Origin of the sequence: Sulfitobacter sp. 15WGC, from assembly GCF_005068605.1 — a bacterium.
Lineage (GTDB): Bacteria > Pseudomonadota > Alphaproteobacteria > Rhodobacterales > Rhodobacteraceae > Sulfitobacter > Sulfitobacter faviae.
Genome location: NZ_SZNL01000005.1, coordinates 94,041 through 150,344 on the forward strand (window position 1 = coordinate 94,041; position 56,304 = coordinate 150,344).

Sequence of the window (56,304 nt, forward strand, 5' to 3'; positions counted from 1 at the left end):
CCGCAGCACGTCTTTCGCGAGCTCGGACAGACATTGCAGCAGCATCAGAAAGATGCCGACGATCATCACGACCTTGATCGGCCAGAGATACGGGCGCCATGCGGAACTGGATTGCTCCATATGGCCAACCTCTTCACTACCGGTGATCAAGCCACCGAAAAAGCTGAACGGCTCTGTCCCCCAGTAGCCCAGCGAATAGGCGGTAGAGCTTACCGCCCCATAGAGCAGCACGCAGAGATAGAAGATCAGGAAGAAAACGGTGAATAGGTCAAACCATGCTTTGCGGCGCAGCGACCAATCGCCATAGAGCAGATCCATCCGCACGTTCGACCCCAGTTGGATCGAATAGGGACCGCCCAAGATGTAATAGCCCACCATGACAAACTGCGCCATTTCCAGCGTCCAAAGCGAGGGGACGAAGAAGGCTTTGCTGACGGTGGACCACAACAGCACCCCCATCAGGACAAATATGCCATACATCATGATCCGCCCGATCCGCCGGTTCATCGCGTCGATGCCCCGGATATAGCCCCGGATGAACCTCATGGTTTGACCTCCTCCATCTCGGGCCGAGCCATGGCGGCACGGAGCCAATTGCTGATCATCTCGGCCATCTGCCGCTGTTCGGCTTCGGTCGTGATGAGGTCGTTACGGATCTCTAGCATGACATGGGGATGACCATGGGCCAGCCCATGCTCTTTCAGCGTATGGGTCACCCCGTCCTGCGGGCCGTAGGGCTCATTTCGTTCGACATTCAGATCCGTGAACTCGGACGCCACCGCGAGCATCGCATCGGCAAGGCGCGTGTCGCTGTCATGCAGAATGCCGATCTCAACGCTGCGCGGTTTGCCATGGTAGATCGGCGTGAAACTATGCACCGTGACGATCGCAGGCGCATTGACCCGTTTGATCGTTGCCGCCAAAGTCTTGCGGAATGGCTCGTAATAGCGCGCCACCCGCTCGGCCCGGCCAGCCTCATCAAGCGTGGCATTGCCGGGGATCGCGAAAATCTCGCTCTGCGCTGGCATCGCGCCCGGGGCTTCGGGCGGGCGGTTACAATCGTAGACCAGACGCGAGACGCGCCCCGCCACCAGCACCGCATCCAGATCCTGCGCCATGGCCCGGGCCACGCCCAAGGCACCGGGATCCCAAGCCACATGGCTTTCGCGGGCCGCAGCATCCAGCCCCAGACCGTCGTAGCAGGCCGGTATCTCACGCGCCGCATGTTCGCAGACCAACACCAGCGGGGCCTGTGCCCCGGCGTTGATCACCTCGACGGCTTCATTCGAAAGATCTGACTGTTCTGACACCCTGTCCCCCTCAGTTAGATCAAACCTCATTCGGGCGGGGGGCTTCTGTCAACAGAATAATGTCAAATTTATTACAACGCCGTTCAGTTTGTGTTATTACTCGTCAAAAGAGGGGCATCCATGGCTGAACCGACGCTGACCATTTCCGACCGTATCCAGCAAGAACTGGACCGGCTAACCCGTGCGGAACGGCAACTCGCCCATTCGATTCTGGAAAACTACCCCGCCTCCGGCCTAGGCCCGCTGACGGCGCTGGCGAAGGATGCCAATGTCTCCACCCCCACCGTGGCGCGGATGGTGCAAAAGCTGGGGTTCAAGGGTTACCCCGAGTTTCAGAACGAGCTGCGCGAAGAGCTCAAGGCCAAGGCCAAGAACCCCATCGCCAAACATGACAACTGGACCGAAGGCGCGCCCTCGGGCCATGTGTTGAACCGGTTCACCGACGCGGTGATTGACAACATCCGCCACACGTTGGGCCAGATCGAGCCTGCCACCTTCGACCGCGCCTGCGCGATGATCGCCGACACCGCGCACCCGCTCTATATCGTGGGGGGGCGCATCACCCATGTGATGGCCGAATATCTGTTCCTCCACGCTCAGATCATCCGCCCACGGGTGACACATATTCAATCCACATCAAACGCTTGGCCGCATTACCTGCTGGACGTGGGCGAAGGCGATGTCTTCGTCATTTTCGACGTGCGGCGCTATGAGAACAACACGCTGAAACTGGCAGAAATGGCCCATGCGCGGGGGGCCAAGATCATCCTCTTCACCGATCAATGGCGCTCTCCGGTGCATAGCCTGGCCGATATCTGTTTCTCCAGCCGGATCGTCGCGCCTTCGGCTTGGGACAGCGCGGCGGCCACGCTGCTGCTGGTAGAAAGCGTGATCTCGGCCATGCAAGACATCAACTGGGCCGATACGAAGGACCGGGCCGAACGGCTGGAAGACATGTTCGACCAGACCCGTTTGTTCCGCAAATTCACCTAAGCCCCCAGCAAGAAACGCCTTGTCATAAAGGGTATTGGCTTGCCCAAACCCCGCCAGTCGTCTATGGCCAGCACGCCGGGTGTGGTGTCCAGCGCGGTGCCGTGACACGCGCCAAGGCCGGAGGGGGACCGACCATGCGTGATGAAATCTTTTCGCCCAGCGAGCTTGAGCGCCATTATGACCTCGCGCCATCGCCAGCGCTGGCGGCTGAAATGGCCGATATCTACGCCAAGATGGACCGTGTCGTCTCGCCCCCCGATTGGGCCATTCACGCGCCCTATGTCGCCGCGATCAACAAGCTCAAGAAAGAGCGCAACGCGGTCATCCTCGCGCATAATTACATGACGCCCGACATCTACCATGGCATCGCGGATTTCGTCGGCGACAGCCTCCAACTGGCCATCAAGGCGACCGAGGTCGAGGCCGATGTCATCGTGCAATGCGGCGTGCATTTCATGGCCGAGACCTCGAAGATCTTGAACCCCGCGAAAACCGTGCTGATCCCCGACATGGAAGCGGGTTGTTCACTGGCCGAAAGCATCACCGCCGAGGGCGTCGCACAGATGCGCGCGCAGTATCCCGGCGCGCCGGTTGTCACTTACGTCAACACCACGGCCGAGGTGAAGGCGGCGTCGGACATCTGCTGCACCTCGTCGAACGCGGCGCAGATCGTGGCGGCGCTTGAGGCCGAGACGATCATCATGACGCCCGACAAATACCTCGCCCAGAACATCGCCAAACAGGTGCCGCAAAAGCGCATCGTCTGGTGGGACGGCGCCTGCATCGTGCACGAACGCTATACCGCGAAAGACATCGCCGACTACCGCGAGTGGAACCCAGACACCCGCATCATCGCGCATCCCGAATGCCCGCCCGACGTGGTGGCAGAGGCGGATTTCTCCGGCTCGACCAGTGGCATCCTTGACTATGTGCACCGCGAGAAACCGGCCAAAGCGATGCTGGTCACCGAATGCTCCATGGCGTCGAACATCGCCGATGAATTGCCCGAGGTCGATTTCGTCGGCCCTTGCAACATGTGCCCCTACATGAAGAAGATCACGCTGGAGAAGGTGCTCTGGTCGCTGCACACGATGTCCGGCGCCGTCGAAGTGGAGGCCGAGGTTGCCAGCAAGGCGCGGGTGGCCGTGCAACGGATGATCGACCTCTCCCGCGAACTCGGCCTCTGAAGGGCGCGCGCGTGGAGCAGATCACAACCGGCAGGATCATCATCGTTGGGGCCGGTCTGGGCGCGCTCTATGCCGCGCTTTGTCTTGCGCCGCGTCCGGTTTTGCTGATCTCGCCCGATCCTCTGGGGTCAGGGGCCAGTTCCGCTTGGGCGCAGGGCGGCGTGGCCGCCGCGATGGCGCAGGCCGACAGCCCCGAGGCCCATGCGCTCGACACCATCAAAGCCGGGGCGGGTACGGTCGAGCCGCGCGTCGCCGCCACCGTAACGGATGAGGCCCGCGCCCATATCCTCACCCTGACCGATTTCGGCACCGCCTTCGACCGCAGCGCCGATGGCGGCTATGTCATGTCGCGCGAGGCGGCGCATAGCTTTGCCCGCGTCGTGCGCGTGCAGGGCGATCAAGCGGGAGCCGAGATCATGCGCGCCCTGATCGAAAAGGTGCGCGAAACACCCTCGATCCAAGTGCTCGAAGGGGTGCTGGCCCGCGGTTTGGAAAGTGACGGTACCAAGGTCACCGGGGTCGAGATCGAACTGGCACGGCCCGAAGGCTCCGCCCCCGTGATGCTGCGCGGCGCGGGGGTCTTGCTGGCGGGCGGCGGGTCTGGCGGGCTTTATGCGCTGACCACCAACCCGGCCCGCATTCGCGGGCAGGTGATCGGCATGGCCGCCCGGGCGGGCGCTCTTACTGCCGATGCGGAATTCGTGCAGTTTCACCCCACCGCCATCGACTGCGGCGAAGACCCCGCCCCCTTGGCGACCGAAGCACTGCGCGGGGCCGGGGCGCATCTGATCAATCGCGAAGGCGCGCGTTTTATGGAGGCGGTTCACCCCCTCGCCGAGCTTGCCCCGCGCGATGTCGTGGCCCGCGCCATCTTTGCCCAGACCCAGACGGGGCTGCGCCCCATGCTGGACACCCGCGCGGCCTTGGGTGCGGCGGTGCTGACCGACTACCCCGCCGTCGCAGCCGCCTGCGCGCGCAATGGCATCGACCCGGTGACCCAGCCCATCCCCGTCGCCGCCGCGGCGCATTACCATATGGGCGGTGTGGCCACGGATGCGCATGGGCGTTCCAGCCTTGCCGGACTGTGGGTCTGCGGAGAGGCGTCTTCGACCGGGCTGCACGGCGCGAACCGTCTGGCATCCAACGGGCTGCTCGAAGCGCTGGTCTTTGCCCGCCGCGCGGCGCAGGACATGCTTGAGGAATGCGAGACGGGCGAGGATGACGCCGTACAACTGCCGGATTTGCCTGCTGGTGAGACACCGAACGAGACCCTCGTCACCCGCCTGCGCGAAACCATGACCGCAGAGGTCGGCGTGCTGCGGGATGCGGCGGGCTTACAACGCGCCTTGACGGCCATCGCCGAGATTGAAGCGGCGCAACCCGATTGTGCCCAGTTGCAAAACATGACCGCCACCGCGACGCTCATCGCCGCCGCCGCCCTCGCCCGCCGCGAAAGCCGGGGCGCGCATTGCCGCACGGACTATCCCGAAACGCTCCCCGAAGCCGCCCGCAGCTTCATGACATTGGCCGAGGCCACGGCCCACCGCTCCAACCCCGAGGACGCCTGAAGATGACCACCGCCCTGCCCGACCTGATCCTTGAGCCGCTGGTCCGTGCCGCTTTGATGGAAGACCTCGGCACCTATGGCGATGTCACGACCCGCAGCGTGATCCCCGAGGGCACGACCTATACCGCCCGGCTGCGCGCCCGCGCCGAGGGGGTCGTCTCTGGCATGCAAATCGCGCGGCTGGCCTTTCACCTTGTCGACCCCACGCTTGAGGTGCGCACGCTGAAAGAAGACGGCAGCAAAATCGCCAAAGGCGACACGCTGATGGAGATCGAAGGCTCCGCCGCTGCGATCCTCTCGGCGGAACGTGTGGCGCTGAACTTTTCCGGGCGGCTCTCGGGCATTGCCACCCTCACCGCGGCCTGCGTGGCCGAGACGAAGGGGACTGAGACCCGGATCACCTGCACCCGCAAGACCACGCCGGGCCTGCGCATGGTCGAGAAACAGGCGGTGTTGCATGGCGGCGGGTTCAACCACCGCTTCTCCCTCTCCGACGCGATCCTGATCAAGGACAACCACATCGCTGCCGCCGGGGGCATCCGGCCTGTGTTGCAGGCGGTCAAGGCCAATGCCTCGCATATGATCCGGGTCGAGATCGAGGTCGACACGTTGGCGCAGCTTCAAGAGGTCTTGGACGAAGGCGGCGCGGATGTGGTGCTGTTGGATAATATGGATACGCCGACGCTCACGCAGGCGGTCGAAATGGCACAGGGCCGCATCGTGCTGGAGGCCTCGGGCAACATGACCCTGCCGCGCTTGGCCGAGGTCGCGGCAACGGGGGTGCACTATATCTCTATGGGCGCGCTCACACATTCTGCGACAACGCTGGACCTTGGGCTGGATTTCTGAACCAACTGGGGCAAATATCGCGCAGCCAGCGAAGGGAGCCCGCCATGTCCGACCTTACCATCCGAACCGTGAGAGACCATGACCGCGCCGATTGGGAGCGGCTTTATCAAGGCTATGCCGAATTCTATAAAGTCGAGCAGACGCCGGAGATGCGCGCGCGGGTCTGGTCTTGGCTGCATGATCCGCTGACCGAGGTCGAAGGGCTGGTCTGCGAAGATGCTGAAGGGCGGGTGATCGGACTGACCCATTTCCGGCATTTCGCCCGCCCACTCGCTGCGGCGACGGGCTGTTTCCTCGACGATCTTTTCGTGGCCCCCGAAGCCCGCGGCAGCGGGGCTGCCGATGCGCTGATCGGAGAGGTGAAGAAGATCGCCCAGAAGCGCGGCTGGAGCCTCGTCCGCTGGATCACGGCCGAGGATAACTACCGCGGCCGTGGTGTTTATGACAGGCTGGCCACCCGGACCAACTGGGTCACCTACGACATCAAGCTGTAGGGTCCGGCGCTTTCTTGGGCGTCTCGGGATCGGTCGGCTTTTCCGGTTCGGTCACCAGTTCCGCATCTTCGATATCCTCCGTCCGCGTGGTCAACGCCCCCTCTGTCGGGGTCGTTTCCGGCGCGCCGACGATCAGGGGCAGCATCTGAACACCGCTCGGCATGGCCACCTCCGACAGCGGCGGCGTCTTCCATTCCAGCGTGTCAAAGCTCTTGCAGTTTTCGCAGATCGGCACCCATTCGGCATGGATGTGGTGGCAGTTCTCGCAAATCCACTGCGGCCCGCGTGAGACGTTCAGCGCGCGGGTCAGCCAGCCTTTAACCACGGTGTCCGGCGCGCCCTCGCCCCGCTCGATCGCCGCCATCAGGGTGACGGACCGGGCCGAAGGATCGGTCTCAACCAGATTGCCAAGCGCCCGGCGCGCTTCGGGGAAGTCTTCGTTGGCGATGTGGAGTTCGGCCAGCAGCATCTTGGTCTCGGGATGGTCGGGCTGAGATTTGGTCAGCGCGCGGAACCGTTTGATCCGCTGGGGCGGTGTCTCATCCGGCTGAATCTCGGCAAAGGCGGCGGCAAGATCGGGGTGCGGCTGCACGCTCCACGCTTTTTGCAGCACTTTGGAAGCATTGCGCGGCTTGTCCTGCGCGATATAGCTGCGCGCGGCCATCACGGCGGCGGGCACCAGATCAGGCGACAGACGGTTCGCTTCAATCGCGGCCTCGCGGGCTTCGACACTGTTGCCCTCGTCAATGACCTCGCGCGCCTCGGAGAGCGCCAGAACGGCGTCGCGGCGCTTGTGCACATCGCGCGGCAGATGGCCGTTTTTATACTTGGCCTGCAGAGTGCCACGCGCACCGGTCCAATCATGTTTCTCGGCCTGCAACTTCAGGAGCGTGTCGCCGGTTTCCTCATGTTTGGGCTTCAGCGCAAAGGCCTTTTCGGCCAGTTTCAGCGCCGTTTCGGTATCTCCGTCGGCCAGCTTCTGCTTCATGATGCCGCGCACACCGACGAAACGGGTCTTTTCGTCTTCGACCAGCTTGCGATAGGTCCGTTCGGCCTTGCGACGGTCCCCCGCCAGCTCTGCCGCCTGCGCGGTCAGCAGATTGGTCAGTGCCGGGCGTTTGAGATAGCGGTCGGCCTTGGCCGCCTTGGCCATCGCGACCTGTCCCTCGCCGCTGGCCAGCGCCATCAACCCGTCCGACAGTGCTTCATAGCCCTTACGCTCGCGGTTGCGGTCAAAGTAGCGCGACAGCGCCGTCTCATCGCCATTCAGAAAATGCCAGACTGCCGAGAGCAGCGACACGATCTTGAGCAACACCCAAACCGCAAGCATCAGCAGCAAAACGGCGATCACCGATTGCAGCGGCCCAAGGGTATATTCCGTGCCCGCCACGGTCAGCTGAATGCCACCTTCGCTTTCCAACAGGAAGCCTGCACCCCAAGCCAGAGCGGCGACCAGCACGACGAAAAGAACGATTTTAATAAGAGACCAGAGCATTTTTCGTTCCTCAGTTGGCCGTCAGGCGTTGGGAGAGTTCATTGGCGGCGGTTTCAGCCGCCTGACGCGCGCGGGCATCGGCGAGCCATTCCGCCATCGCATCCTGCGCGGGGGCTGGCAGCGTGTCGATCTCAGCCAGCGCATCGGTCAAACGGCCATCGCGCACCGCCGCTTCGGCGCGAGACAGGACAGCATCGGCATCCGTCCCTTCGCGCGGCGCGACCGAGCGGGCACCCAGTTGACGTTTCAGGAAGTTGCCAAAGCCGCCTTCGCCCTCTTCCGGCAAGGCGGCACGGGCGGTGGCCAGCGCCTGCCGCGCGGCATCGGGATAGCGCGCTTGGAGATTGGCGAGGGTGACAACACCGCCGGCGGCGCTTTCACGCAGGGTTTCGGGTATGTCCTCGACCCCGGCCTGCTGCAATTCGGCCAGCGGCGCTTCGAAGGGGCGACCGGCGCTGATCGCGGCATTCATCTGGGTCATCGCAGTCTGGGCACGGGCCGCTTCCGCCGCGGCGGCTGTTGCCTCCTCAGCAGTTTGGGCATTTTCCAGCAGGCTCTCGATTTCGCTGCGCTGTTCGGCGACAGAGGCGCGCAGGGCTTCCATCTCACGCTCAAAAGCCGCGACCGCGACTTGGTTGTCACCGCCGGTGGCGGGTTGCTTTTCAACCGTGGTGAGGCGGCTGTCGATCTCGGCCAATTGGCTTTGCAGCGCCGAGAGGGCCTCGCGGCTGGCGGTCAGTTCTTCGCGCAGCGCGTCGACCTGCGGCAGGCGTTCCGGCAGGGTGGCAGGCTCTTCGACGCGGGCTTCCAGTTCCGCGATACGAGCCTGCTGCGCTTCCATCGCGCTCTGCAATTCTGCCGCGCTTTGTGCCCGGGTGCCCAAGACATCATATTCCGATGCGGCAAAGCCGAGGCCCGCAGCGATGGCACCGCCGAGCAGCATGGGGAAGAACACGCTGCGCTTGCGCTCTTTCGGGGCAGGCTCAGGGACCGGGGTCGATGCAGGTGGGGACGTCGGTTTGGACGTGGCAGCGCTTGGCTTTTCAGCCTTTTCCGGCGCGGGTTTGGATGAGCTACCGCTCGGCTTAGACGCAGCCGCCGAGGCGCGTGAGGGCGCGGGATCAGCGGCCGGTTTGTCCTTGGCAGCCGGTTTGTCCTTGGGTGCAGCGCTGGTGGCGCTTGTCTTGGGATCGTCCTTGGGCGAAGCCGTCTGGGGCTTCGTCTCTTTAGCCGGTGTGGCGCTCTCGGGCTTGTCTTTAGCCGGCGTTGCGCTTTCGGGCTTGGCCGGGGCTTTGTCGTCCGGCTTGGCCGCAGCGGCGGGCGTTGCCGTTGCTTTATCCGTAGTGGGCGTGGTGCTGGATGTTTTCGACGGGTCGGCCTTGGCCGTTTCGGTTTTCGCCGCGTCGGTCTTCACATCCTCGGTTTTCGGCGTGTCGGGTTTTGCCGTCTCCGCCCCCTTACCATCGGTCTGGCTGGGTTTCGCGGCCTCGGCCTTCTCTGCCGTGGTTGCCTCGTCCGCCGCGGGAGGCGTCTGATCGGCTGTGGTCTTGTCCGCTTCGCTTTTGCTGACCGTCTTCTTGGGTTTTGCCACGCCTCACGCCTTTCGATTCTGAACCTGTCATTCACTCGCAATGGCGAGCTTACCCGGCATACCTATGCCCCTCAAGGCAAGGTGGTGCAGCGGAAAAGTTTTTCAACGGCCTCTGCCATGGCTTCGCCGGTGGGTTCTGCGGCGACATCATGCGCATAGAGCGGCAGAGCTTCAAGCGCCTGAGCGGCGGCGCGGCTGATCGACAGGGCCATGACCCGTTCCGTCGAGCTTGCCTCCCGGGCGAAATGCTGTGCGCTGCGCGGGGAAAACAGCGGCACGATGACAGGGTTAGGGCCCTTTAGAAGGGTCTGCGCGGCGGTGGAGAGCGGCAGAAGGGTCTGATCATAGACCGTGGCGGTTTCCACTTTCAGACCTGCGGCGCCTAAAATTCCGGCAATATCTGCCCGCCGGTGCCGCCCGGCAAGGTGCAAGAGCGGGCCGGTCTGGGCGCGCTTCGACAGGGTCGCGATCAGCGCCTCGGCATCCAGCCCGACCATCTGCGCCTGCCAGCCCGCTTTGCCCGCTGTCGCCGTGGTCTGCGGGCCGACGCAATAGGCAGGCCGCCCCTCCCCCAGAGGCGCATGGGCCACGGCATTGGCCGAGGTAAAGATCACCCCGGCATAGGGCGAAAGATCGACAGGGTCATCCGTCGCGGTAATCTCGATCAGCGGAGAGATCACGGCCCCGTCGCGCAGCGCAGGCGAAAGCCGATCCAGAAACTGCGCGGCACCGGGCTGGGGACGTGTCAGAAGCAATCTTGGCTGCGGCATCGCAAGGCTCCGGCATTGTTTGCGCGTGAGAGCGGTGTTACCTGCGGTACAGGTGCCTTGCAACGGAAAGCCCCCATGCCCTCTACCCAGTCTCAGACCCGCTTGATCCTTGGTTTGGAAAGCAGTTGCGACGATACCGCCGCCGCCGTGGTGCGCATGGAGGAGGACGGGCGCGGCAGGGTGCTGGCCTCGGTCGTGGCGGGCCAGACCGAGTTGCACGCCGACTTTGGCGGCGTCGTCCCCGAAATCGCCGCCCGCGCCCATGCCGAGAAATTGGACCACTGTGTCGAGGATGCCTTGGCCGAAGCCGGGATCGGCCTGCCGCAGATTGACGCCATCGCGGTGACCGCCGGGCCGGGGCTGATCGGCGGCGTGGTGTCGGGCGTGATGTGCGCCAAGGGGCTCTCGGCGGCGACGGGCAAACCGCTTTACGGGGTGAACCACCTCGCGGGTCACGCGCTGACCCCGCGGCTGACCGATGATGTGCCCTATCCCTATCTGATGTTGCTGGTCTCGGGCGGACATTGTCAGTTTCTACTGGTGCGCGGGCCGGAAAGTTTCGACCGTCTCGGCGGTACGATCGACGATGCCCCGGGCGAGGCGTTCGACAAGGTCGCGCGGCTGTTGGGCCTGCCCCAGCCGGGCGGGCCGTCGATCGAAAAATGCGCCCAAGAGGGCGATGCGAAACGCTTTGCCCTGCCGCGCCCTCTGCTGGATCGCGAGGGCTGCGACATGTCCTTCTCGGGTTTGAAAACCGCTGTGCTGCGCGCGCGCGACAAATGCGTGGCAGAGCGTGGCGGGCTGACGCGACAGGATCAGGCGGACCTCGCCGCAGGGTTCCAAGCCGCCGTCGTCGATGTGCTGGCCCATAAAACGCGCCGCGCCTTTGCAGAGTACCCCGCGCAAGGCGCGCGGAGCCTGTGCGTGGCGGGGGGCGTGGCGGCAAACAAGTCCATCCGCGCCGCGTTAGAGACTGTTGCGGCAGCGCAAGAGGCCACCTTTGTGGCGCCACCCTTGGCGCTTTGCACTGACAACGCCGCGATGATCGCCTTCGCGGCGGGAGAGCAAGCCACCCTGCGGGATGCCGATGACCTGACCCTTGCCGCGCGGCCCCGCTGGCCGCTGGACACCGCGCGCCCGTCGATGCTGGGCAGCGGCAAGAAGGGGGCCAAGGCATGAGCGTTTCCGTTCTCGGCGCAGGGGCATTCGGCACGGCGCTGGCCATTTCGCTTGCGGGCAAAGGGCCGGTAACACTCTGGGCGCGTGACGCGGGGGATATGGCCGCGCGGCGCGAGAACGCCAAACGCCTGCCCGGCCGCCCTTTCCCCGAGACGCTCAGCGTGACCGAAAGCCTTGCCCAAGCGGCTGAGGCCGAGACCCTTTTGCTGGCCGTGCCGATGCAAAAGCTGCGCAGCGTGTTGGAGGAACATCGCGCAGCGCTTCACGGGAAACATTTGGTCGCCTGCTGCAAAGGGATCGAACTCAGCAGCGGCGTGGGGCCGGTCAGGGTGATCGAAGAGACCATTCCCGAAGCGACCGCCGCGATCCTGACGGGGCCCAGCTTTGCCGCCGATATCGCACGGGGCCTGCCCACCGCGCTGACCTTGGCCTGTGCAGACCCTGCGGCGGGCGAACAGCTGCAAGCGGAACTCACCACGACGAACCTGCGGCTTTACCGCACCACGGATACCACCGGCGCGGAATTGGGCGGGGCGCTGAAAAATGTCGTCGCCATCGCCAGCGGGGCCGCGATAGGGGCCGGATTGGGCGAAAGCGCCCGCGCCGCGCTGATGACCCGCGGCTATGCCGAAATGCAGCGCCTCGCCGCCCATCTGAAGGCCGAGCCGACAACGCTGGCCGGGCTTTCGGGCTTTGGTGATCTCACGCTGACCTGCACCTCCGAGCAATCGCGCAACTACCGTTTGGGGCAATCGCTGGGCCAAGGCACCCCCTTTGACCCATCGACCACGGTCGAAGGGGCCGCGACCGCCCGCGCCGTCGATGCGCTGGCCCGCGAAGCGGCGCTTGATATGCCGATCACCCGCGCGGTTGCCGGATTGCTCGACAACCAGTTAGATGTGGCTGGTGCCATGAAATCTTTGCTGACACGCCCCCTAAAGGAAGAATGATATGTTTGTTGCCCTGATCGCCCATGACAAAGCCGATGGCCTGCCGATCCGTCAGGAAAACCGGCCCGACCATCTGGCCTATCTGAAATCCAGCGATGCCGTGGCACAGGCTGGCCCGCTTTTGGATGCAGAAGGCGGCATGATCGGTTCGCTCATCATTCTGGACGTGCCCGATATGGCCGCGGCCGAGGATTGGGCCGCGAATGACCCCTATGCCAAGGCCGGCTTGTTCCAAAGCGTTACCCTGACCCATTGGAACCGGGTGATCGGCTGATGGCCTATTGGTTGTTCAAATCCGAACCCGCAACTTGGAGCTGGGCCGACCAAAAGGCCAAGGGCGACGCGGGTGAGGAATGGGACGGCGTGCGCAACTATCAGGCGCGCAATTTCATGCGTGAGATGAAGGTCGGCGACCTCGGGTTCTTTTACCATTCGCAAAAGAACCGTGAGATCGTCGGCATCGTAGAAGTCTGCGCCGAGGCTCACCCCGACAGCAGCACCGATGACCCGCGTTGGGAATGTGTGGACATCAAAGCGGTGCGGTCGTTCAACCAGCCGGTCAATTTGGATACGATCAAAGCGGACCCAAGGCTGGAGGACATGGTTCTGGTGAAGAATTCGCGCCTATCCGTGCAGCCCGTGACCGATGCGGAATGGCAGCTTATCTGCGCCTTGGGCAAGACCGCGCCCTAATACCGGCGCGGCCATCGGAAAAACGAAAAAGGGTTCCGGCACCCCGCCAGAACCCTTCTCACCCCATGTGCTCCCATAACCACCACACATGTTCGTAACTCTTACCAGCCGCTCTGGCCGATATAAGAGAGATAGCAGAAACCGGTGATTTACTCAACTTTCGACTGTGTCAAAGCCCGCGCAAAAACGAAACGCGCGCTTAACCAAGCGCGCGTCTGAGGTAAGGTTTTAGTAGGGTTTCCCACCGCCCTTCAGGCGTAGACGGCCTCTTTGCCGAAGTGTTTGACCAGCATGTAATAGACCACCGCGCGGTATTTGTTCCGCTCGGACCGGCCATAGGTCTCGATCACTTTTTGAATGCCGCCCATAAGATGCTCATCATCCGGCAGACCGAGTTTCTTGATCAGGAAGTTGTCCTTCACGGTGTTCAACTCAGCCGTATCGCTGGAAGACACCGTCTGCGCGTCGGCGTTATAGATCGACGGACCGCAGCCGATGGTCACCTTGGTCAAAAGGTCCATATCCGGCTCCATGCCGCATTTGTTCTTCAGGTCTTCGGCGTATTTGGCGATCCATTCGTCACGCTTGCCCATAAAATCTCTCCCAATAGTGTCTTCGGCCCGTCAGGGGTTCCTGAGACCGGAGCCTAAGGCCATATCCCTGTATTGCAAAAGATTTATTTCGGGCGCGGCGGGCTGACCCCGGAGCCGCCAGAAAAAGAGGCGCCCGAATTGGGCGCCTCTCAGTCAGGATATCGGCTGTCGCTTAGGAAGCGTCGTCAAGGCGGACGTCGTCTTCGAGCCCTTCGATGTTGCCTTCATCGACCTCCGGCTGGGCTTCCAGCTCGGCTTTGGTCCAGGAGCTCAGCTTCAGGTCGTTCTCGGCTGCCATGGAAATTTCCTCAAGCGGTACGGCGACGGTGTGTTCGCCAAGGCCAAGGAAGCCGCCCACGCCAACAACGGCGGCATAGCCATCGTCGGTCTTGATGACATAGTCGACGTCACCAATGCTGTCGCCATCGGCTTCGACCACGGTCAGGCCGACCAAATCACCTACGACCATGCCGGAGAATGCGTTGCTCATGCCGGTGTCGGTGCGTGTCACATCTGTTTCCATGTCCGCTTCGGTGTTGGAAGCGACATTCTCATCCAGATCGGTCTCGGCTTCGCCTTCGATCTCGGCAGTGGTTTCATTGTCGAAATCGGCATCTTCATCGGCTGCGAGATCGGTGTCAGTCTCGGTGGTGACGGTGCCGCTGGTGTCGGTGCTGAGGGTCGAATTCGACTCTGAATCGGCGTTCCCGGCCAGATCCGCTTCGGCATCGGTTGTCGGCGTCACGCCATCGGTCTCGGCGGTCAGTTCCGCTTCGTTGTCGACTTCGGTATCACCTTCAAATTCTGCGCCCTGTGTCGGTGCGGTCAGGATTTCGTCGGTGGTGTTGGGGTCGTTGGTCCCCTCGTAGTCGTCGGAATTTTCGCGCGACATCTCAGCGGTGCGCTCGGCCTGCTGCTCAACAGTGGCGGTCAGATCGTTGGCCGTGTTGGTGACGCTCTCGCCCGAGATGGTGGCCTCGGCTTCCGCGGCGGCACCGGCTTCGGTGTCGGCGGTCTGAGCGAATGCGGTACCCGCAGTCAGAGCGAGGGCGGCGACGGTGGACTTCAGGAATGTACGTTTCATCTTCGATACTCCTTTTGAATGGTCTGGGGATGAAACACCGCCCGATTGACTATGTTCCGCCCGCCCTCCGCCGCTGGTGGATATGTGCTTGAATCCGCCGATTGAGCTGATTTTCCTATATATCGCAGTCTCTTGATAGAGAAACGCCGCCCCGGTGATCTTCGGGGCGGCGTTGAAAATTGCTGAAAGAGGGAACTCTTCGCGGCTTAGTAGCGGTAATGCTCGGGCTTGAACGGCCCCTCGGGCGTCACGCCGATATAGGCCGCTTGCTCCGGGTTCAGCTTGGACAGTTTCACGCCGATCCGGTCGAGGTGCAGACGGGCGACTTTCTCATCCAGATGCTTGGGCAGGATGTAGACATCGTTCTCGTATTTGTCGGTGTTTTCCCACAGTTCGATCTGCGCCAGCACTTGGTTGGTGAAGGACGCGGACATGACGAAGGATGGGTGCCCGGTGGCATTGCCGAGGTTCAGCAGACGGCCTTCGGAAAGCAGGATCAGACGATTGCCATTCGGCATCTCGATCATGTCCACCTGCTCTTTGATGTTGGTCCACTTGTGGTTTTTCAACGCGGCGACTTGGATTTCATTGTCGAAGTGGCCGATGTTGCCGACGATGGCCATGTCCTTCATCTCGCGCATATGCTCGATGCGGATCACGTCCTTGTTGCCGGTGGTGGTGATAAAGATATCTGCGGTGCCGACCACGTCTTCCAGCAGCACGACCTCGAAACCGTCCATCGCGGCTTGCAGCGCGCAGATCGGGTCGACTTCGGTGACCTTCACGCGGGCACCCGCACCGCGCAGAGACGCGGCGGAGCCTTTGCCCACGTCGCCATAGCCCATGACAACGGCGACCTTGCCCGCCATCATCGTGTCGGTGGCGCGGCGGATACCGTCGACGAGGCTCTCTTTACAGCCGTATTTGTTGTCGAACTTCGACTTGGTGACAGAGTCGTTCACATTGATCGCGGGGAAGGGCAACTGGCCCTGTTTCACGAGGTCATAAAGACGATGCACGCCGGTCGTGGTCTCCTCAGACACGCCCTTGATCTGGTCGCGCATCTTGGTGAACCAACCGGGGCTTTCGGCCATACGCTTTTTGATCTGCGCGAAAATTGCCTCTTCCTCTTCGGACTTCGGCACGGCGGTCAGCTCGTCTTCGCCATTTTCCACGCGCGCGCCAAGAAGGATGTAGAGCGTCGCATCGCCGCCATCGTCGAGGATCAGGTTCGGCCCTTCGGGGAACATGAAGGATTTATCGAGGTAATCCCAATGCTCAACCAACGACTGGCCTTTGATGGCGAAGACCGGCACGCCCGCTTCGGCGATGGCCGCGGCCGCGTGGTCTTGGGTCGAGAAGATGTTGCAAGATGCCCAACGCACATCTGCGCCAAGAGCGACCAGCGTTTCGATCAGAACGGCGGTCTGGATGGTCATGTGCAAAGAGCCGACGATCCGTGCGCCTTTCAGCGGCTTGCTGTCACCGTATTCATCGCGCAGCGCCATCAGGCCCGGCATTTCGGTCTCGGCGATGTCCAGCTCTTTCCGCCCGTAGGCCGCCAGATTGATATCCTTAACAATATAGTCGTGGGCCATGCGGCGCTCCTGTTTAAAGTGTTGCAGGGCGGTTAGCACCTTCGCCGCGAATTCTCAACGTGAATGGGGAAAGGCCGCGCCGGATCAGTCCAGAAGAGCGGCCAGTTGCTTATCGCCCGAAAGACCCGCCATCCAATCGTCGCCCTGGGCCAGCACGCAGGCATTGCCATCGGCCAAAGTCTTGACCAAGGTCCATGTCCCCGACTGATCCGATGCCCAAAGCTGGCTGTTGTCCTCACGCTGACCCGGCACCGGCTCTTCACCGTACCAATCGATCAGGGCAGACTTCATTTCCTTGGCGGGCATGCAGACTTCTTCTGCCTGTGCAGCACCGGCGAGGGTGGCCAAGGTAACTGCAACTATCGTACCGGAAAAAACGGGTTTCATGATCATCTCCTTCGTGGGATGAACAGGTTTGACAGGGATTTGTTCCCAAGGCTCACGAGGTAAGGACCCCCGCGAATGGCGCAGAAACCACGCGCATGGCAAAGGATGCTGTCAGGTCGGCGGCTTGACCTGCTCGACCCCACGCCGGTCGATGTCGAGATCGAAGACATCGCCCATGGTCTGGCCTTTGTCGCGCGCTGGAACGGGCAGACACGGGGCGACTATGCCTATTCGGTGGCCGAACATTCGCTATTGGTGGAAACGATTTTCGCCCGCATCGCCCCCCGCTCGCCTGCGAAATGGCGCCTCGCCGCGTTGCTGCATGATGCGCCGGAATATGTGATCGGTGACATGATCTCACCCGTGAAGGCCGCCGTAGGGCCGGATTATCGCGCTTTGGATGAGCGGTTGACCACTGCCGTGCATGTCCGCTTTGGCCTTCCCGCCAGCTTGCCCGTGCGGGTCAAGCAGCAGATCAAGAAAGCCGACCGCGTTAGCGCTTGGATGGAGGCCAGCCAGATCGCAGGCTTTTCCGAGGCCGAGGCGACCCGTTTCTTTGGCCGCCCCGATGCGGCGCTGATGGAGGGGCTGAGCATCCTGCTGCGCCCGCCGGTTGAGGTACGGGCCGAGTTCACCGAACGCCACGCGGCGCTGCTGCGCGAAATGGCGTGATCCACATCCGCCGTGCCGGGGCGCTCGATACCCGCGCCTTGGCCGATTTGCTGAACGCCATTATCGCCAAGGGCGGGACCACCGCCATGGTCAGCCCCGTCACCCCGCACGAGTTGCAAGGTTGGATGGCCGCGCCCGACAGCGCGTGGCATCTGGCGGAGGACGAGCAGGGCGTGCTGGAAGGCTTTCAATACATCGAACCCCACCCCGACCTGCCCGAAGGCGGTGTGGATGTCGCGACTTTCGTGCGGTTGGGAGAGACGGGGTTTGGCATCGGCTCGGCCCTGTTCGAACAGACAAAGCGGGCCGCGCGTGACTTGGGCTATGCCCATATCCACGCCATCGTCCGCGCAGACAATCAGGGCGGGCTGGCCTATTATCAAAGCCGCGGCTTCGAGGATTTCAGACGGCTGCCAAACTGCACATTGGCCGATGGCACCCGCGTTGATAAAATCTGGAAACGGTTCGAGCTTTAGCGCGGCGAGCGTTTGGCCAAGATGCGCTGCAAGGTCCGCCGGTGCATGTTCAGCCGCCGCGCAGTTTCCGAGACATTGCGGTCACAGAGTTCATAGACCCGCTGGATATGCTCCCACCGCACGCGATCCGCGCTCATCGGGTTTTCCGGCGGTTCGGGCAGGTCCCCTCCGGTGGCCAAAAGCGCATTCACAATGTCATTGGCGTCAGCGGGTTTAGACAGGTAATCCGTCGCCCCGGATTTCACCGCCGCCACCGCCGTGGCAATCGCTCCATAGCCCGTCAGCACGACGACCCGCGCATCGGCGCGTTTGTCGCGCAGCACTTCGACCACGTCGAGCCCATTGCCATCCTGAAGCCGCAGATCGACCACGGCAAAGGCCGGGGGGCGCGCGGTGGCGATGGCTTTGCCCGCAGCGACAGAGCCTGCGGTTTCCACCTCAAAGCCGCGTTTCTCCATCGCCTTGGCCAAACGGCGCAGAAACGGCTCATCGTCATCGACCAAAAGCAAGCTGCGGTCCGCGCCTAAGTCAGAAATATCCTGCATCAACATCCCCTCTCAAAGGCTAATATGGGGCGGCCAAGGCGGCGGGTCAATTTCAGCGTTGATCCAGAAAACAACCGATGCTGTCGGCCATCTCTTCGGGGCGTACTTCGCGGCGGAAAAAGTCGACAACGCCTTCTTCGGGCATGACCAGATAGCTGAAGGTCGAGTGATCGACGAGGTATTCGCCATTCTCATCTTCGGGGTGCACCTTGTAATAGGTGCGATACGCTTGGCTGGCGGCTTTGACCTGCTCGGGCGAGCCGGTCAGCCCGACCATGCGCGGATGCATCACCTCGGCAAAATCACCGACCACTTCGGGCGTGTCGCGCGCAGGGTCAACGGTGATGAAGACCGGCGTGATGCTCTGGCCGCGCTCATCCAGAATTTCGGTCGCCGCCGCGTTGCGGTCCACGTCCAGCGGGCAGACATCGGGGCAGGAGGTATAGCCGAAATAGAGCAAGGCCGGCTCTTTGATGACATCGGCATCGGTCACGGTCTCGCCCGCGCTGTTGACCAGTTCGAACGGCCCGCCGATATCGCCGCCCGCCACTTGGCTCGACCGGCAAGAGGCATAGGGATCGTCCTCCCCCCGCAGCACCATGAAAGCCGTCCCGGCCAAAAATACCGCCGCAACCCCAGCCGCGCCAAATGCAATCATTCGTTTCATGTCAGTCCTCCGCCGTGCTGGCCGGTCTTGATCGTGTTTCGCCGCAGACCTACGCTAGATGGCAGGTGATGCAAGACGCAATAAAGTGATGGGGCTAAGATGACGCAGGCAAATATCCGGCCCCTCGATGGGCGCACCCGCGCCAGTTGGATCCGCCTGCGCACGATGATCCTGCTGCGCTGGTTCGCCATCGCCGGACAGTTGACCGCCGTCACCGTGGCGCAATGGGCGCTTGGGCTGCAACTGGCCTTTGGCCTATGCTACCTGACGATCGGGGCCTCGGTGGTTGGCAATCTCGTGGCGGCCTTCGTCTTTCCGCAGAACAAACGCCTGTCGGAGCGCGAGAACCTCGCCATGGTGCTCTTCGACCTGCTGCAACTGACCGCGCTTTTGGCGCTGACCGGCGGGTTGCACAATCCCTTTGCGCTGCTGCTGCTGGCCCCGGTGACGATCTCGGCCACCGCGCTCAGCCTGCGCTCGACACTGGTTCTGGGCGGCACGGCGATTATCGCGGCCTCGGTGCTGGCGCTGTGGCATCTGCCGTTGGTGACGCAATCGGGCGATGTGCTGCGCCAGCCCGGCATCTTCGTCTTTGGGCATTGGGCGGCGCTGCTCATCGCCATCGTCTTTACCAGTGCCTATTCGCGGCGCGTCACGACCGAAGTCCACTCCATGGCCGACGCGCTCTCAGCCACGCAGATGGTGCTGGCGCGAGAGCAGAAACTCTCGGACCTCAGCGGCGTCGTCGCCGCCGCCGCGCATGAATTGGGGACGCCGCTTGCCACGATCAAACTGGCCAGCACCGAACTGCTGGGCGATCTGGAAGACCGCCCCGATCTGGCCGAAGACGCCGCGCTGATCCGCGATCAGGCCGACCGCTGCCGGGATATCCTGCGCGATATGGGCCGCATCGGGAAAGACGATCTGCACATGCAGCGCGCGCAGCTGACCGCCGTGGTGAAAGAGGCCGCCGAGCCGCATCTGGAGCGCGGCAAGACGGTTATGTTTTCCGACAATCCGATGGCCCGAGACCCGGCCCGCGCCCCGACAATCCCGCGCAAGCCCGAGATCATCCACGGGCTGCGCAATCTGGTGCAGAACGCCGTGGATTTTGCCGAAACCACGGTTTGGATCGAAACCGAATGGTCCGCAGAGGATATCTCGGTACGGATCATCGACAACGGGCCGGGCTTCCCGCCGCAGCATCTGGGCCGGATCGGCGATCCGTTTTTGCGCCGCCGAGGGGGTGCATCGAGCGAGACGGCGCGGCCCGAATACGAGGGCATGGGGCTGGGGCTGTTCATTGCCAAGACCTTCCTCGAACGCTCGGGCGCGCGGTTGCGCTTTGCCAATGGGTCCGACAGCGGTTGGCTGCGCGGGCTGCCCCCCGCTGGCAGCGGCGCTGTGGTCGAAGTCGTCTGGCCACGCCGCCTGTTGGACCTTGGCCCCGATGACAGCGTGATGGGCGAGAACCAGCGTCTGACGGCCTGACGGCGGGATTGGCGCGTTTGTTAACCCACCGTTAACTATTGGGGCTCAAAATAGGGCGTCGCATTTGCCGAAAGGGGTCTCAGTCATGGCATTGCCGGATGTCATCATCATGCTTGCCGCCGCCTCCGTCACCGCGCTGGCCGCTCTTTGGTGGCTCGGCGCGGCTGCGGGGCGACCTGCGACGGCACCCCCCGGCATCGACGACATGAGCCTGCTGTTCGAAGAGGGGCAGTTGGTTCATGGCTCCGACAACGCGCTGACCCGCTTTGCCCTCGCCCCCGGCTACCACCAGTGGGAGGATATTCGCGATGCGCTGCTGTCGCGATTTCCCGAATTCCCCCGCACGCCCCGGCATGGGGCCACCGGCAAGCTGACCCTCAGGGCAGAGGATGGCGACAGCCCGTCGGAGCTGCGCATCACATGGCGCGACGCGCTCTGTTGGCTGCACCTGCCCCAAACCCGCGCGGCCGAAGAGATCACGGAAGAGACGTTTCAGAAACTCGCCGCCCTGCGCCGGGCCAGCGAAACCAGCCCGAACCCCGCGTGGCAGACCGACGCAGGCGGGCGGATCATCTGGCACAACCGGGCCTACGGGGCCTTGAAACGCAAAGCTCAACCCGACCCGGACTGCGGCGGCGCCGCCCTGTTCAGCACCCCCTCGCCCGACCACCCTAACCGCGTCTGCCTGCGCCGTAGCGATGGAGAAAAGCCCGATTGGTACGCGCTCACCACCACGACCGAAGACAATGTGCAGGTCTATCACGCCACCTGCATCAATGCCGTGGTCGCCGCCGAAGAGGCGCAGCGCAACTTTGTCCAAACCCTCGCCAAAACCTTTGCGCATCTTTCTATCGGGCTCGCGATTTTTGACCGCAACGGGCAATTGGCCCTGTTCAACCCCGCGCTGGTGGACCTGACCGATCTGCCTGCCCCCTTTCTCAGCGCCCGGCCTACGATGGTCTCTTTCTTTGACCAATTGCGCGAAAGCCGCCGCATGCCGGAGCCGAAGAATTACAAGAATTGGCGTCACGAGATTGCCGAGGTTATCGCCGCCGCAACCGATGGCCGCTATCAAGAGACTTGGTCGCTGGAGAACGGCCAGACCTACAGCATCCGGGGCCGGCCCCACCCCGATGGCGCCACCGCTTTCCTGATCGAAGACATCACCGCCGAGGTGACCCTAACCCGCAATTTTCGGGCCGAACTTGAACAAAGCCAAAGCCTGCTCGACACGCTCGAAGATGGTTTCGCCGTCTTCTCTGCCTCCGGCGTGCTGACCTTTTGCAACGCCGCCTATCGCGCCCGATGGAAACAAGACCCGGACAAAAGCTTTGCCGAGATCACCATTAACGATGCGATCCGGGTCTGGCAGGAAATGTCGGCGGCCAATCCGCTCTGGCCCGATGTTGTGGAATTCGTCATGGGCAGGGGCGACCGCGCGGGCTGGAACATGCCTATCTACCCGCATCAGGGCGCGCCGCTTTCTTGCGAGGTCTCGGCCATCGCATCGGGTGCCACGCTCATACGCTTTCGTCCGATCCCCGTCGGCGCGGACCGTTCGGAGCCTACCAATGTCCCTTCGGCGGGCGACCGGCGGCAACCCTCCAACTAGGTCACTCCCAGCCGCTTTAATCTTGCGGCTGCGCGTCGGGACGCTAAGCATGGGGCATGTCCGACGATACCCTTTCCCTCCTGCTCAGCGGCCCCGATGACACCGCTGGGCGCGCCCGGCAACTGGCCCGCCGCCTGTCTCCCGGCGATGTCATCCTGCTCAGCGGCGATGTCGGCGTGGGCAAGACCCATTTCGCCCGCGCACTGATCACCGAATTGCTCGACCACCCCGAGGATATCCCCTCACCCACCTTCACCTTGGTGCAGACCTATGACACGGCAAGCAGCGCGATCTGGCACGCCGATCTCTACCGGCTGACCTCCACCCATGAGATTGAGGAGCTCGGGCTGATCGACGCCTTTCACGATGCGATCTGTCTGGTGGAATGGCCGGATCGGCTGGGCCCCCTCGCGCCCGCCGACGCGTTAGAGATCAGCCTGAGCCCCTGCACCGAAGAAGACAGCCGCAGGCTGACCGCAGAATGGTCCGGCGGCGATTGGGCCGAGAAGCTAGCCGCGTGGCGCAAATGACCGAACGCGCCGCATTGATCAAAGGTTTTTTGCGAACCGCGGGCTGGGCCAAAGCCTCCCGCAAGCTGCTGGCAGGCGATGCCTCCAACCGGCGCTATGACCGGTTGCGCAAAGCGAATGGCGCGCGGGCCATCTTGATGGACGCCCCACCGGAACGCGGCGAAGACGTGCGACCCTTCCGTCATGTCGCGGCGCATCTGGCAGGCTGTGGCCTCAGCGCGCCCGAAATTTACCATGCGGACAATGACAACGGTCTGCTGCTGATCGAAGACCTTGGCGATGACCTCTTTGCGCGGCTCATGGCGGCGGATCCGGCTCGGGAACTCCCCCTCTACCGCGCGGCAGCTGACGTTTTGGTCAAACTGCACGCCGCCCCCCTGCCGGAACTGTCGATTTGCGATGCCGATTGGCTGACCGATATGGCCTCCCCCGCCTTCGACTTTTACGCGCCCATAGGCGGGCAGAGCGCAAGCGCTGCTTTCGCGCGGGTTTTCCGCCCCCTCGCCGCAGCGCTGGATGACAGCCCGAAGGTCGTGATCTTGCGCGATTATCACGCCGAGAACCTGCTTTGGCTGCCAGAGCGCGAAGGGGCGGCGCGGGTCGGTTTGCTGGATTTTCAAGACGCGCTGCTCGGCCACCCGGCCTATGATCTCGTCTCGATCCTGCAAGACGCCCGCCGCGATGTGCCCCGGGCGGTAGAGGCGCAGATCATCGACGATTATCTTGCCCAAACCGGACAGGCGGAACCCCCCTTCCGCCGCGCCTATGCACTGCTTGGCGCCCAGCGCAATCTGCGCATCTTGGGCATCTTTGCGCGCCTCTGTCTGCGCGACGGCAAACCGCATTACGTCGATCTGATCCCCCGCGTCTGGCAGCATCTGCAACATAACCTGCGCCATCCCGCGCTTGCCGATGTGGCGGAGGCAATCGCAGACGTGCTGCCCCCGCCGACCCCCGAATTTCTGGAGCAACTGAAAAGCCAATGCGCGACAATCCCGACGCCATCATGATGTTCGCGGCCGGGTTCGGCACGCGTATGAAACATCTCACCCAAAACCAACCCAAGCCCATGGTGCCGGTCGCGGGCCGCCCCTTGATTGACCATGCGCTCGATCTTGCCCGCGGGATATCCCCTGCGCGGATCGTGGCGAACCTGCACTACTTGCCCGACCAGTTAGAGGCACATCTGAAAGCGCAGAATGTGCAAACGGTGATCGAAACGCCCCAGATCCTCGACACCGGCGGCGGGCTGCGCAACGCGCTGCCGATGTTGGGGACTGGTCCGGTTTTCACCATGAACAGTGACGCGATCTGGGCCGGGGTGAACCCGCTCGAAATGCTCCACAACGCATGGGATCCGGCACGGATGGACGCGCTTTTGATGACCGTGCCGTTGGAAAACACCCTTGGCCATGGCGGCACGGGCGACTTTACCCGCGCCGCGGATGGCCGCCTGCAACGGGGGCCGGGCGAGGTCTATGGCGGGGTGCAGATCATCAAGACCGATCTGCTGGCCGATATCGACGCCGAGGCATTCTCGCTCAACCTGTTGTGGGACATGATGCTGGCACGCGGGACGCTGTTTGGCCTGCCCTATAGCGGGCGCTGGTGCGATGTGGGGCACCCGGGCGGCATCCCCCTTGCCGAAAGCCTTTTGGCAGGTGCCGATGTTTGAGCCGCAGGACAGCCCCCGCGTCTTTGGCCTTGCCCCCGGTGTCGATTTCCCGCGCGGATTGGTGCGCGGGCTGTGCGACCGGTTGGAGAATGGCCCGCCCGAGGCAATGGCCCGTGTCGAGTTGCTGGTGAACACCAACCGCATGGCGCGTCGGCTGCGCCATGATTTCGACGCGGGTCCGGCAGGATTTCTACCGCGCATCCGGCTGATCACTGACCTTGATGCACTGGCCCCCGGCATCGCGCTGCCCGCCCCGACACCGCCGCTGCAACGGCGGCTGGAACTCATTCAACTCGTGTCCCGCCTGCTGGATGCCGCACCCGATCTCGCGCCGCGCGCCTCGCTCTATGCCCTTTCGGACAGTCTTGCGGGGCTGATCGACGAAATGCAGGGCGAAGGCGTCTCGCCCGAGACGGTGGCCGGGCTAGACGTTGGCAACCTCTCGGCCCATTGGGAGCGGGCGCAGCGGTTCCTCGCCATTGCGCATGACTATCTGGGCCAAACCACCACCCGCCCGGATGCCGAGGCACGGCGACGGCAGCTGGTCGCCCGGATCATCGCCCGCTGGCAGGACGCGCCGCCGCAGCACCCGGTGATCCTTGCCGGGTCCACCGGGTCGCGCGGGACCACCGCGCTGTTGATGGAGGCCGTGGCCCGCCTGCCGCAGGGCGCGATCATCCTGCCGGGGTTCGATTTCGAGATGCCAACCGCCGTTTGGAACGAGTTGGATCAGGCGCTTCTGGCCGAGGATCACCCGCAATACCGCTTCCGCAAGCTGATGAATATGCTCGGCGTGGCGCGTGGCGCGGTCGCGCCGTGGTGCGAGATGCCCCCGGTATCGACCGCCCGCAACAAGCTGGTGTCGCTCTCGCTCAGGCCTGCGCCCGTCACCCATGCTTGGCTGAACGAAGGGCCGAAGCTGGAAGACCTGCAAGGTGCCACCGCTGGCATTACCCTGATCGAAGCGCCCACCCCACGGGTCGAGGCTTTGGCCATCGCGCTGCGCCTGCGCCAAGCTGCCGAGGATGGTGTGAAGGCCGCCTTGATCACCCCCGACCGGATGCTCACCCGGCAGGTCACCGCAGCGCTCGACCGGTGGGGCATTCTGCCCGATGACAGCGCCGGGATGCCGCTGCAACTCTCCCCGCCGGGGCGGTTCTTGCGCCATGTGGCAGCGCTTTTTGTCCGGAAACTGGATGCCGAAGCGCTGCTGACCCTGCTGAAACACCCGCTGACCCACAGCGGCGCGGGGCGGAATTTCCACCAGCTCTATACCCAGCGCTTGGAGGCTGAGATCCGCCGCCACGGGCTGCCCTACCCCGACGCCGAAGGCTTGGCCGAGATTGCAGAGCGCGCCGCGAAACGGATGGAAGACCCCAGCGGTTTCCGCGATTGGGTCGCTTGGCTGGGCGAGGTTTTCCCCGGCCATGACACCCCCGGAGAGCGGCCCCTGCCCGAATGCGTCGCCGCGCATTTGGCGCTGGCTGAAAGGATCGCCGCCGGGCAACCCGCCGATCCCGACCACCTGCTTTGGCAGCAGGGCGCGGGCATCGCGGCCGAGGCGGTGATGGCGAACCTCACGGAACATGCAGCCCACGGCGGGGCGATGAACGCCGCCGATTATGCCGATCTCTTGGGCGCACTCTTGGCCCAAGAAGAGGTGCGCGAGGCCGATACCCCGCATCCCGACATCATGATCTGGGGCACGATGGAGGCGCGGGTGCAGGGGGCCGAGCTGGTCATCCTTGGCGGTTTGAACGAAGGTACATGGCCCGAAGCGCCGCCGCCCGATCCATGGCTCAACCGTCAGATGCGCGAGAAGGCCGGGCTGCTGCTGCCCGAACGGCGCATCGGCCTGTCGGCGCATGACTATCAACAGGCCATCGCCAGCCCCGAGGTTTGGATCACCCGCGCGATCCGCTCGGACGAGGCCGAGATGGTGCCGTCACGCTGGCTGAACCGCTTGGGCAATCTGCTGGGCGGCTTGGGCGACACCGGCGGGCCGGAGGCATGGAAGGCCATGCAGCAGCGCGGCAACCACTGGCTGGATCAGGTGCGCGCCTTGGAAGCGGTGGAGCGCACCGCCCCGGCCACGCGCCCCTCGCCCCGCCCGCCGCGCGCGGCGCGCCCCCGCAAACTGTCGGTGACCGAGATCAAGACGCTGATCCGCGATCCTTACGCGATCTATGCCAAACACAGCCTGAAACTGCGCCCGATCAACCCGCTGGTGCAATCGCCCGACGCGCCGGTGCGCGGCATCGTCCTGCACCGCATCATGGAAGATTTCGTCAAACTGGTGGCCCGCGATCCTGCGCGGCTGACCCGCGACACGCTGATGCAAGTGGCCGCCGAGGTGCTGGAGGAAGAAGCCCCCTGGCCCGCCGCCCGCGCCATGTGGCTCGCCCGTATCGACCGGATCGCCGATTGGTTCATCGCCCGCGAAAGCCAACGCGCTGAGTTCTCTAGCCCCGTCGCTTTTGAACAGGGCGCGCGGGGCAGCTACACCTTTGCCGACCTCGGCTTTACCCTCAGCGGCTTTGCCGACCGGATCGACCAGACCGATGACGGCGATGTGCTGATCTACGACTACAAAACCGGCACCCCGCCCGGCAAAAAGGAGCAGCGGCTGTTCGACAAGCAACTCTTGATCGAAGCGGCGATGGTCGAACGGGGCGGTTTTCCCGAGGTGGGCGTGGCCCATGTGGCCCATGCTGCCTTTATCGGTCTAGGGTCGAAACCCGTCGAAGTCCCCGCCCCGTTGGAGGAGGAAAACCCGCAAGAGGTGCTGGCCGGTCTGCACGCGCTGCTCTCGCGCTACCTCGATGAGGGGCAGGGCTTTACCGCGCGGCGGATGGTACAAAGCGATGCCTTTGCCGGAAACTTTGACCAATTGGCGCGGTTCGGGGAATGGGATGGCACCAGCCCCGCCCGACCGGAGGATCTGGAATGATGCGCGATTTCAACGATGCCACCCGCGCCCAGATCGAAGCGGCGCGGCCCGATGCCTCCACCTGGCTGACCGCGAATGCGGGCTCGGGCAAGACCCGCGTGCTGACCGACCGCGTGGCGCGGCTGCTGCTCGACGACGTGGAGCCGCAGCATATCCTTTGCCTGACCTATACCAAGGCGGCGGCCTCGGAGATGCAGAACCGCCTGTTCAAACGCTTGGGCGAATGGGCGATGCTGAAAGATCAGGCACTGCGCAGCGCCTTGGCCGATCTTGGCGTTCAGGGCGAATTGACGCCCGAGCAACTGCGCAATGCCCGCACCCTTTTTGCCCGCGCGATCGAGACGCCCGGCGGGCTGAAAATTCAGACCATCCACTCTTTCTGCGCGGCCCTTCTGCGCCGCTTCCCGCTGGAGGCGCAGGTCAGCCCGCAATTCACCGAGATCGAAGACCGCGCCGCCGATCTGCTGCGGGCCGAGATCGTCGATGAGATGGCCGAAGGCGAAGACGCCCCGCTGGTCGCCGAGATCGCGCGGCACTACACGGGCGAAGATTTCGCCAGCCTCACCCGCAGCATCGTGGGCCAACGCGATGCCTTCAGCACCCCCCGCACTTGGCCCGAGATCCTAGCGCTTTTCGCCCAGCCTGAAGACCTCACCGAAGACAAGATCGCGGCCTCGGTCTTCCTTGGCAGCGAAGCGGCGATGATGGCCGAGATCATCCCCCATCTGCTGGCCAAAGGCGGCAATGACGGCAAGGCGGGCGCGGCGCTGCAAGAGATCGACCGCTATGATCTGTCCGCCCTGCCCCAGCTAGAAAACATCCTTCTGACCGGCAGCGGCGCCAAGGCGCCCTTTACCGCCAAGATCGGCAGTTTCCCGACCAAGCCGACGCAAAAGGTTATCGCCGAACAGATGCCGCAGCTTGAGCAGTTGATGCAGCGCGTCGAAGATGCCCGCGAAGCGCGGCTGGCGCTGAAGGCGGCGCGCAAATCCTATGTGCTGCACCGTTTCGCGGCCCGCTTTCTTGAACGCTACGCAGATGAGAAACAAAAACGCGGCTGGCTCGACTTTGACGATCTGATCCTCAAAGCCCGCGCCTTGCTGACCGACAAGGCCGTGGCCGCTTGGGTGCTGTTCCGCATCGACGGCGGCATCGACCATATCCTTGTCGACGAGGCGCAGGACACCTCGCCCCGGCAATGGGACGTGATCGAACGGCTGACAGATGAATTTTACTCCGGCGCCGGGGCGCGTAACGAGGTGGATCGCACGCTCTTCGTCGTGGGCGATAAGAAGCAATCGATCTACTCTTTTCAAGGCGCGGACCCCGAAGAGCTGGACCGCAAAGGCACGACATTCGAACAGAAGATCGGTGAGGCCGGCCAGTTTTTCCAGCGCCGCAGTCTTGCCTATTCCTTCCGCTCCTCTTCGGCGATTCTGCAAGCGGTCGATGGGGTTTTCGACCCCGCGATCCAGACCGGCTTTACCAATGACGGCCATATGGCCTTCAAGGATCGCCTGCCCGGCCGCGTCGATCTTTGGCCCTTCATCGAAAAGGCAGGCCCTGACGAGGAAGGCGATTGGACTGACCCCGTCGACCGACGCAGCGCGCGGCATCACACGGTGCAACTGGCCGAACGCATCGCGCGGCGCATCAAGGAGTTGACGACCGAGGAGCATTACCTCCCCGACGACAGCAAGGGCGGCTTGGCGCGGCGGCGCATTCAGCCGGGGGATTTTCTGATCCTCGTGCAGCGCCGCTCGGCACTCTTTTCCGAGATCATCCGCGCTTGCAAGGCGGCGGAACTGCCCATCGCAGGGGCCGACAGGCTCAAGGTTAGGGCCGAACTGGCGGTGCGCGATCTGGCGGCGATCCTGTCGTTCCTTGCAACGCCGGACGACGATTTATCGCTTGCCACCGCGCTGAAATCGCCACTTTTCGGCTGGTCGGAACAAGAGCTTTTCACCCTCGCCCATCACCGTAAGGAGGATCACCTCTGGCAAGCGCTGCGCAACCAGACCGAGGCCCACGCCGCCACCCTCGCCGTGCTGCGCGACCTGCGCGGGCAGGTCGATTACCTGCGCCCCTACGATCTGATCGAACGCATTCTCACCCGCCACGATGGGCGCCGCAAACTGCTCGCGCGGTTGGGGCCCGAGGCTGAGGATGGGATCAACGCGATGCTGAGCCAAGCACTGTCCTACGAGCGCGGCACGGTGCCCAGCCTGACCGGGTTCCTGCAATGGATGCAGACCGATGATCTGGAAATCAAACGCCAGATCGACAGCGCGTCGAACCAGATCCGGGTGATGACGGTGCATGGTGCCAAGGGTCTGGAAGCGCCGATTGTGATCCTGCCCGACACCGGGCGGCGCGATGTGACGATCAAGGATGAGATCATCACCGTTGACGGCACCCCCGTCTGGAAAGCCCCGGCGGATGACATGCCCCAGCCCATGCGCGCCCGGCTGGACGAGATGAAAGAGGCCGCGCTGCAAGAACGGCTTCGCCTGTTCTATGTCGCCATGACGCGGGCCGAGAAATGGCTGATCGTGGCCGCGGCGGGGGAATTGTCGAAAGATGAATCCTCTTGGTATCAGATCACCGCTGCCGCTTTGGCGCGGCTCCGCGCCGAGCCTTTGGGCGACGATGGCACGCTGCGCTATCAACAGGGCGATTGGGATGCGCTTGACATCATAGAGACGCCTAAGAAAACCGTCACAACGCCCAGGTTAGACCCTGTTTTCACCCGCTCCGCCCCCTCCCCCAAGGGAGAGGATAAGACCCTCTCGCCCTCAGATCTCGGCGGAGCCAAGGCGCTTGCCGGTGAGGCCGGGCTCGATATGGACACTGCGCTGAGCTATGGCACGCTGGTCCATGAGCTGCTGGAACATCTGCCGCTGATGGGGACGGATGCCCGGGAGATCTTTCTAGAGCGGTTGGCCCGCACACACCCCGCCGAGATGATCGCCCGCGCGGAAGATGAGGCGGAAGCGGTGCTGAACACCCCTGCCCTCGCCCCGCTGTTTGCCGAGACAACCCTCGCCGAAGTGCCCGTGACCGGCAGCCTCGGAGACCAGCGCCTGCATGGCACGATCGACCGTTTGGTGATCGCCGAGGGTCGCATTCTTGCCGTCGATTTCAAGACGAACCGCGTGGTCCCCGGCGCGGCTGACGCCTGCCCCGACGGGCTGCTGCGTCAGATGGGAGCCTACGCCCATATGCTGCGCCAGATCTACCCGGATCGGCGGATCGAGACGGCCATTCTATGGACTGCCACCCCCGCGCTTATGGTGTTACCCAACGATATCGTGACAAATGCCCTGCGCGCCCTGCCATATCTTGACGCCACTGCCGCGCATTCATAGGTTCAGGCCTCAACCCATTCCTGTCAGGAGAGCATCATGGCAACCGTCGCAGTCACCGACGACACTTTCGACGCCGAAGTCAAAAATTCGGACATTCCGGTTCTGGTCGATTTCTGGGCCGAATGGTGCGGCCCGTGCAAACAGATCGGCCCTTCGCTGGAAGAGCTGTCGGATGAAATGAACGGTCGCGTGAAGATCGTCAAAGTCAACGTCGACGAAAACCCGAACTCGCCCGCCCAAGTCGGCGTGCGCGGTATCCCGGCGCTGTTCATCTTCAAGGACGGGCAGGTCGTGTCCAACCTCGCCGGCGCGCGCCCCAAGGCGGCCCTGCAAAGCTGGATCGAAGAATCCATCTAAGGCCAACGCCTTAGGCATTGAGTTACGAAAACGGGCGTCCTTCGGGGCGCCCTTTTCATTGTGGCAAAGCCGCTGGCCACTGCACCGCAAGCCTGCCCCCGCATCACAAGCGGCGCGCCTGCCCCACGCGCAACCGGCGCTGCCCTTGTCCTGCCCTGCCACGGGGGCCATATAGAGCGCCAAGCGACAGGAGGCCCCATGGCACAGAACGACGATTTCCCCGGTTGGCACGGGACCACGATCATTGGCGTCAAAAAAGGCGGCGAAGTGGTGATTGCCGGTGACGGACAGGTCAGCCTCGGCCAGACCGTGATCAAAGGCACCGCGCGCAAGGTGCGCAAGCTCAGCCCCGGCGGCTATGACGTGGTGGCGGGGTTTGCGGGCTCCACCGCGGATGCCTTTAGCCTGCTGGAACGGCTGGAGGCCAAACTGGAAGCGACACCGGGTCAATTGGCCCGTGCCAGTGTCGAATTGGCCAAGGACTGGCGCACCGATAAATACCTGCAAAAGCTCGAAGCGATGCTGATCGTGACCGACGGCAAAGACCTGCTGGTCATCACCGGTGCGGGCGATGTGCTGGAGCCGGAGCATGAGGTCGCGGCCATCGGATCGGGTGGGAACTATGCCCTCGCCGCCGCGCGCGGCATGATGGACAGCGACCGGGACGCCGAAACCATTGCCCGTGATGCCATGGCGATCGCCGCCGACATCTGCGTCTACACCAACGGCAAACTCACCGTGGAGAAAATCACCGCATGACCGACCTGACCCCCCGCGAGATCGTATCCGAACTGGACCGCTATATCATCGGCCAGAACGACGCCAAACGCGCTGTAGCCGTGGCCCTGCGCAACCGCTGGCGCCGCAAACAATTAAGCGATGACCTGCGCGACGAAGTCTACCCGAAGAACATCCTGATGATCGGCCCCACCGGCGTCGGCAAGACCGAGATCAGCCGCCGCTTGGCGAAGCTCGCCCGCGCGCCCTTCATTAAAATTGAGGCGACGAAATTCACCGAAGTCGGCTATGTGGGCCGCGACGTGGAACAGATCATCCGCGATCTGGTAGACAGTTCCATCGCCATGACCCGCGAGTTCATGCGCGAGGACGTTAAAGCCAAGGCCGAACAGGCCGCCGAGGACCGTGTCATCGACGCCATCGCCGGCACCGATGCCCGCGACGGCACGCGCGAGATGTTCCGCAAGAAGCTCCGCGCAGGTGAGCTTGACGATACGATGATCGAGCTTGAGGTCGCCGATACCTCCAGCCCCTTCCCGATGATGGACATTCCCGGCCAGCAAGGTATGGGGATGATGAATCTCGGTGATATTTTCGGCAAAGCCATGGGCGGGCGCACCACCAAGAAACGCATGGCCGTGGCCGATAGCTATGACGTGCTGGTGGGCGAAGAGGCCGACAAGCTGCTCGACGACGAAGCCGTCAACCGCGCCGCCATTGAAGCGGTTGAGCAGAACGGCATCGTTTTCCTAGATGAGATCGACAAGGTCTGCGCCCGCTCCGACGCGCGCGGTGGCGATGTTTCCCGCGAGGGGGTGCAGCGCGACCTGCTGCCGCTGATCGAAGGCACCGTCGTTTCCACGAAATATGGCCCGGTGAAGACCGACCATATCCTCTTCATCGCATCGGGCGCGTTCCATATCGCCAAGCCTTCGGACCTTTTGCCCGAATTGCAGGGCCGTCTGCCGATCCGCGTCGAACTGCGGGCGCTGACCGAGGATGATTTCGTCCGCATCCTGACCGAAACCGACAATGCGCTGACGCGGCAGTACACCGCCCTAATGGGGACCGAGGAACTGACCGTCACCTTCACCGAAGAGGGGATCGCGGCACTGGCCAAGATTGCGGCAGAGGTCAACACCTCGGTCGAGAACATCGGTGCGCGGCGGCTTTATACGGTGATGGAACGGGTCTTCGAAGAAGTCTCCTTCGACGCGCCTGATCGCTCGGGGCAAGAGATCACCGTCGATGCTGATTTCGTCGAAAAGAACCTTGGCGAATTGACCCGCTCCACCGATCTCAGCCGCTACGTTCTTTAGGGCTTTCCTTTCTTCCATGCCCCGGCGATGAAAGGGGCATGGAATACCTCTCATTTCTGCGGCGCAACTGGCTGTTTCTGCTGGCCGGTTTCCTGCTGACCTTCACCTCGTCCTATGGGCAAACCTATTTCATCTCGCTCTTTGCGGGGGCGGTGAAGGGCGACTTTGGTCTAAGCGACGGCCAATGGGGCGGCATCTATACCGTCGGCACGACATTGTCGGCCATCACCATGGTCTGGGCCGGGGTGCTGACGGACCGCTTTCGTGTGCGGGTGCTGGCCCTTGGGGTGATGCTGGCGCTGGCGGGGGCCTGTCTTGCGATGGCGGCAGTGCCGAATTGGATCGCGCTGATCTTTGTCATCTACGCCTTGCGGCTGACCGGGCAGGGGATGATGTCTCAGCTAGGGCAGGTCGCCATGGTGCGCTGGTTTGAGGCCTCGCGCGGCAAGGCGCTTTCGCTCTCTTCGATGGGTTTCGCCGCCGGTCAGGCGTTCTTGCCGGTGATCTTCGTGGCCCTGTTCGCCAGCTTTCACTGGCGCAGCCTTTGGGTACTGGCCGCGGTGCTGGTGCTGCTGACAATCCCGGTGATCCTGATGCTGCTGCGGCAAGAGCGTACCCCGCAAAGCATGGCCGATCAGGCGCAGCGCACAGGGATGAGAGGGCGGCATTGGACCCGGGTCGAGATGTTCCGCTCGGGTCTCTTCTGGATGATCATCCCGTTGGCCATCGGCCCCGCGGCATGGGGCACGGCCCTGTTCTTTCAGCAGGTGCATCTGACCCAAGTGAAGGGATGGGCCTTGGTTGAGTTCGTGGCTTTGATGCCGGTCTACACGATCTCGGCGGTGGCCTCGACCTTCCTCTCGGGTTGGGCGATCGACCGTTTCGGCGTCAGCCGCGTTGTGCCGGTGATGATGCTGCCCTTTGCCCTGTCATTCGCGGTGCTCGCCTATGCCGACACGCTCTGGATGGCCGGGATCGGCTTGCTGATTTTCGGCATGGGGCAGGGCATGCAGTCCACCGCGCCGGCGGCCTTCTGGGCCGAGTATTTCGGCACCCGCCATGTGGGGTCGATTAAAGCGGTGGCGGCGGCGCTGATGGTCTTCGGTTCGGCCATCGGGCCGGGAGTGACGGGGCTGTTCATCGACCTCGGCGTCGATTTCCCGCAGCAGATGCTGCCCATCGCGCTTTATTATCTGATTGCCGCAGGCTTGGCCGCATGGGCGATTGCGCGCTACAAACCACTGCTGCGCGGTTAACGGTTGCGCCGTAGGTAGACGTAATAGGCCCCGCCGCCGCCGTGGCTGACATGGGCCTGCGCGACCTGTAGTACGAGACCGCTGAGCGGTGGCATCGACAGCCACTGGGGCACCTGATGACGCAGCACCCCATCGCGCACGGGGATCGGGCCACCGTCATCGCGCCGCTTGCCCTTGCCGGTGATCACCAGCACCAGCCGTTTGCCCCGGGCATGGGCATCCATGATGAAACCATTGAGCGCCGGATGCGCCCGGTCGAGGGTCATGCCATGCAGGTCGATCCGGCCCTCGGGCCGCAGCTTGCCGCGTTTGAGCTTGCCGTAAGCCTTGTGGTCCATCTGAACTGGTGCGGCTTTCATCTGCTCGGCCAATGAGGGGCGCAGATCGTTGCCGCGCTTTTTCATGTTAGGCTGCGGCTTGTTGCCTTGCAGGGCGATCTTGGCGCGTCGAACCTGCGGTGGGGCAGGGGCGGGCGCGTCGATCTCGGGCGTGAACAGCTTGTTCAGCTCCAGCTTCTCGGTCCGCTCGGTCACCCGGCGCCAGAGTTCGAGATCGTCTTCGTTCAAGCGGCGCCGTTTCATATCGCGCTCTCCGGCAGGAAAGCATAGGCGCGTTGGATGGGCATCAAGACCATCATCCGCCCCGGATCACGCAGACGGCCCGCCGCGCGGCCCGCTTTGTCACCGGTGCCAAAGAATACATCCGCCCGCTGCGCGCCCTTGATGGCCGAGCCTGTATCCTGAGCGACCATCAAACGCCGCAGAGGCGCCTTCCCGTCCTTTTCGATCCAGACCGGCGCGCCGAGCGGCACATGCGACGGGTCCACCGCGATGCTGCGCATGGCGGTGATGGACCGGTTCATCGCCCCCAGCGGCCCCTTGTCGGCGGGCACGCGGCTGACTTCGCGGAAGAAGACGTATGACGGGTTGTGATAGAGCAATTCGCGGCCATCTTCGGGGTTGCGGCGCACCCAATTCTTGATGACATCGGCGCTGACCTGATGCGCCTCATAGACCCCACGCCGCACCAATTCGACCCCGACCGAGCGGTAATCATGGCCATTCGCGCCGCGATAGCCCACCCGAAGATAGCTGCCATCAGGCAGGCGAATACGGCCAGAGCCCTGAATTTGCAGAAAGAACAGCTCAACCGGGTCATCGACCCAAGCGATCTCAAGCCCGCGGTCGCGCATCACGTCGCCATCTAGGATCTCGCGTCTGGTGAGCCATGGGCGGATCTGCTCGGCCTCGGGGGGCATGGCGTAGATGGGATATTGAAACCGGGCAGAGGGGTAGAGATCGCCGTCCAATTCAGGCTCGAAATACCCAGTGAAAAGCGCGTCATTGCCGTCTTCCATCAGAACGGGGCGAAAGAACAATTCGAAGAACTGCCGCGGGTCGGGGCCATCTTTGGCCAGCTGGCAGAGCGCGCGCCAATCGACGTCTTTCATGTCGCCGCAGGTGCTGGTGAAAACCTCGAAGGCAGCGGCGTGGTCATCTTCGGCCCAGCCCTCAAGCTGGTCGAAATCCATGACGGTATAATGCACCTCTGCTGCGGACGGCGTGTTCATCGACACACCGCCCAACAGCGCCAGTGCGCCAAGCGCACGCGCTACCCGTCTGTGGAAACCAACAGCCAATTCGGATCGTCCGAGCCCATGACACGGGCGAAGACCCATGTATCTTTTTGGCGTTTGATTTCGGTGCTGCTGCCCTCGACAATCTCGCCCTCACGGTTGCGAACCTCCGAGGTCAGCTCGCCGACGAAGCGGATGGTGAGTTCGGCTTCTTTCGTGGTCTCGTCCATCTTGGCGTCGATCAGTTCCATCTCGCGCACGCCGATGAAATTCGCCTCGATCGTCAGACCTTGGTCCTCCCGCGCGGCGACGCCGTCAACGAAGCTTTCATAGACGTCATCGGCCAGAAACGGCTGAATTTCGGCCAGATCGCCCCGCTCATAGCCCATGACGATCATCTCATAAGCGCCGCGCGCGCCTTGCAGGAAATCGCTGACGCCAAAGGACGGCTCGACCCGCTTCATCTCGGCCAAGGCTTTGCCCGAGGGGCTATCTTCGGGAACGTGGTCGCTGATATCGAGATCCGGGCCACCTTCGATCACTTCAAACGCGGGGCCGCTGCGCGGGCTTGGCGTTTGATCGGTCACCGGGGGCTTTTCAAAACCCTCACGCGTGCCAAGCACGTTTTTCAGCCGCAGGATCAGGAATACGGCGATACCGGCGAGGACCAGAAGCTGTATCAGGGGAGAATTCATCGAAACCTCATTCAGGGGTGGCATGGAAACATGCGAGTTAAGCTCTTATGTAGGTGTTCGACCGGGGCAAGTCCACTCTGCCCCCAGCGAAAGGACTCCGCCGCATGTGGCTATTGATCGCATTTATCGCCGTGCCTCTGATCGAGATCACGCTTTTCATCCAAGTCGGTGGCGCCATCGGCCTTGGCTGGACGCTGGCCGTGGTGGTTTTGACCGCCATTTTGGGCACATGGTTGGTGCGGTCTCAGGGTGCGCTGGCGCTTGGCCAATTGCGCAGTTCCTTCAATGACTTGCGCGACCCGACCGAGCCTTTGGTGCATGGCGCGATGATCCTGTTTTCCGGCGCGCTGCTGCTGACGCCGGGGTTCTTCACTGATGCCGTCGGCTTTGCTTTCCTGATCCCACGCTTCCGGCAGGCGGCCTACCGTGCGATCCGTGACCGGGTGAAGGTCCAAAGCTTTGGCACCCCCGGCGGCATGGGGCCGCGGCCCGGGCCGCAACGCCGCGGCGATCCGCGCGGTGACGTGATCGACGGGGATTTTCACGAGATCCCCGAACAGCCGCGCCAGACCAAGGGCCCCTCGGGCTGGACTAAGGATTGAGCGGCCCGTGCCGACCTGTTAAGTCCGGGTAGATTTAAGAAATTCACCACAACAGGACACAGAAAATGGCAGAAAACGAAACCGCACAACCCAAGCAACCGCAGATGCGCGTGCTGGGCCAGTTCATCCGCGACATGTCGTTCGAAAACATCATGGCGCAGAAGGGTGCCCCGGCGGATGTACAGCCCGACGTGCAGGTTCAGGTCAACCTCGACGCGAAGAAGCGTTCGGGCGAGAACCAGTATGAAACCGCGATTAAGCTGAACATCACCTCTAAAGCGAAAGACGGCGACGCGACGCTCTTCGTGTTGGAAATCGACTATGTCGGTATCTTCCAAGTCGAAAACGTGCCGGAAGAGCAGATGCATCCCTATCTGCTGATCGAATGCCCGCGCATGATTTTCCCCTTCCTGCGCCGCATCGTCAGCGACGTGACCCGTGACGGTGGCTTCCCGCCGCTGAACCTTGAGAACATCGACTTCCTGTCGCTCTACCGCAACGAAGTGGCACGCCGTCAGGCCGAAAACCCGCCAAAAGCCGACGCCTAAGCGTTAGCCAATCTGTTTCCACAGCGCGTCGTCGCCCAGTTTACCGACAAATTCGGCATGGGCGGCGGCTTCGGCCTCAGTCAGACGCGAGGGCAGGGGCGTGGGCCGCGGTTTCGGGGTCCAGCGCGTTTCCGGCTCGCCCGTCTTGCGCTCCGGCGCCGAAGACAGCGCGAAATCCGGCTGCCGCCCCCCAATCAGTTCCAGATAGACTTCGGCCAAGATCTCACTGTCGAGCAAGGCGCCGTGCAACGTCCGCGAGGTGTTGTCGATCCCGAAGCGGCGACAGAGCGCATCAAGCGAAGCGGGTGAGCCCGGAAAGCGTTTCCGCGCAATCTCGAGCGTGTCGAGCGCCTGTTCCCACGGGATCTGCGGCAGGCCCATCCAGCGCAGCTCAGCATTCAGGAATTTGATGTCGAAGGCCGCGTTGTGAATGATCAGCTTTGAATCGCCGATGAAGTCGAGAAATTGCCGCCCGATCTGCGCGAACTTGGGCTTGTCGCGCAAAAAGTCATCGCCCAGCCCGTGCACCTGAAAGGCTTCATCGGGCATCGAGCGTTCGGGGTTGATGTATTGGTGATAGGTCTCGCCCGTGGCCATGTGGTTCATCAGCTCGACCGCGCCGATCTCAACGATGCGGTCGCCGCTTTCGGGGTCAAAGCCGGTGGTTTCGGTATCGAGCACGATTTCACGCATGGCGCTGTCTTTCCCTGATGTCGCGGATCACCGCCCGCACCTGCGCGCGGGCATGGTCGAGCGTATCGGTCACTATCACATAGTCCGAGCGGGCGCACTTCTCTTCGGCGGGCATTTGCTTGGCGCGGATGGCGTCGAACTGGGCCTCGGTCATCGTGCCGCGTGCGAGTACGCGCTCGCGCTGCACCTCTGCCGGGATCGTCACGCAGGCCACCGCGTCCATCGCAGCCTCGCCGCCGGTCTCGAACAGCAGCGGGATGTCCAGCACGGCAATGTCGCTATCCGCCTGCGCCAAAAACGTCGCCCGGTCTTCGGCCACCAGCGGATGCACGATGGTTTCGATCCGGGGCAGGGCGGTCGGATCGGCGGCGATGATCTCTTTCAGCGCGGCACGAGAGACACCACCGCCCTCGATAGCCTGCGGGAAAGCCGCCTGCATCGGCGTCACGGCAGCCCCGCCCGGGGCATAAAGCCGGTGCACCGCCGCGTCGGCATCCCAAACGGCGCAGCCTTCCTCGGCGAACATCTTTGCTGTGGTCGATTTACCCATGCCGATGGAACCGGTGAGCCCGAGGTGGAACATCAGCGCAGCACCGCCGTTCGCGTGGCGCGGTCGACCTCGGGCCGCTGGCCGAACCAACGCTCGAACGCCGGGACGGCCTGATGCAACAACATGCCCAGCCCGTCGACCGTGACGCAGCCCATATCCTCAGCCGTCTCAAGCAGATGGGTCCGCAGCGGGGCATAGACGAGATCCGTCACCACCGTGCCGGGGCGCAGCCCATCCAGCGGCACCCGCAAGGCGCCTTTGCCAATCATGCCAAGCGATGTGGTGTTCACCAACAAACTTGCGTGATCGATCATATTGCCCGCTTGCACCCAATCGACGACTTTGACCCGGCCGCCGAAATCGCGCTGCAACTGCTCTGCCCGGACGCGGGTGCGGTTTGACAGGCAGATCTCAGGCACGCCAGCATCCAACAGCGAGGAGACAACTGCCCGCGCCGCGCCCCCCGCGCCCAAGACCGCCGCCGGTCCGGCCTTCGGATCCCAATCCGGCGCACCAGCTTTGAGGTTTTCGATGAAGCCGTAGCCATCCGTATTATCCGCATGAATCTTGCCATCGGCGCGAAAGATCAACGTATTGGCCGCGCCGATCAGAGTGGCCCTGTCGGTGATAAGATCCGCGATTTCCATCACCGCTTCTTTATGAGGGATTGTCAGGTTCACCCCAACAAAGCCCATCTTGGGCAGCGTTCTCAGCACCTCTTCCAGATCATCGGAGGCGACATCAAGCGGCACGTAATGACCGGCGATGCCATAGGTCTCCAGCCAATGGCGATGCAACTGCGGGGATTTGGAATGCGCGATGGGCGATCCGATCACACCGGCGAGGGGGATTTTGGGCAGGCTCATGTCGTGAGGTCTCCGCGCAGCGTCAGGTAATTCAGCAGTTCAAGAAATGGCATACCGAGGACGTGAAAGTAATCCCCCTCAATCTGGGTGAAGAGCCGCACGCCTTCCTCTTCCAGCTTGTAGCAGCCCACCGCGTGGCGAATGCTTTCCCAGTTTCGCGCGACGTAGTCTTCTATATAGGCGTCGCTGGCCTCGCGCATGCGCAGCCGCACCTGACCGACGTGCCGCCAGAGCGGTTCACCGTTTTCATAGAGCACGGCGGCGGAAAGCAAGGAATGCCGATCCCCGCGCAGCCGGTGAAGCTGCGCGATGGCTTCACCCTTATCACGGGGCTTGTGCAACATCTCGCCGCGATGCTCCAACACCTGATCGCAGCCCAGAACCAACGCGCCAAAGTGCTTTTCGCTCACCTTCCGGGCTTTCATCTCGGCCAAGGTATCGGCGATGTCGCGCGGCTTGGCCTCTTCGGCCCGCAGCGCAGCAGTTATCATCTCTTCGTCGATCTTGGCCGGGATCACCTCATGCAGGATCGCGGCCTGCGCCAAAAGCTGCGCCCGGATCTCCGAGCCGGAGGCGAGGATGATTTTCTGCGGCATGTGGATAACCCTGTGATGATCTGGCGCAAATCTTGAGGATTTGTTCTGCGAGATAAAAGTTGACAGCACAAGCCCGCAGATCTCGCCCCGAGTCGCGGTTTTTGTCGCCGATTCCCACCCCGATGAATAGGGATAAGCTGCTTGTGCGTATAACCACGAGACTTCACCGGTTATCCCCGCTTTGATACATTTTGTCCCCCAGAAAATACGCCAGCAAGATCCTGAGAAAATTCAACATTCGCGAATCGGGGCCGGCTTATCCACAGGAGGCCGCGAAGTTTGTTCACCTGTTGATAAGCGGCGGTATAAATCATTAATCCACAGGATTCAGACGCCCTACAATCAACTACATCTTTTCTCTTTTCTTATTTATTAAGAAAGAAGCACGCCCACCGGAGCCTTCCCCATGTTCGATCTTCTCAGCCTCGCTTATCCATGGATCAAAGCGCTCCATATCGTGTCGGTCATCAGTTGGATGGCAGCGCTTTTCTACCTGCCGCGGCTCTTCGTGCATCATGTCGAACAGGCGGGCTCCGCCGGGCGGATGCATGAGACTTTCGCGATGATGGAATTCAAGCTCGCACAGTTCATCATGCGGCCCGCGATGATGGCGACATGGGTTTTCGGCCTCGCGCTCGTTCTGACGCCCGGAATCGTGGATTGGACGATGATCTGGCCATGGACCAAGGGTGCCAGTGTCATCGCCATGACGGTTTTCCATGTTTGGCTGAAAAAACAGGTCAAATCCGTCGAAAGCGGCGACAGTACCGTCACGGGCCGTCAGTTCCGCCTTTTGAACGAAGTGCCAACGCTGCTGATGATCGTGATCGTCTTCTCCGTGGTCGTGAAATTCTGAGGCAATTGACTCAAGCCGCGCTGCCGCCTATATCTGCGCCACTGTCCCGTCCGGGGCGGTTTCTGCTTGCCACATTCAAATGATCGACCAGCCCGCATTCTGCTGCGGCTGAACAGGATGCTCCATGACAACCGAAACGCTGAACCTCGCTGATCTCAAGGCGCAGACGCCGAAAAACCTGCTCGCCATGGCCGAAGAGCTGGAGATCGAGAACGCCTCGACCATGCGTAAAGGCGAGATGATGTTCCAGATTCTCCGCGAACGTGCGGATGACGGTTGGGAGATTTCGGGCGACGGCGTGTTGGAAGTGCTGCAAGACGGATTCGGTTTCCTGCGTTCGCCGGAAGCGAACTATCTGCCGGGCCCCGATGACATCTACGTCTCGCCCGACATGATCCGCAAATGGTCGCTGCGCACCGGGGACACCATCGAGGGGCTGATCAAGGCGCCCGATGACACCGAACGCTATTTCGCGCTGACCGAGGTTACCAAGATCAACTTCGAGGCGCCCGAGAAGGCGCGCCACAAGGTCGCCTTTGAGAACCTCACGCCGCTTTACCCCGACGAGCGTCTGACGATGGAGGTTGATGACCCCACGATCAAGGACCGCTCGGCGCGGATCATCGATCTGGTCTCACCCATCGGTAAGGGCCAGCGTTCGCTGATCGTGGCCCCGCCGCGCACCGGTAAGACCGTGCTGCTGCAGAACATCGCCAACAGCATCGAGAAGAACCACCCCGAGTGTTATCTCATCGTGCTTCTGATCGACGAACGCCCCGAGGAAGTGACCGACATGCAGCGTTCGGTGAAAGGGGAGGTCGTCTCTTCCACCTTCGACGAGCCGGCCACCCGTCACGTCGCGGTTTCCGAGATGGTCATCGAAAAAGCCAAGCGTCTTGTCGAACACAAGCGCGACGTTGTCATCCTGCTCGATTCGATCACCCGTCTGGGCCGTGCCTTCAACACCGTGGTTCCGTCCTCGGGCAAGGTTCTGACCGGCGGTGTCGACGCCAACGCCCTGCAGCGCCCCAAACGTTTCTTCGGTGCCGCGCGGAACATCGAAGAGGGCGGATCGCTCACCATCATCGCCACCGCGCTGATCGACACCGGCAGCCGCATGGACGAGGTGATCTTTGAAGAGTTCAAGGGCACCGGCAACTCCGAGATCGTGCTCGACCGCAAGATCGCAGACAAACGTGTCTTCCCGGCGATCGACATCCTCAAGTCTGGCACCCGGAAAGAGGACCTGCTTGTCGACAAGGTGGACCTGCAAAAAACCTTCGTCCTGCGCCGCATCCTCAACCCGATGGGCACCACCGACGCCATCGAATTCCTGCTCGGCAAGCTCAAGCAAACCAAGTCGAATTCTGACTTTTTCGACTCTATGAACACCTGAGTTATTAATTAATAACAATAGGTTAGTAAAATATGGACACGATATTCGCCCAAGCGTCAGCGCCGGGCCGTGCCGGGGTTGCGGTGATCCGAATTTCCGGCCCGCAGGCCTTCGTGATCGCGCAAGAGATTACCGGGAAACGTCCTGAAGGGCGCGAGAGTGCGTTGCGTAATCTCCGCGGCACGGGCGGAGAGGTGATCGACCAAGCTCTGGTCCTGAGTTTCCCCGGGCCGAACTCCTTCACTGGCGAAGATGTTGTCGAATTCCAACTTCATGGCTCCATTGCCGTGATGCGGGCGATGCTTTCGCTGCTGTCGACCTTCCCCGAAGCTCGGATGGCGGAAGCGGGGGAATTCACCCGCCGTGCGCTAGAGAATGAAAAGCTGGATCTCGCGCAGGTCGAAGGGCTGGCAGATCTCATCGAAGCTGAAACAGAAGCGCAGCGAAAGCAAGCGCTTCGCGTTTTATCGGGCCACCTCGGCGCACGCGTCGAAGAATGGCGGAAAGACCTGATCCGCGCCGCAGCGCTTCTGGAAGCCACAATCGACTTCGCGGATGAAGAAGTGCCCGTCGATGTAACCCCCGAAGTGACGGCGCTGCTCTCGAAGGTCGGCAAGGCATTGCAGGCCGAAGCGGAAGGCACCTATGTCGCCGAGCGGGTTCGAAATGGCTTTGAAGTCGCGATCATCGGCGCGCCAAATGCGGGTAAGTCGACGCTCTTGAACGCGCTAGCCGGACGTGACGCTGCGATCACCTCCGAAATCGCAGGCACTACCCGCGATGTAATCGAAGTTCGAATGGACCTCGGCGGGCTACCGGTTACCCTATTGGATACGGCGGGCCTCCGCGAGAGCGAAGATAAAGTTGAAGCCATCGGGATCAAACGCGCAATCGAACGTGCCGAAGCGGCGGACCTGAGGGTCTTCCTTGCCGCACCAGATGAAATGCTGGTCCTTACGCCGCAGGAAGGGGATATCGTTCTTCAGCCTAAGGCAGATCTCCTTGGTATTGTCGCGAACGGTATCTCAGGGAAGACCGGGCAGGGCGTGTCAGACCTTATTGACCGCATCCAATCTACGCTCTCGGAACGCAGTTCAACCATCGGATTGGCCACCCATGAGCGGCATCGCGTCGCTTTGCAGCAAGCCGTCTCGTGTTTGGCTGAAGTAGATGTTATCCTGACTCGTGGACCGGATTTCTATGATTTGGCTGCCGCGGAGCTTCGATTTGCGATCCGCGCATTGGAAACACTAGTTGGCCGCATAGACGTCGAGAACCTGCTGGATGAGATCTTCACCAGCTTTTGCGTGGGTAAATGATGGAGTGTTTCACGTGAAACATTTTGATGTGATCGTGATCGGCGGCGGCCACGCAGGCGCGGAAGCAGCGCACGCTTCGGCACGGCTCGGCGCACAGACAGCGCTCGTCACGATGAGCCGTGATGGAATCGGCGTCATGTCCTGCAATCCTGCGATCGGGGGCTTGGGAAAGGGGCATTTGGTCCGAGAGATCGACGCAATGGACGGCGTCATGGGGCGCGTTGCTGATAAAGCGGGTATTCAATTCCGTCTACTAAACCGTCGGAAAGGTCCGGCAGTGCAGGGACCGCGTGCGCAGGCTGATCGGAAGATCTATCGCACAGAAATGCTGCGCGAGATTGAAGCGCAGTCTGACCTCGATATCATTGAGAGCGAGGTCGTCGATTTTGAGACGGATGGTGATATCGTTACAGGTGTAGTCTTGGCTGACGGTTCATCCATTACCGCATCCTCGGTGGTCCTTACAACCGGGACATTCCTCCGGGGCGTCATTCATATCGGAGATGTGTCGCAGCAAGGCGGCCGCATGGGTGATAAAGCCTCGGTTAAACTGGCCGAACGCATCGACTCCTTCAACCTTCCGATGGGTAGGTTGAAAACTGGCACGCCCCCGCGTCTTGATGGGCGAACGATCAACTGGGATATTCTAGAAGAACAGCCGGGCGATGATGATCCCGTCTTGTTTTCATTCCTATCTGATAAGGTATCCGCACTCCAGGTCGTCTGCGGCATTACGCATACCAATGCAAAAACCCACCAGATTATCCGAGAAAATCTCGAAAGGTCTGCGATGTATGGCGGGCACATTGACGGCGTAGGCCCGCGATACTGTCCTTCTATCGAAGACAAAGTCGTGCGATTTGCGGATAAAGACTCGCACCAGGTATTTTTGGAACCTGAAGGTGCAGATGACCATACGGTCTATCCCAATGGTATTTCGACTTCCCTTCCAGCGGACGTACAAGAAGCTTATGTTCGGAGTATGGTCGGCCTTGAAAACGCAATCATTCTGCAACCCGGCTACGCGATCGAATATGACTATATCGACCCGCGGGCGCTTGCATCGACCCTTGCGGTCCGTACAGTTCCCGGCCTGTATCTCGCAGGACAGATCAATGGCACCACAGGCTATGAAGAAGCCGCAGCGCAAGGGCTGGTCGCCGGCCTGAATGCAGCGCTTCATGCTCAGGGTCGAGACCCGGTAACCTTTAGCAGGTCCGAGAGCTATATCGGCGTCATGATCGACGATCTGACGACGCGTGGCGTCACAGAGCCCTACCGGATGTTTACGTCACGCGCTGAGTTCCGCTTGTCACTCCGGGCGGACAATGCAGACCAGCGGCTCACGCCCCTTGCGATCAAGCTGGGATGCGTTTCTAAATCTCGCCGTGAGCTCTTTGAAGAGAAAACTTCATGTCTAATTGACGTGAGAACACGACTGCAGAGTAGGGAGTACACCCCGAAAGAGCTTGCCAATGCTGGGATCAACGTGAATCAAGACGGTTCAAAGCGGAATGGCTATCAGATATTGGCATTCCCTGATGTTAAGTTTGAAGACTTGCTCACGCTCGATCCAGATTTAGGCGATACCCCAGTTGAGGTTCGACGTCAGCTCGAGCGCGACGCACTCTATGCGACCTACATCGTAAGGCAGCAGAAGGAGATTGATCTGTTGAAGAAAGACGAGAATGTACGCATTCCGGCCGACTTCTCCTTTGAGGCGCTTTCGGGGCTTTCAAACGAATTGAAAACTAAGATCGCAACTGCACGTCCCGAGACAATGGCCCAGGTAGCACGTGTCGATGGAATGACGCCCGCTGCGCTTACATTAATTCTGGCCCGGGTTAAAAGAGGCACCGGGAACAAGACAGCATGAGCGAATTGCGTAAACTCGATGTTTCACGTGAAACATTTGAAAAGCTCGAAGCCTTTGGGGAGCTTGTTCGGAAATGGAACCCGAGGATAAATTTGGTTTCCAAGAGTAGCTTGGAAGACCTTTGGACGCGTCACATTTTAGATTCCGTTCAGGTCTTCAACCTTGCCGAAGGCAGCGGCGTTTGGGTAGACCTCGGTAGCGGCGGGGGGTTTCCCGGAATTGTCGTTTCGATCCTTAACCAAGAGGAACGACATTTCGACGTTACTTTGGTGGAGAGTGACCAGCGGAAATGCGCATTCCTACGGACTGCCATTCGAGAGCTGACGCTAGAGGCCTCTGTAAAGAATGAGCGGATTGAGGAAGTAAAAAGCCTTAATGCCGATGTCCTGTCAGCGCGTGCCTTGGCTGATTTGACAAAGCTCTTAGGGTTCGCCGAATTGCATCTTAAGCCCGAAGGAACTGCCCTCTTTCCAAAAGGTCAGAGTTGGCAACGGGAGGGCGAAGAGGCGCGGCTGAGTTGGATGTACGGCCTCGAACCGGTACCCTCCCAGACCAATCCCGAGGCTGCCATTCTAAAGATTAAGGATATCGCCCGTGTCTGACCTTTCTCGTCCGGCTGGACCTAAAATTATCGCAATCGCGAACCAGAAGGGTGGTGTCGGAAAAACGACGACGACGATCAATCTTTCGGCCGCACTTGCTGAGGCGGGTAAGCGCATATTGGTGGTTGACCTCGACCCGCAAGGCAATGCTTCTACGGGGCTGGGCATCGAAGTCGAAGACCGCGAATTTACGACCTACGATCTGCTGTTGGATGATAGCCTGCCACAGGACGTAATTCAGCGGACAGAAACGGAAGGGTTGCTCATCGTTCCGGCGACGGTTGACCTCAGCTCCGCGGATATCGAACTCTTTTCGAATGAGAAAAGAAGTTTCCTTCTGCATGACGCGCTAAGGCAAACCCAGATGGATCAGTTTGAGTTTGATTACATCTTGATTGATTGCCCGCCTTCGCTCAACCTATTGACCGTAAATGCGATGATCGCGGCGCATTCGGTTCTGGTGCCTTTGCAGAGCGAATTTTTCGCACTGGAAGGGCTTTCCCAGCTTATGCTGACGATAAGAGAGGTCCGGCAAAGCGGAAATAAAGACCTGCGGATTGAGGGCGTTCTTCTTACTATGTATGATCGCCGCAACAATCTCTCGCAGCAGGTTGAGAATGACGCGCGGGCGAACCTCGGTGAGTTGGTGTTCCAGACCGTTATCCCGCGTAATGTTCGGGTGAGCGAGGCGCCGAGCTTTGCTATGCCCGTATTGAGTTATGATCCCACATCGAAAGGGGCCCAAGCCTACCGCGATTTGGCGGCGGAGCTAACAAGAAACAATGGTTAATAAGGTGGCAGTATGGCAGACAAACAAGAGCGCAAACGGGGCCTTGGCCGGGGGCTTTCGGCACTGATGGCGGATGTAGCGGAGACCGAGAGCGTGGCCGCCAAGGGGGCCGCGGCGGCGGAGCAGTTCGTTCCGATCGAGCGGATTAAACCGAATCCGGATCAGCCACGTAAGCGGTTTGAGCAAGAGCATCTTGATGATCTGGCGGCCTCAATTAAAGAAAAGGGGGTCATTCAGCCCCTAATCGTCCGCGCTCTGGCCGATGGCAATTTCGAGATCGTCGCGGGTGAACGGCGTTGGCGGGCATCGCAGATCGCAAAGGTCCATAGCCTTCCGGTGATCGTGCGCGAGTTCACCGATGTCGAAGTGCTTGAAGTCGCGATCATCGAAAACATCCAGCGGGCAGATCTGAACTCGGTCGAGGAAGCGGCGGGTTATCGTCAGTTGATGGATAAGTTCGGCCACACGCAGGAGAAGATGGCCGAAGCCCTTGGGAAAAGCCGCAGCCATATCGCCAATCTGTTGCGTCTGCTGAACCTGCCAGATCCGGTGCAAGAGATGGTGCGCCAGAATGAACTAAGCGCGGGCCATGCGCGGGCGCTGATTCCGGCGAAGGATCCGCTGAAACTGGCGCAGCAGGTCATCAAAGGCGGCCTTTCCGTCCGCGCGACCGAGGCTTTGGTCAAGAAAGATCAGGCCGGTGAGCGCGGTAATATGGTAAATAAAGAGCGTCTCTCGCAGCGCCCAGAGAAGGATGCCGATACGCAGGCGCTTGAAGGCGACCTGTCAGCCAACCTAGGTATGAAGGTTAGTTTGGACCATAAACCGGGTCAGGAAGCGGGGAAGGTGACGTTGCACTATACCACGCTTGACCAGTTGGATGAGATCTGCCGCCTGCTGGGCGGCTCTTAAGGCAGAAGCGTTTCGATCACGGCGTTTAGAAGGATAACGCCTTGACCTGAAACGATTAACCTGTCTTTCTCGCGTGTTGCCATGCCGATGTCTTGCAGGTGATTGACGGCTTTGTCGTCAATTTCATGCCCGGCAATGTCGGCGTAGCGGATGAGGTCAACGCCTTCCTTAAGGCGCAAGCCCATGAGGAGAAACTCGGTCGCCTGTTCGCTACGGCTCAGGGCGGTCCGAGGTTTCTCCGCTTCGCCTTTTGCGACACCGTCGAGCCACCGCTGTGGATTGCTATAAGCAACTGTCGCGAATTTCTGTCCGTCCAGCGTCAGCCGCCCATGTGCGCCGGGGCCGATGCCGATATAGTCCCCATAGCGCCAATAGATCAGGTTGTGACGCGATTGGGCGCCATCCCGGGCGTGGTTTGACACCTCGTACGCGGGCATGCCCATGTCATTGCAGATGTCTTGGGTGAGGGTAAACATATCCGCGCCGAGATCTTCGTCGGGCAGGCCGCGAAGTTTTCCGCGGGCGTAACGGTCGCCAAAGGCGGTGCCTTGTTCGATCGTGAGCTGATAGAGCGAAATATGGTCTATCGTGAGGGATAGAGCCTGTTTCAACTCGGCTTCCCATTCCGTGGCGGATTGGTCTTGCCGCCCATAGATTAGATCGAAGCTCACACGGTCAAAGGTATTGCGGGCGATGTCGAAGGCGGTCATCGCTTCTTTCGCCGTATGCAGACGGCCCAAACGTTTGAGATCCGCATCGTTCAGTGCCTGAATGCCCATGGAAACGCGTGATACACCGGCTTGCCGATAGGCGGCGAAGCGGCCCGCTTCGACCGAGCCGGGATTGGCTTCGAGGGTGATTTCCAGATCGTTCGCCGTGGGCCAGTGGCCCCGGATGGCGCTGATGATGTCTGCGACGACATCGGGGTCCATCAAACTGGGCGTGCCGCCGCCGAAAAAGACCGCATTGAGCACGCGCCCCGGTGTCTCATCCGCAGCGCGCTGAAGTTCAGCGAGATAGGCATCGCGCCAAGCGGCTTGGTCGATCCGGCGGCTAACGTGGCTGTTAAAGTCGCAATAGGGACATTTCGCCTCGCAAAATGGCCAATGGATATAGAGGCCGAAGCCGCCCTGTTGCCAATCTTCAGCCAAAACAGCCCGCAATCAGTTTCGCAAAGGCATCCGCGCGGTGGCTGATGCTATTTTTCTGCTCGGCGTCCATTTCGGCAAAGGTGACCTCATGACCGTCAGGTTGGAACATCGGGTCATAGCCGTGACCCTGTTCGCCGCGCATCGGCCAAACCAGCGTGCCGTTCACCTTGCCCGCGAAAACCTCATCATGGCCGTCGGGCCATGCCAGCACCAGCGTCGCGCAGAAACGGGCGCGGCGGGGGTGTGGTGCGTTCTTCTCTTCCAGCAGATTGCGCGTCTTGGTCATGGCCATGACGAAGTCGCGGCCATTCTCCGTTTCGGCCCAATCCGCGGTATAGACGCCGGGCGCATTGTTAAGCGCTTCGACTTCGATGCCGGAATCGTCGGCCAATGCGGGCAGGCCGGTCGCCTTGGCGGCGGCATGCGCCTTGATCCGGGCGTTGCCGACGAAGGTCGTCTCGGTCTCTTCCGGCTCGGGCAGGTTCATCTCTGCCGCGCCGACCACCTCAACCCCGTGGGGGGCGAAGAGCTGGCGCATCTCTGCCAGTTTGCCGGCGTTATGGGTGGCGATCAGAATGTGATTCTCGGTGAACTTGCGGGTCATGCGGTGACCGATTTTTGGATGGTGGCCAGTTCGCCGACGCCTTTCTCGGCCAGGTCCATCAGTTGGTTCATCTGGTCGCGGGTATAGGTTGAGCCTTCGGCGCTCATCTGCACTTCGATCAGCTTGCCGGATCCGGTCATGATAAAGTTGCCATCGACGCCCGCCTCTGAATCCTCGGGGTAGTCGAGGTCGAGCACTGGCTGGCCTGCGTAGATGCCGCAGCTTACCGCCGCGACCGGATCGACCAGCGGGTCAGAGACGACATCGCCCGCTTTCATCAGCTTGTTCACGGCGAGACGCAGGGCAATCCAACCGCCGGTGATGGACGCGCAGCGGGTGCCGCCATCGGCTTGCAGCACGTCACAATCGACGGTGATCTGTCGCTCGCCCAAGGCGGAGCGGTCGACCCCGGCACGCAGGGCGCGGCCGATTAGGCGCTGGATCTCGACCGTGCGACCGCCTTGTTTGCCGGTGGCGGCTTCGCGACGCATCCGTGTGTTGGTGGCGCGGGGCAGCATGCCGTATTCGGCGGTGACCCAGCCCAGACCGGAGCCTTTGATGAAGGGCGGCACGCGGTCTTCGATGGTTGCGGTGCAGAGCACATGGGTATCGCCCATCTTGATCAGGGCCGACCCTTCGGCATGTTTGGTGAAACCTGTCTCGATCGAGACGGCGCGCATTTCATCGAGTTTCCGGCCAGAGGGACGCATGACATATCCTTTTTGATGTTGCCCGGGGATACCGCCCCACAAGGCTTTGATGCAACCCCGATTGACGTTTGCCCGGCTTGTACCTTTATTAGACAAGAGAGCGAGCACCGATGAAAAACACGCCTGAATTGCTGAAAGACATGAATGACCGATCCCGCGAAGTGTTTCGCCGGGTGGTCGAAGGCTATCTGGAAAGTGGCGATCCGGTGGGGTCGCGCACGCTGACGCGGGACTTCAGCGAAAAGGTCTCGGCGGCGACGATCCGCAATGTGATGCAGGATCTCGAATATATGGGTCTGCTGGACAGCCCCCATGTCTCAGCGGGGCGCATTCCGACGCAATTGGGGCTGCGGATGTTCGTCGATGGGATGATCGAGATCGGCGATCCGACGGAGCTTGACCGGGAGAAGATCGACGCGACATTGGGGAATAATTCCTCCGATGTCGGCGGGCTGTTGGACCGGATCGGATCGGCCCTGTCGGGCGTCACGCATGGTGCCTCACTCGTGTTGACGCCGAAGCATGAAGCGCCGATCAAACATATCGAATTCGTCTCTTTATCGCTTGATAGAGCCTTGGTGGTGCTTGTTTTCTCCGACGGCCATGTTGAGAACCGGCTGTTCACGCCGCCACCCGGGCAGACCCCAAGTTCGATGCGCGAGGCGGCAAATTTCTTGAATGCTTTCGTCGAAGGCAAAACCCTTAGCGAGTTGCAGCGCAGCATCAAGCAGGAGATCGCCAAGCGTCGGCAGGAGATCGACGTGCTGGCGCAGCAGCTTGTTGAGAGCGGTGCGGTGCTGTGGGACGCGGAAGGGGAGCATTCCGAGCGTTTGATCGTGCGCGGCCGGTCGAATCTGCTGGGCGGAGAGGCGGAGGCCGAAGACCTTGACCGTATCCGTAGCCTTTTCGACGATCTTGAGCGCAAGCGGGACATCGCCGAATTCCTCGAACTGGCCGAAGATGGGGACGGTGTGCGCATTTTTATCGGCTCGGAAAACAAACTTTTCTCACTTTCGGGTTCCTCTCTGGTCGTTTCCCCTTATATGAACGCTGATCGTAAGGTGATCGGCGCCGTGGGTGTCATTGGCCCGACACGCTTAAATTATGGACGTATCGTGCCGATTGTGAACTACACGGCACAACTGGTGGGAAAGCTGATTTCCGACCGGAACTAGAGGTGGAACATGGCAGAGCCGAAAGAAAACGACTTTTTGGACGAGATCGACAGCGCCGAAGCTGAAGAATACGCCGAAGACATGGCCGAGATCGACGAAGAAGCCCTTGCGGTAGAGGAACTGCGCGCCGAGCGTGATCAGTACCGCGACCGTTTCATGCGCGCGCTCGCCGATGCCGAGAATGCGCGCAAACGCTCCGACAAGGACCGTCGCGAGGCCGAGAACTATGGCGGCTCCAAGCTGGCCCGTGACATGCTGCCTGTTTATGACAACATGAAACGCGCGCTGGAAACCACCACCGATGAGCAGAAAGAGGCCTTTGGCCCGCTGCTGGAAGGTGTGGAACTGACGATGCGCGAGCTGCTGAACGTCTTCAAAAAGCACGGCATCGAAGTGATCGCGCCCGAGGTTGGCGACAAGTTCGACCCCAAGCATCACGAAGCGATGTTCGAAGCGCCCGTGCCCGGCACCGTGGCGGGCGAGATCATTCAGGTCGCCGCCGAAGGCTTCATGCTGCACGACCGTCTGCTTCGCCCGGCGCAGGTTGGCGTGTCTTCGACGCCCGCGAGCTAAGCGTCCAATCAGTCACTTTCGAAAGAGGCGGTCAGGAAGTGGCCGCCTCTTTCAGTTTGTAGATCAGTTCCAGCGCCTCGCGCGGGGAGAGCTCATCGGGGATCACCTCGCGTAGTTTGTCCTCGACCGGCGAGGATTTCACCGGCTGCGGCGCAGGCGTGGGGCTGACGGTAAAGAGCGGCAGATCGTCGATCAGTGTCTTTTGTGTGGCCCCGCCTTCGCGTTCGCCTTTCTCCAATGCCTCCAGCACCACGCGGGCCCGTGCGATCACCGGGGCGGGCAGGCCGGCCAGCTGCGCCACCTGCACGCCATAAGAGCGGTCCGCGGCCCCCTTGCGCACTTCGTGCAGGAAGACGACCTCGCCCTCCCATTCCTTGACTGCCACCGTGGCATTGTCGACCCCCGGCAGCTTGCCGGCCAGTGCCGTCATCTCGTGATAATGGGTCGCGAAAAGTGCCCGGGTCCGATTCACGTCGTGCAGATGTTCCAACGTGGCCCAAGCGATCGAGAGGCCATCGTAGGTGGCCGTGCCGCGCCCGATCTCGTCGAGGATCACCAGTGCGCGGTCGTCGGCCTGGTTCAGGATCGCGGCGGTTTCGACCATTTCCACCATGAAGGTCGAGCGGCCCCGCGCCAGATCGTCCGAGGCACCGACGCGGCTGAAGAGCTGGCTAACAACGCCAATATGCGCCGAACTCGCGGGCACGAAACTGCCCATCTGCGCCATCAGGGCGATCAGCGCGTTCTGGCGCAGGAAGGTCGATTTACCCGCCATGTTCGGGCCGGTGAGCAGCCAGATGTTGGCGGCCTCGGCCTCGGCACTCAAGTCACAGTCATTTGCGATGAAAGGCTCGCCCGATTGCTGGGTCAGAGCGCGTTCCACGACCGGATGCCGCCCACCTTGGATGTCAAAGGCGCGGGACATATCCACGCGGGGGCGGGTCCAATTCTCACTCCGGGCGAGGTTTGCTAGACCTGTGGCCAGATCGACTTCGGCCAGCCCGGCAGAGGCTTGGCCGATCTCTGCGGCATGCTCTAGAATAGCACTCCGAAGACTTTCGTAGAGCCGCTTTTCGATCTCCTGCGCGTGGTTGCCTGCATTGAGAATTTTCGTCTCCAACTCAGACAGTTCGACAGTGGTAAAGCGCACTTGGTTCGCCGTGGTTTGCCGGTGGATAAAGGTCTCTGACAGCGGCGGGTTCAGCATCTTTTCGGCATGGGTCGCGGTGCATTCGACGAAGTATCCCAGCACATTGTTGTGCTTGATTTTCAGCGACGAAATCCCCGTATCAGAGACGAACTGCTGCTGCATACCGGCAATCACGCTGCGGCCTTCGTCGCGCAGCTCTCGCGCGGCGTCGAGGTCGGCGTCATGGCCGGGGGCGATGAAACCGCCGTCGCGCACCATCAGCGGGGGCTCGGCCACCAGCGCGTGATCCAACAGGTCGATAAGCTCCCCATGGCCCTGCAACCCTTCGGCGGCTTCGCGAAGCAGGTCGGGCAGATCCTGTTGTGCCAGGCTTTGGTGCAAAGCCTCGGCTTCGATCAACCCATTGCGGATCGCGGCAAGGTCGCGCGGTCCGCCCCGGTCGAGCGAGAGGCGTGACAGCGCCCGGTCGAGGTCTGGCACATTGCGCAGACGTTGGCGAATGTCCTCGGCAACGCGGGCGTTGTCATAGGCAAAGCTGACCGCATCGGCGCGGGAGGTCACCACGTCGACAACGCGCGAGGGGCTTGAGATCCGCCGCTCCAACAGGCGCGCGCCCCCGGCGGTGACGGTATTGTCCATGATCGACAGCAAAGACCCGGCGCGGCCACCATTTAGGGAGTGGGTGAGTTCCAGATTGCGCCGGGTTGCCGCGTCAATCTGAACGGTGCGGGCCTCTGCCTCTTTCTGGGGCGGGCGGAGCAGGGGCAGCTTGCCGCGTTGAGTGATAGTGAGGTATTCTATTACAGCTCCCATGGCCGAGACTTCGGCGCGGGTGAAGCTGCCGAAAGCCTCTAGCGTGGCGATATCAAACAGGTCGCAGACCCGTTTTTCCGCACTGGTGCTGTCAAAGGCCGAACGGGCCAGACCCGTCAGTGCGATCCCGAAATCAGAGACGACATCGTGCAATTCCGTCTCTTTCGCCTCTGAGACGATCAGTTCCGATGGTGACAGCCGCGCCAATTCCGGCCCCAGCCGGACTTGGGCCAACGGCATCACGTGAAACGCACCGGTCGAGATATCGACCCAAGCCATCGCGCAGGCATCGCGCACCTCGGCAAAGGCGGCGAGGTAATTGTGCCGCCGCGCTTCCAACAGGCTTTCCTCGGTCAGCGTGCCGGGGGTGACCAGCCGCACCACGTCGCGTTTTACCACCGCCTTGTAGCCGCGTTTCTTCGCCTCTGCGGGGCTTTCCATCTGCTCGCAGACCGCCACGCGAAACCCCTTGCGGATCAGCGTCAACAGGTAACCTTCGGCGGCATGCACCGGCACGCCGCACATGGCGATATCCTTGCCCTGATGCTTGCCGCGTTTGGTGAGTGCGATATCCAACGCCTCTGCCGCGGCGATGGCATCGTCAAAGAACATCTCGTAAAAATCGCCCATGCGGTAGAACAGCAACGCGTCCTGATGGTCCGCTTTAAGCTCGAGATATTGCGCCATCATTGGCGTTACTTTTTCTGTCTGCACGGCTGCCCCCTGTTGCCGCGCGGACCCTACAAAACCCCCCGGCGCAGCGAAAGGGGGGGCGGGGCCTTGGGCGGTCTTTGTCATGCGATTTGCACTGACGCGGGGCTTGCGTTGTGCTGAAGTCGGATCGTGGCTAAGAAGATCCCAAAGCAGAAGAAGGGTAATGTCGTGACGAGAAAGAACCGTATCACCTCTGAAGAGGCGCTTGCCTTTCACCTCGAACCGACCCCCGGCAAGTTCGAGATCTCGGCCACCGTGCCGATGACCACGCAGCGCGACCTGAGCCTTGCCTATTCCCCCGGTGTGGCCGTGCCTTGCGAGGCCATCGCCGAGAGCCCCGAGACAGCCTATGACTACACCAACAAGGGCAATCTGGTCGCCGTGATCTCGAACGGGACGGCGGTGTTGGGGCTTGGCAATCTCGGCGCGCTGGCCTCCAAACCGGTGATGGAAGGCAAGGCGGTTCTGTTCAAGCGTTTCGCGGATGTGAACTCCATCGACATCGAGCTTGATACCGAGGACACCGAGGCCTTCATCAACGCCTGCAAGCTGATGGGGCCGACCTTCGGCGGCATCAACCTCGAAGACATCAAGGCGCCCGAGTGTTTCATCATCGAGCAGCGCTTGAAGGAAGAGATGGACATCCCCGTCTTTCACGATGACCAGCACGGCACGGCGGTGATCTGCGCCGCGGGTCTGATCAACGCGTTGCATCTTTCGGGCAAGAAGATCGAAGACGTGCGCATCGTGCTCAACGGCGCGGGGGCTGCGGGCATCGCCTGTCTGGAACTGCTCAAGGCGATGGGCGCGAAACACGACAACTGCATCATGTGCGACACCAAAGGTGTGATCTATCAGGGCCGCACCGAGGGCATGAACCAGTGGAAATCGGCCCATGCCGCCAATACAGAGCTGCGCACGCTCGAAGAGGCGATGCAGGGCGCGGATGTCTTCCTTGGCGTCTCGGTCAAAGGGGCGGTGACGCCCGCGATGGTGGCCTCCATGGCCGACAACCCGGTGATCTTTGCCATGGCCAACCCGGACCCGGAGATCACGCCGGAAGAGGCCCATGAGGTCCGCATGGACGCCATCGTCGCCACCGGACGCTCGGATTACCCGAACCAAGTCAACAACGTGCTGG

Annotated in this window: 56 protein-coding genes (2 of these 56 running past the window's edge); 34 read left to right on the forward strand and 22 right to left on the reverse strand. The window is 61.9% G+C overall.

What is annotated here, in order from left to right:
• Positions 1-546, reverse strand: partial view of a TRAP transporter small permease subunit gene (locus FCK22_RS05830; RefSeq protein ID WP_067268278.1) — the 5' portion only. Its footprint begins 21 nt before the window's first position; the window shows 546 of its 567 coding nt (coding positions 1-546); its start codon is at positions 544-546; its stop codon lies beyond the left edge, outside the window.
• Entirely contained in the window at positions 543-1,310 is a 768-nt protein-coding gene (locus FCK22_RS05835; protein WP_231886450.1) for an N-formylglutamate amidohydrolase, read from the reverse strand. Before FCK22_RS05835 ends, FCK22_RS05830 begins: the two co-directional genes overlap by 4 nt.
• 120 nt (positions 1,311-1,430) lie before the next feature.
• Here FCK22_RS05835 and FCK22_RS05840 point away from each other — a divergent pair, with 120 nt between their 5' ends.
• From FCK22_RS05840 to FCK22_RS05860, 5 genes are all read left to right on the forward strand, one after another.
• Positions 1,431-2,303, forward strand: a complete 873-nt coding sequence (locus FCK22_RS05840; RefSeq protein ID WP_067268280.1) for a MurR/RpiR family transcriptional regulator — start codon at positions 1,431-1,433, stop codon at positions 2,301-2,303.
• 134 nt (positions 2,304-2,437) lie between these two features.
• Entirely contained in the window at positions 2,438-3,490 is a 1,053-nt protein-coding gene (gene nadA, locus FCK22_RS05845) for a quinolinate synthase NadA (RefSeq protein ID WP_067268281.1), read from the forward strand.
• An 11-nt stretch (positions 3,491-3,501) separates the two neighbouring features.
• Positions 3,502-5,058: an L-aspartate oxidase gene (locus tag FCK22_RS05850; RefSeq protein WP_067268282.1), complete on the forward strand. Its 1,557-nt coding sequence runs from the start codon at positions 3,502-3,504 to the stop codon at positions 5,056-5,058.
• A gap of 2 nt (positions 5,059-5,060) precedes the next feature.
• Entirely contained in the window at positions 5,061-5,906 is an 846-nt protein-coding gene (nadC, locus tag FCK22_RS05855; protein ID WP_067268283.1) for a carboxylating nicotinate-nucleotide diphosphorylase, read from the forward strand.
• Between the two features lie 44 nt (positions 5,907-5,950).
• Entirely contained in the window at positions 5,951-6,400 is a 450-nt protein-coding gene (locus FCK22_RS05860; RefSeq protein ID WP_067268284.1) for a GNAT family N-acetyltransferase, read from the forward strand.
• On the opposite strand, the gene FCK22_RS05865 is transcribed toward FCK22_RS05860, so the two are convergent.
• The 3 genes from FCK22_RS05865 to FCK22_RS05875 form a co-directional block, all read right to left on the reverse strand.
• Positions 6,390-7,895: a heme biosynthesis HemY N-terminal domain-containing protein gene (locus tag FCK22_RS05865; protein ID WP_067268285.1), complete on the reverse strand. Its 1,506-nt coding sequence runs from the start codon at positions 7,893-7,895 to the stop codon at positions 6,390-6,392. The two genes, FCK22_RS05860 and FCK22_RS05865, sit on opposite strands and share 11 nt — an antisense overlap.
• 10 nt (positions 7,896-7,905) lie before the next feature.
• Positions 7,906-9,486 (reverse strand): hypothetical protein, encoded by a 1,581-nt coding sequence (locus FCK22_RS19245; protein ID WP_231886451.1) that lies wholly within the window; start codon positions 9,484-9,486, stop codon positions 7,906-7,908.
• A gap of 71 nt (positions 9,487-9,557) precedes the next feature.
• Positions 9,558-10,256, reverse strand: a complete 699-nt coding sequence (locus FCK22_RS05875) for a uroporphyrinogen-III synthase (protein ID WP_067268295.1) — start codon at positions 10,254-10,256, stop codon at positions 9,558-9,560.
• A gap of 75 nt (positions 10,257-10,331) precedes the next feature.
• On the opposite strand from FCK22_RS05875, the gene tsaD reads away from it, so the two are divergent.
• Genes tsaD through FCK22_RS05895 form a run of 4 tightly spaced genes read left to right on the forward strand, consistent with a single transcriptional unit; the run spans position 10,332 to position 13,078 of the window.
• Positions 10,332-11,435 carry a tRNA (adenosine(37)-N6)-threonylcarbamoyltransferase complex transferase subunit TsaD gene (gene tsaD, locus FCK22_RS05880; protein ID WP_067268297.1) on the forward strand — a complete coding sequence of 368 codons (1,104 nt, stop codon included), beginning with the start codon at positions 10,332-10,334 and terminating at the stop codon, positions 11,433-11,435.
• On the forward strand, positions 11,432-12,385 hold the full coding sequence (locus FCK22_RS05885) for an NAD(P)H-dependent glycerol-3-phosphate dehydrogenase (protein WP_067268299.1): 954 nt from the start codon (positions 11,432-11,434) through the stop codon (positions 12,383-12,385). Before tsaD ends, FCK22_RS05885 begins: the two co-directional genes overlap by 4 nt.
• Position 12,386: 1 nt before the next feature.
• Positions 12,387-12,659 carry a YciI family protein gene (locus tag FCK22_RS05890; protein ID WP_067268301.1) on the forward strand — a complete coding sequence of 91 codons (273 nt, stop codon included), beginning with the start codon at positions 12,387-12,389 and terminating at the stop codon, positions 12,657-12,659.
• On the forward strand, positions 12,659-13,078 hold the full coding sequence (locus tag FCK22_RS05895; protein ID WP_067268303.1) for an EVE domain-containing protein: 420 nt from the start codon (positions 12,659-12,661) through the stop codon (positions 13,076-13,078). The genes FCK22_RS05890 and FCK22_RS05895 overlap by 1 nt, the downstream gene beginning before the upstream one ends.
• Before the next feature lie 251 nt (positions 13,079-13,329).
• On the opposite strand, the gene FCK22_RS05900 is transcribed toward FCK22_RS05895, so the two are convergent.
• From FCK22_RS05900 to FCK22_RS05915, 4 genes are all read right to left on the reverse strand, one after another.
• A complete protein-coding gene (locus tag FCK22_RS05900) occupies positions 13,330-13,671 on the reverse strand; it encodes a DUF2853 family protein (protein ID WP_067268305.1) in 342 nt (113 codons plus the stop codon).
• Between the two features lie 172 nt (positions 13,672-13,843).
• Positions 13,844-14,755: a PRC-barrel domain-containing protein gene (locus FCK22_RS05905; protein ID WP_067268307.1), complete on the reverse strand. Its 912-nt coding sequence runs from the start codon at positions 14,753-14,755 to the stop codon at positions 13,844-13,846.
• 206 nt (positions 14,756-14,961) lie between these two features.
• Complete coding sequence (gene ahcY / locus FCK22_RS05910; protein WP_067268309.1) at positions 14,962-16,353, reverse strand: adenosylhomocysteinase; 1,392 nt, start codon at positions 16,351-16,353, stop codon at positions 14,962-14,964.
• 84 nt (positions 16,354-16,437) lie between these two features.
• The gene (locus tag FCK22_RS05915) at positions 16,438-16,740 is read right to left on the reverse strand and encodes an S-adenosyl-L-homocysteine hydrolase (RefSeq protein WP_231886452.1); all 303 of its coding nucleotides are present in this window, start codon (positions 16,738-16,740) and stop codon (positions 16,438-16,440) included.
• 75 nt (positions 16,741-16,815) lie between these two features.
• Here FCK22_RS05915 and FCK22_RS05920 point away from each other — a divergent pair, with 75 nt between their 5' ends.
• Complete coding sequence (locus tag FCK22_RS05920; RefSeq protein ID WP_136720279.1) at positions 16,816-17,412, forward strand: HD family hydrolase; 597 nt, start codon at positions 16,816-16,818, stop codon at positions 17,410-17,412.
• Complete coding sequence (locus FCK22_RS05925) at positions 17,409-17,888, forward strand: GNAT family N-acetyltransferase (protein ID WP_067268315.1); 480 nt, start codon at positions 17,409-17,411, stop codon at positions 17,886-17,888. The genes FCK22_RS05920 and FCK22_RS05925 overlap by 4 nt, the downstream gene beginning before the upstream one ends.
• Here FCK22_RS05925 and FCK22_RS05930 read toward each other — a convergent pair.
• Both FCK22_RS05930 and FCK22_RS05935 read right to left on the reverse strand, forming a co-directional pair.
• Positions 17,885-18,439, reverse strand: coding sequence for an ActR/PrrA/RegA family redox response regulator transcription factor (locus tag FCK22_RS05930; protein ID WP_067268317.1), 555 nt, complete (start codon positions 18,437-18,439; stop codon positions 17,885-17,887). The two genes, FCK22_RS05925 and FCK22_RS05930, sit on opposite strands and share 4 nt — an antisense overlap.
• A gap of 46 nt (positions 18,440-18,485) precedes the next feature.
• Entirely contained in the window at positions 18,486-19,100 is a 615-nt protein-coding gene (locus FCK22_RS05935) for an SCO family protein (RefSeq protein ID WP_067268320.1), read from the reverse strand.
• 99 nt (positions 19,101-19,199) lie between these two features.
• Here FCK22_RS05935 and regB point away from each other — a divergent pair, with 99 nt between their 5' ends.
• From regB to FCK22_RS05990, 11 genes are all read left to right on the forward strand, one after another.
• Positions 19,200-20,591, forward strand: a complete 1,392-nt coding sequence (gene regB, locus FCK22_RS05940) for a sensor histidine kinase RegB (RefSeq protein ID WP_067268322.1) — start codon at positions 19,200-19,202, stop codon at positions 20,589-20,591.
• A gap of 85 nt (positions 20,592-20,676) precedes the next feature.
• Positions 20,677-22,203 carry a PAS-domain containing protein gene (locus FCK22_RS05945; protein WP_136720280.1) on the forward strand — a complete coding sequence of 509 codons (1,527 nt, stop codon included), beginning with the start codon at positions 20,677-20,679 and terminating at the stop codon, positions 22,201-22,203.
• A gap of 56 nt (positions 22,204-22,259) precedes the next feature.
• Positions 22,260-22,733 (forward strand): tRNA (adenosine(37)-N6)-threonylcarbamoyltransferase complex ATPase subunit type 1 TsaE, encoded by a 474-nt coding sequence (tsaE, locus tag FCK22_RS05950; protein WP_067267716.1) that lies wholly within the window; start codon positions 22,260-22,262, stop codon positions 22,731-22,733.
• On the forward strand, positions 22,730-23,743 hold the full coding sequence (locus tag FCK22_RS05955) for a phosphotransferase (RefSeq protein WP_197471017.1): 1,014 nt from the start codon (positions 22,730-22,732) through the stop codon (positions 23,741-23,743). Before tsaE ends, FCK22_RS05955 begins: the two co-directional genes overlap by 4 nt.
• Positions 23,716-24,408: a nucleotidyltransferase family protein gene (locus tag FCK22_RS05960; RefSeq protein WP_067267720.1), complete on the forward strand. Its 693-nt coding sequence runs from the start codon at positions 23,716-23,718 to the stop codon at positions 24,406-24,408. Before FCK22_RS05955 ends, FCK22_RS05960 begins: the two co-directional genes overlap by 28 nt.
• Positions 24,401-27,358, forward strand: coding sequence for a double-strand break repair protein AddB (gene addB, locus FCK22_RS05965; RefSeq protein ID WP_067267721.1), 2,958 nt, complete (start codon positions 24,401-24,403; stop codon positions 27,356-27,358). The genes FCK22_RS05960 and addB overlap by 8 nt, the downstream gene beginning before the upstream one ends.
• Complete coding sequence (gene addA / locus FCK22_RS05970; RefSeq protein ID WP_067267723.1) at positions 27,355-30,726, forward strand: double-strand break repair helicase AddA; 3,372 nt, start codon at positions 27,355-27,357, stop codon at positions 30,724-30,726. Before addB ends, addA begins: the two co-directional genes overlap by 4 nt.
• Positions 30,727-30,762: 36 nt before the next feature.
• Entirely contained in the window at positions 30,763-31,083 is a 321-nt protein-coding gene (gene trxA / locus FCK22_RS05975; RefSeq protein ID WP_007118424.1) for a thioredoxin, read from the forward strand.
• Between the two features lie 198 nt (positions 31,084-31,281).
• Positions 31,282-31,842, forward strand: coding sequence for an ATP-dependent protease subunit HslV (gene hslV / locus FCK22_RS05980; protein WP_067267725.1), 561 nt, complete (start codon positions 31,282-31,284; stop codon positions 31,840-31,842).
• Positions 31,839-33,140, forward strand: coding sequence for an ATP-dependent protease ATPase subunit HslU (gene hslU / locus FCK22_RS05985; protein ID WP_067267727.1), 1,302 nt, complete (start codon positions 31,839-31,841; stop codon positions 33,138-33,140). Before hslV ends, hslU begins: the two co-directional genes overlap by 4 nt.
• Positions 33,141-33,178: 38 nt before the next feature.
• A complete protein-coding gene (locus FCK22_RS05990) occupies positions 33,179-34,396 on the forward strand; it encodes an MFS transporter (protein ID WP_067267728.1) in 1,218 nt (405 codons plus the stop codon).
• Here the strand turns inward: FCK22_RS05990 and FCK22_RS05995 are convergent.
• The 3 genes from FCK22_RS05995 to FCK22_RS06005 are packed head-to-tail and all read right to left on the reverse strand — an operon-like array spanning position 34,393 to position 36,667.
• The gene (locus FCK22_RS05995) at positions 34,393-34,977 is read right to left on the reverse strand and encodes a Smr/MutS family protein (protein WP_067267730.1); all 585 of its coding nucleotides are present in this window, start codon (positions 34,975-34,977) and stop codon (positions 34,393-34,395) included. The genes FCK22_RS05990 and FCK22_RS05995 overlap by 4 nt on opposite strands.
• Complete coding sequence (locus tag FCK22_RS06000) at positions 34,974-35,966, reverse strand: MltA domain-containing protein (RefSeq protein WP_067267739.1); 993 nt, start codon at positions 35,964-35,966, stop codon at positions 34,974-34,976. Before FCK22_RS06000 ends, FCK22_RS05995 begins: the two co-directional genes overlap by 4 nt.
• 41 nt (positions 35,967-36,007) lie before the next feature.
• Entirely contained in the window at positions 36,008-36,667 is a 660-nt protein-coding gene (locus tag FCK22_RS06005) for a Tim44/TimA family putative adaptor protein (RefSeq protein WP_067267732.1), read from the reverse strand.
• Positions 36,668-36,771: 104 nt separating this feature from the next.
• On the opposite strand from FCK22_RS06005, the gene FCK22_RS06010 reads away from it, so the two are divergent.
• Positions 36,772-37,269 (forward strand): FxsA family protein, encoded by a 498-nt coding sequence (locus FCK22_RS06010; RefSeq protein WP_067267734.1) that lies wholly within the window; start codon positions 36,772-36,774, stop codon positions 37,267-37,269.
• Positions 37,270-37,334: 65 nt separating this feature from the next.
• A complete protein-coding gene (gene secB, locus FCK22_RS06015) occupies positions 37,335-37,817 on the forward strand; it encodes a protein-export chaperone SecB (protein WP_067267736.1) in 483 nt (160 codons plus the stop codon).
• Between the two features lie 3 nt (positions 37,818-37,820).
• Here secB and dnaQ read toward each other — a convergent pair whose 3' ends face one another.
• Genes dnaQ through FCK22_RS06035 form a run of 4 tightly spaced genes read right to left on the reverse strand, consistent with a single transcriptional unit; the run spans position 37,821 to position 40,522 of the window.
• Complete coding sequence (gene dnaQ, locus FCK22_RS06020) at positions 37,821-38,510, reverse strand: DNA polymerase III subunit epsilon (protein WP_067267737.1); 690 nt, start codon at positions 38,508-38,510, stop codon at positions 37,821-37,823.
• Positions 38,503-39,096: a dephospho-CoA kinase gene (coaE, locus tag FCK22_RS06025; protein WP_067267897.1), complete on the reverse strand. Its 594-nt coding sequence runs from the start codon at positions 39,094-39,096 to the stop codon at positions 38,503-38,505. Before coaE ends, dnaQ begins: the two co-directional genes overlap by 8 nt.
• Entirely contained in the window at positions 39,093-39,926 is an 834-nt protein-coding gene (locus FCK22_RS06030; RefSeq protein WP_067267854.1) for a shikimate dehydrogenase, read from the reverse strand. The genes coaE and FCK22_RS06030 overlap by 4 nt, the downstream gene beginning before the upstream one ends.
• Complete coding sequence (locus tag FCK22_RS06035) at positions 39,923-40,522, reverse strand: nucleoside triphosphate pyrophosphatase (RefSeq protein WP_067267856.1); 600 nt, start codon at positions 40,520-40,522, stop codon at positions 39,923-39,925. Before FCK22_RS06035 ends, FCK22_RS06030 begins: the two co-directional genes overlap by 4 nt.
• Before the next feature lie 406 nt (positions 40,523-40,928).
• Between FCK22_RS06035 and FCK22_RS06040 the strand changes: the two genes are divergently transcribed.
• The 7 genes from FCK22_RS06040 to FCK22_RS06070 all read left to right on the forward strand — a co-directional run bounded on the left by FCK22_RS06040 (position 40,929) and on the right by FCK22_RS06070 (position 48,273).
• Positions 40,929-41,378 (forward strand): CopD family protein, encoded by a 450-nt coding sequence (locus FCK22_RS06040; RefSeq protein WP_067267858.1) that lies wholly within the window; start codon positions 40,929-40,931, stop codon positions 41,376-41,378.
• 124 nt (positions 41,379-41,502) lie between these two features.
• Positions 41,503-42,774: a transcription termination factor Rho gene (gene rho, locus FCK22_RS06045; RefSeq protein ID WP_067267859.1), complete on the forward strand. Its 1,272-nt coding sequence runs from the start codon at positions 41,503-41,505 to the stop codon at positions 42,772-42,774.
• Positions 42,775-42,806: 32 nt separating this feature from the next.
• Positions 42,807-44,093 (forward strand): tRNA uridine-5-carboxymethylaminomethyl(34) synthesis GTPase MnmE, encoded by a 1,287-nt coding sequence (gene mnmE, locus FCK22_RS06050; protein ID WP_067267860.1) that lies wholly within the window; start codon positions 42,807-42,809, stop codon positions 44,091-44,093.
• Between the two features lie 13 nt (positions 44,094-44,106).
• On the forward strand, positions 44,107-45,969 hold the full coding sequence (gene mnmG, locus FCK22_RS06055) for a tRNA uridine-5-carboxymethylaminomethyl(34) synthesis enzyme MnmG (RefSeq protein WP_067267900.1): 1,863 nt from the start codon (positions 44,107-44,109) through the stop codon (positions 45,967-45,969).
• The gene (rsmG, locus tag FCK22_RS06060) at positions 45,966-46,571 is read left to right on the forward strand and encodes a 16S rRNA (guanine(527)-N(7))-methyltransferase RsmG (protein WP_067267861.1); all 606 of its coding nucleotides are present in this window, start codon (positions 45,966-45,968) and stop codon (positions 46,569-46,571) included. The genes mnmG and rsmG overlap by 4 nt, the downstream gene beginning before the upstream one ends.
• Positions 46,564-47,361, forward strand: coding sequence for a ParA family protein (locus FCK22_RS06065; RefSeq protein ID WP_067267863.1), 798 nt, complete (start codon positions 46,564-46,566; stop codon positions 47,359-47,361). The genes rsmG and FCK22_RS06065 overlap by 8 nt, the downstream gene beginning before the upstream one ends.
• Before the next feature lie 12 nt (positions 47,362-47,373).
• Positions 47,374-48,273, forward strand: a complete 900-nt coding sequence (locus FCK22_RS06070) for a ParB/RepB/Spo0J family partition protein (protein WP_067267864.1) — start codon at positions 47,374-47,376, stop codon at positions 48,271-48,273.
• Here the strand turns inward: FCK22_RS06070 and hemW are convergent.
• From hemW to rph, 3 genes are read right to left on the reverse strand one after another with little or no spacing between them, the layout of a single operon-like run.
• A complete protein-coding gene (gene hemW / locus FCK22_RS06075) occupies positions 48,270-49,424 on the reverse strand; it encodes a radical SAM family heme chaperone HemW (protein ID WP_067267865.1) in 1,155 nt (384 codons plus the stop codon). The two genes, FCK22_RS06070 and hemW, sit on opposite strands and share 4 nt — an antisense overlap.
• Entirely contained in the window at positions 49,417-50,028 is a 612-nt protein-coding gene (gene rdgB / locus FCK22_RS06080; RefSeq protein ID WP_067267866.1) for an RdgB/HAM1 family non-canonical purine NTP pyrophosphatase, read from the reverse strand. Before rdgB ends, hemW begins: the two co-directional genes overlap by 8 nt.
• Positions 50,025-50,738, reverse strand: coding sequence for a ribonuclease PH (gene rph, locus FCK22_RS06085; protein ID WP_067267868.1), 714 nt, complete (start codon positions 50,736-50,738; stop codon positions 50,025-50,027). Before rph ends, rdgB begins: the two co-directional genes overlap by 4 nt.
• A 110-nt stretch (positions 50,739-50,848) precedes the next feature.
• On the opposite strand from rph, the gene hrcA reads away from it, so the two are divergent.
• Positions 50,849-51,913 carry a heat-inducible transcriptional repressor HrcA gene (gene hrcA, locus FCK22_RS06090; protein WP_067267870.1) on the forward strand — a complete coding sequence of 355 codons (1,065 nt, stop codon included), beginning with the start codon at positions 50,849-50,851 and terminating at the stop codon, positions 51,911-51,913.
• Between the two features lie 9 nt (positions 51,914-51,922).
• On the forward strand, positions 51,923-52,486 hold the full coding sequence (locus FCK22_RS06095; RefSeq protein ID WP_067267873.1) for a nucleotide exchange factor GrpE: 564 nt from the start codon (positions 51,923-51,925) through the stop codon (positions 52,484-52,486).
• A gap of 31 nt (positions 52,487-52,517) precedes the next feature.
• Here FCK22_RS06095 and mutS read toward each other — a convergent pair whose 3' ends face one another.
• Positions 52,518-55,139, reverse strand: a complete 2,622-nt coding sequence (mutS, locus tag FCK22_RS06100) for a DNA mismatch repair protein MutS (RefSeq protein WP_067267875.1) — start codon at positions 55,137-55,139, stop codon at positions 52,518-52,520.
• Positions 55,140-55,331: 192 nt separating this feature from the next.
• Between mutS and FCK22_RS06105 the strand changes: the two genes are divergently transcribed.
• Positions 55,332-56,304, forward strand: partial view of an NADP-dependent malic enzyme gene (locus tag FCK22_RS06105; protein ID WP_067267876.1) — the 5' portion only. It continues 1,286 nt past the right edge of the window; only the first 973 of its 2,259 coding nucleotides appear in the window; the start codon lies at positions 55,332-55,334; the stop codon falls past the right edge of the window.

What these genes read in the sequence shown, in the direction of transcription:
- FCK22_RS05935 (WP_067268320.1), bottom strand. Translation starts at nt 19,100, where the DNA reads ATGAAACGAATGATTGCATTTGGCGCGGCTGGGGTTGCGGCGGTATTT.
- mutS (WP_067267875.1), bottom strand. Translation starts at nt 55,139, where the DNA reads ATGATGGCGCAATATCTCGAGCTTAAAGCGGACCATCAGGACGCGTTG.
- FCK22_RS06010 (WP_067267734.1), top strand. Translation starts at nt 36,772, where the DNA reads ATGTGGCTATTGATCGCATTTATCGCCGTGCCTCTGATCGAGATCACG.
- FCK22_RS05860 (WP_067268284.1), top strand. Translation starts at nt 5,951, where the DNA reads ATGTCCGACCTTACCATCCGAACCGTGAGAGACCATGACCGCGCCGAT.
- FCK22_RS06040 (WP_067267858.1), top strand. Translation starts at nt 40,929, where the DNA reads ATGTTCGATCTTCTCAGCCTCGCTTATCCATGGATCAAAGCGCTCCAT.
- mnmE (WP_067267860.1), top strand. Translation starts at nt 42,807, where the DNA reads ATGGACACGATATTCGCCCAAGCGTCAGCGCCGGGCCGTGCCGGGGTT.
- FCK22_RS05895 (WP_067268303.1), top strand. Translation starts at nt 12,659, where the DNA reads ATGGCCTATTGGTTGTTCAAATCCGAACCCGCAACTTGGAGCTGGGCC.
- hslV (WP_067267725.1), top strand. Translation starts at nt 31,282, where the DNA reads ATGGCACAGAACGACGATTTCCCCGGTTGGCACGGGACCACGATCATT.
- FCK22_RS05875 (WP_067268295.1), bottom strand. Translation starts at nt 10,256, where the DNA reads ATGCCGCAGCCAAGATTGCTTCTGACACGTCCCCAGCCCGGTGCCGCG.
- addB (WP_067267721.1), top strand. Translation starts at nt 24,401, where the DNA reads ATGTTTGAGCCGCAGGACAGCCCCCGCGTCTTTGGCCTTGCCCCCGGT.
- FCK22_RS05955 (WP_197471017.1), top strand. Translation starts at nt 22,730, where the DNA reads ATGACCGAACGCGCCGCATTGATCAAAGGTTTTTTGCGAACCGCGGGC.
- rho (WP_067267859.1), top strand. Translation starts at nt 41,503, where the DNA reads ATGACAACCGAAACGCTGAACCTCGCTGATCTCAAGGCGCAGACGCCG.
- FCK22_RS06095 (WP_067267873.1), top strand. Translation starts at nt 51,923, where the DNA reads ATGGCAGAGCCGAAAGAAAACGACTTTTTGGACGAGATCGACAGCGCC.
- trxA (WP_007118424.1), top strand. Translation starts at nt 30,763, where the DNA reads ATGGCAACCGTCGCAGTCACCGACGACACTTTCGACGCCGAAGTCAAA.
- FCK22_RS06035 (WP_067267856.1), bottom strand. Translation starts at nt 40,522, where the DNA reads ATGCCGCAGAAAATCATCCTCGCCTCCGGCTCGGAGATCCGGGCGCAG.
- FCK22_RS06005 (WP_067267732.1), bottom strand. Translation starts at nt 36,667, where the DNA reads ATGAATTCTCCCCTGATACAGCTTCTGGTCCTCGCCGGTATCGCCGTA.
- secB (WP_067267736.1), top strand. Translation starts at nt 37,335, where the DNA reads ATGGCAGAAAACGAAACCGCACAACCCAAGCAACCGCAGATGCGCGTG.
- rph (WP_067267868.1), bottom strand. Translation starts at nt 50,738, where the DNA reads ATGCGTCCCTCTGGCCGGAAACTCGATGAAATGCGCGCCGTCTCGATC.
- rdgB (WP_067267866.1), bottom strand. Translation starts at nt 50,028, where the DNA reads ATGACCCGCAAGTTCACCGAGAATCACATTCTGATCGCCACCCATAAC.
- tsaE (WP_067267716.1), top strand. Translation starts at nt 22,260, where the DNA reads ATGTCCGACGATACCCTTTCCCTCCTGCTCAGCGGCCCCGATGACACC.
- FCK22_RS05890 (WP_067268301.1), top strand. Translation starts at nt 12,387, where the DNA reads ATGTTTGTTGCCCTGATCGCCCATGACAAAGCCGATGGCCTGCCGATC.
- FCK22_RS05990 (WP_067267728.1), top strand. Translation starts at nt 33,179, where the DNA reads ATGGAATACCTCTCATTTCTGCGGCGCAACTGGCTGTTTCTGCTGGCC.
- dnaQ (WP_067267737.1), bottom strand. Translation starts at nt 38,510, where the DNA reads ATGCGTGAAATCGTGCTCGATACCGAAACCACCGGCTTTGACCCCGAA.
- rsmG (WP_067267861.1), top strand. Translation starts at nt 45,966, where the DNA reads ATGAGCGAATTGCGTAAACTCGATGTTTCACGTGAAACATTTGAAAAG.
- addA (WP_067267723.1), top strand. Translation starts at nt 27,355, where the DNA reads ATGATGCGCGATTTCAACGATGCCACCCGCGCCCAGATCGAAGCGGCG.
- FCK22_RS05915 (WP_231886452.1), bottom strand. Translation starts at nt 16,740, where the DNA reads ATGAAACCCGTTTTTTCCGGTACGATAGTTGCAGTTACCTTGGCCACC.
- FCK22_RS05905 (WP_067268307.1), bottom strand. Translation starts at nt 14,755, where the DNA reads ATGAAACGTACATTCCTGAAGTCCACCGTCGCCGCCCTCGCTCTGACT.
- FCK22_RS05920 (WP_136720279.1), top strand. Translation starts at nt 16,816, where the DNA reads ATGGCGCAGAAACCACGCGCATGGCAAAGGATGCTGTCAGGTCGGCGG.
- FCK22_RS05995 (WP_067267730.1), bottom strand. Translation starts at nt 34,977, where the DNA reads ATGAAACGGCGCCGCTTGAACGAAGACGATCTCGAACTCTGGCGCCGG.
- FCK22_RS05945 (WP_136720280.1), top strand. Translation starts at nt 20,677, where the DNA reads ATGGCATTGCCGGATGTCATCATCATGCTTGCCGCCGCCTCCGTCACC.
- hslU (WP_067267727.1), top strand. Translation starts at nt 31,839, where the DNA reads ATGACCGACCTGACCCCCCGCGAGATCGTATCCGAACTGGACCGCTAT.
- FCK22_RS06070 (WP_067267864.1), top strand. Translation starts at nt 47,374, where the DNA reads ATGGCAGACAAACAAGAGCGCAAACGGGGCCTTGGCCGGGGGCTTTCG.
- nadC (WP_067268283.1), top strand. Translation starts at nt 5,061, where the DNA reads ATGACCACCGCCCTGCCCGACCTGATCCTTGAGCCGCTGGTCCGTGCC.
- nadA (WP_067268281.1), top strand. Translation starts at nt 2,438, where the DNA reads ATGCGTGATGAAATCTTTTCGCCCAGCGAGCTTGAGCGCCATTATGAC.
- FCK22_RS05930 (WP_067268317.1), bottom strand. Translation starts at nt 18,439, where the DNA reads ATGTTGATGCAGGATATTTCTGACTTAGGCGCGGACCGCAGCTTGCTT.
- hrcA (WP_067267870.1), top strand. Translation starts at nt 50,849, where the DNA reads ATGAAAAACACGCCTGAATTGCTGAAAGACATGAATGACCGATCCCGC.
- FCK22_RS06030 (WP_067267854.1), bottom strand. Translation starts at nt 39,926, where the DNA reads ATGAGCCTGCCCAAAATCCCCCTCGCCGGTGTGATCGGATCGCCCATC.
- FCK22_RS05960 (WP_067267720.1), top strand. Translation starts at nt 23,716, where the DNA reads ATGCGCGACAATCCCGACGCCATCATGATGTTCGCGGCCGGGTTCGGC.
- FCK22_RS05865 (WP_067268285.1), bottom strand. Translation starts at nt 7,895, where the DNA reads ATGCTCTGGTCTCTTATTAAAATCGTTCTTTTCGTCGTGCTGGTCGCC.
- FCK22_RS06000 (WP_067267739.1), bottom strand. Translation starts at nt 35,966, where the DNA reads ATGAACACGCCGTCCGCAGCAGAGGTGCATTATACCGTCATGGATTTC.
- FCK22_RS05900 (WP_067268305.1), bottom strand. Translation starts at nt 13,671, where the DNA reads ATGGGCAAGCGTGACGAATGGATCGCCAAATACGCCGAAGACCTGAAG.
- FCK22_RS05885 (WP_067268299.1), top strand. Translation starts at nt 11,432, where the DNA reads ATGAGCGTTTCCGTTCTCGGCGCAGGGGCATTCGGCACGGCGCTGGCC.
- FCK22_RS05840 (WP_067268280.1), top strand. Translation starts at nt 1,431, where the DNA reads ATGGCTGAACCGACGCTGACCATTTCCGACCGTATCCAGCAAGAACTG.
- regB (WP_067268322.1), top strand. Translation starts at nt 19,200, where the DNA reads ATGACGCAGGCAAATATCCGGCCCCTCGATGGGCGCACCCGCGCCAGT.
- tsaD (WP_067268297.1), top strand. Translation starts at nt 10,332, where the DNA reads ATGCCCTCTACCCAGTCTCAGACCCGCTTGATCCTTGGTTTGGAAAGC.
- ahcY (WP_067268309.1), bottom strand. Translation starts at nt 16,353, where the DNA reads ATGGCCCACGACTATATTGTTAAGGATATCAATCTGGCGGCCTACGGG.